This is a genomic window from Streptomyces sp. NPDC028331, assembly GCF_055565775.1.
In genome coordinates, this window is the sequence record NZ_JBVHTR010000027.1 from 18,653 (window position 1) to 67,747 (window position 49,095).

The following is a 49,095-nucleotide window of genomic DNA, read 5'->3' on the forward strand; positions in this document are numbered from 1 at the left end:
TCCCCCACCGCCTCCCGCAGCGTATCCTTGTGGGTCGTTTTTGGGTGTTGGGGGGGGGGGGGGGGGGGGGTCGCTGTTTCCCTTCCCCCCCCCCCCCCCCCCCCGGCGCGCCCCCGACCTACGCCACGCCAGAGACCCGCCGATGCGCGGCGGCCAGGCCAAACTGTCCCGGAGTGCTTGCTCGATGCGCTGTTCGGCGGCTGAATCCCGGTGACATCAGCGGGCCGAGGGCGACGTCCGCCCCGCACTCGGTGCAGGCCACGGCACCCGGGCGGCGCAGCACCTCCAGGGCCACGTGCACGTCGAGCTCCTCTCCCCCCCCGGGGCGCCTCCTCGCGGTCCCACGTATGCAGCTCACGCCGCAATCGCCGCTACAAGCGTGCCTACGTCTTCCTTGGGAACCGCTACTCCAACAGGCGTTGCACCTCATTCGGGATCCAGGGGAACGGAACCTCGGGCCAGCGCGCTGCGGCCCATTCGTCGACGTCGACGGACAGCACAGCGTCAACGAAGGCACTCGGGGACTGGTAGCCGTGGACGTCAACGTAGTGAGTGACCAGGAACGGCGCAGCGTAGGCCACCCCGGGTGCCCCTGGAATGCGGACCTCGCCGTTGCCTTCAGGACCTTCGCCCGGTGGACAGAGGTCGCACTCATGCTCCCCAAGGCACTCGTTCATCCACTGGACTCTCTGAATGGCCTTCAGTTTCTCGACGAACTCCGGAGGGACCGGACCTCGCCGATACGGTCGGCCGGCCTCCAGCCAGCCGACGTTGAGGCGTGAGTACGCGGGGCGATACCAGAGCGCGTAGAAGCCGGACTCCCTGTCGGTGAACGAGTCATCGGGCAGGTAGTCGTACTCGGTCAGGTCTTCATAGAACACCTGAGGATGATCGCCGCATGGACACTCCCAGGGCCACAGCGTGGATCCGGCGGACAGCTCCTGGTTGGCCGCTGAGTGTTGTACTCGGCCAGTTGAGCGCAGGGAGTCGTCCGGCCGGACTACCGAAGGCTGCTCAACGGCTCTTCCGTGACCTGCGGGGCCGCCTGCCGGGAAGCGGCGGCTCGGGCACGATCGGGAGCCGTGCCCACGACTTCTGCCCCGTCCAACGCCACCATCGAGTCGCTGGACGGCGGCCCCGCCTGATCCGCCAGGGTGGGGTAGTCGTTGTAGCCGGCCGCTCCGCCCACGTACATGAAGTACCGGTCCCGGACCGGGTTGAGCGGTGCGCCGAGGCGCAGTCGGGTGACCAGGTCCGGGTTGGCGAGGAAGGGGCGGCCGAGCGCCACCAGGTCGGCGCCGGCCGCCAGCATCTCCCGCGTGGCCCGGGTGACGGTCGGTGTGGACAGGTCGGTCAGGTCCGGGTTGCCGATCAGGACGCCGGGCCAGTCGGCGCGGATCCGCCGGTACCAGCCGGTCGCCGGGTCGGAGCGCACCAGGTGCAGATAGGCGAGGTGCAGCCCCTTCAGGCGGTCCAGGAGCGTGGCGTAGAGGCCGTCGGTGTCCTCCTCCAGGACGCCGTTGACCGTGCTCGCCGGGGAGATGCGGATGCCCACCCGGTCCGCGCCGATCGCGTCGGCCACCGCCTCGGTCACCTCCGCCGCGAACCGCACCCGCCGCTCGACCGAGCCGCCGTAGCCGTCGGTGCGGCGGTTGGTGTTGTCGGCGAGGAACTGGTGCAGCAGCATCCCGTTGGCCGAGTGCACCTCCACGCCCTCGAAGCCCGCGTCGACGGCCCGGCGTGCGGCGGCGGCGAAGTCGGTGATCGTGGCCCGGATGTCGTCCGTCGTCATCGCGCGCGGGACGGCGGCCTGCCGGTGGCCCTGCGGTGTGAAGATCGTCTCCGGCAGCGGGACGGGGGAGGGTGCGAGGGGCGTGAGGCCGGTGGTCGCCGGGTGGCTGACCCGGCCCCCGTGCTGGAGCTGCAGGAACATCCGCCCGCCGGCCGCCCGCACGGCGTCGGTGACCCGCCGCCAGCCGGCCGCGTGCCGGTCGGTGTGGATTGCGGTGATGTCCGGGTACGTCTGTCCGACCGGGTTGGGCGTCGAGCCCTCGGCGATGATCAGTCCGGCCGAGGCGCGCTGTGCGTAGTGGGTGACCATCAGGTCCGTCGGAGTGCCGTCGGCCTCCGCGCGGTTTCGGGTCAGCGGGGCCATCACGAGGTGGTTGGGGAGGGCGAGCCGCCCGAGCCGGACGGGGGCGAGGAAGTCCGTTGTCTGCGTCATGCCGGCACGGTAGAACTTGACACTGATGTGAGGTTCAAGCCCTCTTCCCGGCGGAGGCGGACATGCGGATCGGCGAACTGGCCCGGCGCACCGGCGTGAGCGAGCGGTCGCTGCGCTACTACGAGACCCAGGGGCTGCTCACCGCCGAGCGCACCCCCGGCGGCCACCGCGACTACCCGGAGACGGCCGTCGACCGCGTCATCCGCATCCAGGAGCTGTACGCGGCCGGACTGCACAGCGAGAAGATCCGGCAACTGCTGCCCTGCATGCGCGACCGGGACGGCGGACCCTCCGCGATCGCCACCCCGCGTCTGGTGCAGGACCTGACCGCCGAGCGCGACCGGATCGACCGCATGATCGCCGATCTGCGCCGCTCCCGGGAGACCCTGGACGAGGTCATCCGCACGGCCCGGGACGCCTGACCGGCCGAAGCGACCCGCAACGCGGCCTGCACGCCGTGTGCCGGGCCTCCCGGCGACGCTAGCGTTCGCACCGGATGCCACCTGGCCTTTGCTGACGACGACTACGCGGGCGTCACCGGCAGACGGGCAGCAACTCCACGACCGCGAGCGGCACCAGCAGCCGCGACTCGACCGGCTCTTCACCCGCTGGCCGATCCGCAAGCTCGCTCGTTTTCGAGGACGGTCGTGTGATGCGGCCGTTTCCCGTCCGGTATGGGCGGCGCGTTGCTCCGGGCTGGTGGTGGTCGTCGACCGCGGGCGGCTGGTGGCGTACGGGTCCGGTGTGCGGCGTGCAAGACCGCGCTCAGGCCCGTGCGAGTGCCGGTATCAGGCGTAGCGCGTTGTCCCGGTTGATGCCGCGGAGCTGGTGGTCGGTGATGGCCGGGTCGCTGTCCAGGGCCGGTGCCGCGATGTCGGAGACGATGTGGGCGGGGACGGGCGGCCAGTCGGTGCCGTAGAGGATCCGGGCGGGGTCGACCGTGGCCATGAGGGTCGGGGTCGAGGACGGGGACATGGGGCCCGCCGTGTCGTAGTAGAAGCGGTGCAGGTAGTCGCGTACCCGGGACGGTTCGATCTCGGGGGTGAGGCGGTCGCCGAAGAGCTCCAGGCGGGTGGCCATGTAGGGGAGGAAGCCGCCGCCGTGCGGGAGGACGAAGGTGAGGTTGGGGTAGCGGTCCAGGGTGCCGTTGAGGATGAGGTTGATCGCCGCGCGAGTCGTGTCCATGAGGAAGTCGCACATGTACGGCGGCAGGCCCGGGACGGCCGCCCCGTCGCCGTTCCCTCCGGATACGTCCATCGGGTGCGTGCTGACGACCGCGGAGCGGTCGTTCAGCTCGGCGAGGAGGCGATCGTGGGAGGGGTCGCCGAGATAGACACCGCCCGCGCTGGTGCGCGTGCTCACTCCGACGGCGCCGAGGTCGTCGAGACCGTACTTCAGCGACCAGCTCGACAGGTCGAGGTCGTCGAGGAAGACCGGTGTGAAGAAGGCGAAGCGGGTGGGGTGGCTCGCGGTGACTTCCGCCGCCGCCTGCAGCGCCACCCGTGCGCTCTCCTCGCGCTTGTCGCGCTCCTGGATGCGGCCGAGCATGGCCACGGTCATGACGGTGGTACGGATGCCCGTACGGTCCATGAGGGCGAGCGCGGAGTCGGCGTCCCAGCGGGTCCACCAGGGCAGCCGGTCGCGCCGGACCAGGCCCTGCGCCTCGGCCCAGTCGAGCCAGGCGGGGGCGGTGAAGTGGTGGTGGACATCCACGCGGGAGGTTCGGGCGTCGTCGTCGGCAGGGGCGGACGCCGAGGGTTGGGATGACATCATCACGGGCTCTTCCTTCGTTCAGAAGCGGCGTTCAAGCGGAGGCGTTCAGACGCGCCCGTCGGATGCCGCCACCAGGGGCTGCTCCGTCGCGGTCGTCGGCTGCGGCTCAGCCGCGGCGTTCGATGGCGTCTCGCGGCGAAGCACCGTCATCAGCGTGTCGGTGAGGTCCCGTTCCGGGTCCGGTACGAGCCTGGGCGACCGCCATGCCACGAAGCCGTCGGGGCGGACCAGGACGGCACCGGACTCCGCCGTGCCGTGCAGCGCCGCCCAGTCGGCCTCGTCCTCGGGGATCAGGTCGTGGTCCGCGCCGACGACGTAGCATTCCACCGGGACGCCCAGGCGTGCGGCGACACGGCGGGCTGCAGTGCGCCAGGCCTCGCCTCCGGGGCCGGTGAGGACGACGAAGGACCGTTCGTAGAGGTCCAGGGTGGAGATCCGTCGGCCGTCCCGGGTGGTCACCCACATGTGGGGGGCGCGGCTTCCGGGCTCGCCGCCCAGCCGGAACCGGTCGGGCACGATCGCGGTGTCCGGGTCGGCGCCGACGACGGCGCCCGACGGGTAGCGGTAGCACAGGGCCACCGTCAACGCGTCGGCCGGATCGTCTCTGCGCTTCTCCGGGGTGTAGCCCGGGTGCTGTTCCTCGCCCGCCTGGAACAGCGCGCGGGCGGTCGTCGCGAGCGCGACCGGGCGGCGTTCCGTCTGGTAGGTGTCGAGCAGCCCCGGTCCGGCCCAGCCTCGCAGGACCGCCGCGATCTTCCATGCGAGGTTGTGGGCGTCCTGGATACCGGTGTTGGAGCCGAAGGCCCCGGTGGGGGGCATCTCGTGCGCCGAGTCACCGGCCAGGAAGACCCGGCCCTCGCCGTAGCTGTCGGCCACCCGGTCCGCCGCGTGCCAGGGGGCCTTGCCGGTGACCTCGACGTCGAGGTCGGGGACGCCCGCCGCGGCGCGGATGTGGGCGATGATGCGCGCGTCGGTGAAGGCGTCCAGCGTCTCGCCCCGGTCCGGGGCCCAGGGGGCGTGGAAGACCCATCGCTCGCGGTTGTCCACCGGCAGCAGGGCACCCTCGCCGGCGGGATCGGTGATGTAGCAGACGACGAAGTTCCTGTCGCCGACGACGTCCTGCAGCTTCTTGCTGCGGAACGTGACGCTCACGTTGTGGAACAGCGGGCCCGGTCCCGACTGGGTGATGCCCAGCCGCTCGCGCACCGGGCTGCGGGGCCCGTCGGCGGCCACGAGGTATTGGGCGTGCACGGTGCACGTCTCGCCGCTGTCACGGTCCCGTACCTCCGCGTGCACCCCTTCGGCGTCCTGTGTGAAGGAGACCAGCTCGGTGCCGAAGCGGATGTCACCGCCGAGGGAGCGGGCGTAGCGCAGGAGGACGGGCTCGAGGTCGTTCTGACTGCACAGGCACCAGCCCGACGAGGTGATCTGCGACAGGGACGGACCCGTGTCGATGGCCTTGACGATCCACCGGCGGTCGCCGCCGGCGAGCGTGCTCACCTGGAGGACGCCGTCGTTCCCGGCCAGGGCGCCCGCAGCGGCGCGGATGTCCTGCTCGACGCCCGCGGTCCGGAACAGCTCCATGGTGCGCAGGTTGTTCCCACGGCCGCGGGGGTGGGTGGACGTCGCGGCGTGACGCTCGACGAGGAGGTGCTCGACGCCGAGGCGGCCGAGAAAGACTGACGTGGACAGGCCCACCAAGGAGCCGCCTACCACCAGAACTGGTACGGATTCCACGGCTCGTCTGCTCATCGGCTGATCCCCTATCGTCTGTCATCTGATGCCGAATATCCCGAGACCGCAGGAAGCGGTGACTCGGGGCGTTTCCATTCGGCATCAACTCTTCGCCCGCTTCCCGGACCCCGCACCTCCTGTTGCTCTGATCGCGACGCCGCTGTCCCGGCGCCGCCCCGGACGGGCTAAGGGCGCGCAGAGAACGGAAGTGACGCCTCGGCGGATCCGGCTCGTGGATGCGGTAGGGGCATGTCGCAGGCGATTGGTTATCAACTCGCTGTGAGATGCGCGGTGTTGCCGTCGCACCTGGGCGAGCGCCGGCGGCGTCTGTCGATGGGGGCGGCGGCACGGGTTCCGGGGCATGACGGGTTCCGGGCCATGACGGGTTCCGGGGCATCAGGGGTTCCGGGGGCATGGCGGGTTCCGGGCCGTCGCGCAGGCGGCCGAGGTCAGCGGGACCCCCGTCCGCAGGGGCGTGGACTCCGACAAAGGCGTTGGACATGCCGATGCCGCCTCGGACCAGGCTCCGGCGGCAGCGGCGCGATCAGCGACCAAGGGCGGGGTCATTTCGACTTGCCTACCGAGAAAGTCGGCGCTAACTTTCCCAGTAGGCAAGTAAACGCGGGGGCGGTCCGGCCTGATCCGGTCCGGCGCGCCCCGGCGGTCCAGCAACGTCTTCGGGGAGGCGATGGCATGACCACACCGGTGGATGCCGAACGGGCCTGGCAGGATCTCCAGCGGATCCGGGTGCCGCAGGAGCGGGTCTACGACGAGATCGAGCGATGCGCGCACGGTGATCCCAAGGCGACCTACACGACGGCCGCGGTCATGTGGGGCTTCCTCGCCGGCATGGGGCTCAAGCTCCCGGCGTGGGGCCTGTGGCTGACGCTCGCCGCCTATGTCGGCGTCCTGGGTTCCCTGGCCGTCGTCTGGAGCCGCCGTGCCCGGATGCGGCTGCACCGCTCCCGGTACAGCTGGCGCAGCTTCGCCACGTTCATCGCAGGCGGGTGCCTCACCGGCGGCACGATCCTGCTCACCGACCACCTGGCGGACTCACTCGACCTGCCCTACCCCAGCTTGATCACGGCCACCGCCGCGGCTGCCGTGTTCGTCCTCTTCACGGGACCGGCGAACCGCTGGGCGGTCAGCACACTCCGCGAACGCGCGCTGCGCGGCCACGCCACACGAGCCATTGACGAGGAGGCGGGCCTATGAGCACCCCCGCGGGCTTCGACGAACTGATCCATCCCTCGACCCGGTTGTCGATCGTGGCCCTGCTGTCCGCCACGGAATGGGCCGACTTCTCGTTCATCCGCGACGGTCTCTCGCTCAGCGACTCCGCGCTCTCCAAGCAGCTGCACACCCTGGAGGAGGCCGACTATCTGGAGATCCGCAAGGAGGGCGGAGGGCGCAAACGTCGCACCAAAGTACGGCTGACGGCCCGCGGGCGCACCGCCTTCGAAGGCCATGTCGCCGCTCTCCGCGCGATCGTCGAGGGCGCGGGACCCGCAGTGGCGCAGCAGACGGCACCCGAACAGCAGCACGCGGAGACGAGCCGATGACCAGTACCCCCACCACAGCCGCCGGCTCCCGCCAACCGGTCGTCTTCGCACGGGAGCTGCGGATGTCGTACGGCAGCACCGAGGTGCTGCAAGGCGTCGAACTGGACATCCACCGCGGAGAGATCTTCGCCTTACTCGGCCCCAACGGCGCGGGGAAGACCACCATCGTCGAAATCCTGGAGGGTTTCCGGCAGCGCTCCGCCGGCGAGGTCCGGGTCCTCGGCAAGGACCCGGCGCACGCCGACGACGCCTGGCGCGGCCGGATCGGCCTGGTGCTCCAATCGTGGCGCGACCACCGCCGCTGGCAGGTCGCCGAGCTGCTGCGGCACTTCGCGACGTACTACCCCGATCCGCGCGACCCCGAAGAGCTGCTGGAGCTGGTCGGTCTCACCCACCGAGCCCGGCACCGAGTCGACCAGCTGTCCGGCGGCCAGCGGAGGCGCGTCGACGTCGCGCTCGGCATCGTCGGCCGCCCCGAGCTCCTCTTCCTGGACGAGCCCACCACTGGCTTCGACCCCGAGGCGCGTCGCGAGTTCCATGACCTGGTCGAGCGGCTGGCCCGCGACGAGGGCGTCACCATCCTGCTGACCACCCATGACCTGGCCGAGGCCGAGCGTCTCGCCGACCGGATAGCGATGCTGGTCAACGGCCGTATCCGGATGTGCGGCACACCCGCCGAGCTCGCCCGGCTGGCCGCCGCCCAGGCGGAGGTCCGCTGGACGGCACCTGACGGCACGCCGCGCCGCAAGCGCACCGCGGATCCCTCACTGCTGGTCTGGGAACTGCACCGCAAGGCCGACGGGCCGGTCGCCGACCTGGAGGTCCGCCGCCCGACGCTGGAGGACACCTATCTGCACATGGTGCGCGAGCACACTGGCGGCACCACGGACGCCCGGAGCGGCGCGGACGCCGGAGCCGCCGGCAACACAGCCCTGGTGGGCGCCGGGACGGGGGAGGAACGATCCGCATGAGGGAGACGGACGTTACAGCGGTCGGGCACAGGACCGCGCGGGGCGGGACCAGCGCGACGGACGGGGCTGCCGGCGGGACCACCGGCGCCCCTGGGGCGGTCCGCGCCCGCGGTCGGCAGGTGCGCTCATGGCAGGCCGGGCTGCGGCGCGGCGGTATCGAGGTGCGTCATCTCCTGCGCAGCCGCAGGGAGTTCGTCAGCCATCTCAGCAATGTGGTGATCGCCCTGGTGGTCGCCTCCTTCATCCATGACGACCTGCCCGGCACCCGTATCCCCGCCGCACACCTGACGATCGCCGGGTTCGCCGCGTATCTGCTGTTCCAGGTGGGGCTGATCAACCTTCCGCAGATCCTGGTGACCGAGCGCGACGAGGGCACCTTGCTGCGGCTGCGGGCCACGCCCGGCGGCATACCGGCCTATCTGGTCGCCAAGTGCGTGGTGATCGTCATCATGGCGATGGGCATCGTCACCGTCCTGTTGGGCGCCGCCGCGTTGTTCGTGGACGGGCCGCTGCCGCACAGCCCCGGCGGCTGGCTGACGCTCATATGGGTCGTCGGCCTCGGTCTGCTCGCCGTCGTACCGCTGGGCGCGGCCATCGGCGCCGTGCTGCCCAACGCCCGCGAGGGGCTGGCGATGATAATGCTGCCCGCGACGGCGCTGCTGGTGACCTCGGGGGCGATGTTCCCGATCGGCCGGCTGCCGGCGGTGGTTCAGGACGTGGCGTCCGTCTTCCCGCTCCGGTGGATGGCGCAGGGCGTGCGCTCGGCCCTGCTGCCGGACGCCGCGCAGGCCGCGGAGCCGTCCGGCTCCTGGCAGTTGCCGACGGTCGCGCTGGTGCTGGCCGGCTGGGCCGTCGTCGGCTTCCTGCTGGCCGTCCCGCTGCTGCGCCGCGCCGCCCGCCACGAGTCCGGCTCCCGGCTGACCGAGCGCCAGAGCAAGGCGCGCATGAGCGGTGCGCTCACGCCATGACGCGCCCTTTCGGCTCCGCGGGCCGGGGAGCCGGGCGCCAGGGACCGGTCATCGGGGGTCGGCAGGGGCGGGACCGAGGACGGCACCGGTGCTGTCTCCCTTCGTGGGCGCCGCGGTCCGAGGCTGCGGCACGCTCGGTTCGGGCAGGGTGCGGAAGATCAGCCCGCTCAGCACGGGCATCAGGACGAGAGGCGCCAGGGCGGTCTGCAGGGACGTGGCGTCGGCGAGACCGCCGATGGCGGGGCCGGCCAGGCCGCCGATGCTGACGGTCAGACCGAGGGTGATCCCGCTGGCGGTGCCGACACGGGAGGGCAGGTAGTCCTGGCCGAGGGTGACCTGCAGCGAGAAGGGCACATACAGGCCGGTCGAGGTCAGTGCCACGAACAGGTAGATGGCCGGGCCGGGCACCCACACCACGCCTGCGACGGCCGCGGCCGTGATCAGGTACGACCAGCGCGAGACCGTCACCCGATCCCAGCAGGCGGCCAGGGACCCGCCCAGTACCGAGCCGATCGCACCGCCGAGGTAGAGCACGGACAGGGCTGCGGTGCCCGCGGCCGTGCTGCCGCCCAGGCGCTGGCGGGCGTACAGCGAGATGAAGGTGCTCAGACCGATGAACGCGATCGATCGAAAGACCACGGCCAGTGACAGTTTCACGAAGGAGGTGGTGTCGTCGCTCCCGGCGGGCACCGTCATGCGGGGTCCGGCGTCCTGTCTCTGCCGCAGGGCGCGCACCATGGGCAGGCACATCGCAGCGCCGGCGAGAGCCGGCAGCACCAGCAGGGGTGTCCAACTCAGTGCTCCGGCGGCCATCACGGCGGCGACCATGAGCGGGGCCAGTGCGAAGCCGATGTTGCCGCCCGTGGAGAACCAGCTCATGGCGCGGTGGCTGCCCCGGCTGGCGATGCGGGCGACGCGGGCGGATTCGGGGTGGTAGGCGGCCACGCCGATCCCCGACACCGCGACGAACACGAGGGTGAGCGGGTAAGAGCCGCTCAGGCCGCTCAGCGCGATGCCGACACCGCCGAGCAGCGTGCTGACCGGCAGCAGCCATGGCATGGCCCAGCGGTCGGTGAGCGCGCCGAACACCGGTTGCGCCACCGAGGACAGCAGTGAGGCGGCCAGCACGATGCCCGAGGCGACCGCGTAGGTGTAGGCGCGCTCGGCGATGAAGAACGGCACCAGGGCCGCCACGGCACCTTGGTAAAGGTCGACACAGGCGTGGCCCACGGACAGCAGAACGATCGGTGTGTTCCTTCGCATCCCGCCATGCTCCGGGCCCGGCATGGTGTCGCGCTTCCGATAAGCTGCCACAAGATGACGGAAATCCGCCACGATCCCGTGGCACCGACCCGCACCCAGTCGCTGGCGTCCGGCGGCTCGATCGACGCCCACCGGCACGACGACCACCAGATCATCTATGCAGGCCGCGGGGTGCTGGCCGTCACGACCGGCGAGGGGTCCTGGGTCGCCCCGGGCACGCGCGCCATCTGGGTGCCCGCCGGCACCGTGCACGCGCACCGGGCCTACGGCGAACTCGACCTGCACCTGGTGGGATTGCCCGCCACCGAGAACCCGCTCGGCCTCAACGCGCCGACCGTGCTGGCCGTCAGCCCACTGCTGCGCGAACTGATCATCGCTTACACACGCGCCGAGGACGATGACAGCCCCGAACGGGCCCGCCTTCGCGCGGTGCTCCTCGACCAGCTACGGGCATCCCCCCAGCAGCCGCTGCACCTGCCCACTCCTACCGCTCCCCTGCTGCGCACCCTGTGCGACATCCTGATCGCCGATCCGGGCGACGGCCGCACGCTCGCCGAACTGGGCCGCGAGGTCGGGGCGAGCGACCGCACCCTGTCCCGGCTGTTCCGTAGTGACCTCGGCATGACCTTCCCGCAGTGGCGCACACAGCTTCGTCTCCACCGGGCCCTGGTCCTCCTGACGCAACGGACGCCGGTGACCGTGGTGGCACACCAGTGCGGTTGGTCGTCCACCAGCACCTTCATCGACGTCTTCCGCCGCACCTTCGGCCACACCCCGGGCTCCCACCCGACGGGCTGAGTGCGCCTACGAGTCCCTCTGGGCCAACCCGATCGAAGCGCGCTTCGGGTCGCTGCGGCAGTTCAGCCCGGTGAATTCGAACCATCGCAGCCACCCGGCGCAGACTCAGGCCGTGCACCGTTACCCGCGCCGGCGCAACGCCGACGCTCGCCACCCCGACGTTCTCGCCGCCCAACGCCGAGAACGCGCCCGTATCCAGGCAGCCGCCCACGGCCGTGGCGCGCGGCCACGGCGGCGCCTGCACGACCCTCTGCGCACACCCGCGCCGGCCTCGTGCACGCGCCGCCGACCCGGAGCGCTCAGCTACCGACCCGCGTGTAAATGAGGATCACCGCGCCGCTCTTGAGGACCGTGTGGTCTGCGAGAGTCCAGTTGCGGGGGTGGAAGGCGGCCTTTCGGGAGAACAGCGGGATCCCGTCACCGATGGTCAACGGGCCGACTTTCAGGATCAGGGTGTCGATCTCCGCGTACAGGGAGCCCGCAAGTTCGGCGCCGCCGAGTAGCCAGATGTCCTTGCCGTCCTGCTGCTTGAGCGCGCGCACGGTCGCCACCGGGTCATCGGCGACCAACTCGACGGCCGGGTCCGGGCTGTCGGTCAAGGTTCGGGAAAAGACCAGGTGACGCAGGTGGGGGTAGGCGTCAGTGATTCCGGCCGCAAGACCGATCTCGTAGCTGCGCCGCCCTTCGAGCACGGTGTCGAAGTGCGTGCCTTCCGCCGTGACGGACAGTGCCTGCCGCGCCTGGACCGGCAGCGTCTCCGGGTACTCGTCCACGAGGTGCTGTATGTAGTCCTCCGATATGGGCCAGAAGCCGTTCGGACCGGTGGGGTCCCCGCCGTCCGGACCTGCGATGAAGCCATCGAGAGTGGTGGCGATGTAGTGGACGAGTTTGCGCATGCCTGGGTCCCTTCCGCTGGTCACCCTGTCGCGGTGCGGCCTCGGGCCGCCGGATGGCGTGCCGAAGTGCGAGGCCACTGAGTGATCATGACACTCGGTCGGCCATGCGAGCTCCGTGCCGCCAGATCTCGTGAACCTTCGCCCACACACCACGGCTCGAATGCTGCTCAAACCAGCCGACAAGCACTGTCAGTGGACCCGCTGGAGAGAAGGTGTCCGCGATGTCCCGGACGACGTTGAGCAGTTCCTGATACGTCCGGCCGGGCAACGGCGCGGGTGCGACCCGGACCCTTTTGCCCGGCGCGCAGCCGCTGTCGAGTCGGCCCAGGGAGGCGACAGACCACATGGCTGTGCCCGAGGGAGTCGTGAGCAGTTCGACACCGACCGAATTCCTCACCTTCGTCGAACTCCACGTCGATGCAACCCAAGGCCACCCCACCCGGCGCTGGGGAGGAGATGGGAGGTTTGACAGATCTCGGCGACGGGCTGCCCGACGGGGCCTGTCAGTCGCGGTCGGAGAGGACGGCGAGACGAGGCTCGCTGCTGCCGATGAGCGCCCGCGCCTGTTCGAAGTGCCAGTGGGTGAGGCTGCACTGGGCGGAATGGCGGCTTGGAGCCGTTTGGGCTGGACGCTGCAGGCACCAGCAAGCGGGAGTTGACTGCGGATGGGCAGGGGCTCAGGCAGTGGCGGTTTGGTCGACGGGCGGCAGGGCGGGGGTCAGCAACAGCCGGCCGGCGTGGCCGGTTGTGGTGTGGCCGCGGTGAGAGTGGCGTCGTAGAGGGGGCGGAGCGCACGCTGGTGGTGACTCGTCGTCGTAGAGGAACACCATCGTCTGCTCCCTTCGGACACAGAACGGAACGGTGCGGTTAACGACCCCTCTATTGGAAGGCTGGCCTTGCAAACTTTATCTTGCAAGGCTAGCCTTCCAATATGGCTTCACGAGCATCGGACGACCGCACTGAAACCCTTGAGCCGGACCCCGCACTGATCGGGGTTGCCACGCGGTTGCGGATCAGCATCGGCACGTTCAGGCGCCGCAGCCACGAGGCGCTCAGCGAGGGAGATTTGACAGGCCCGCAGCTGACGGCCCTCTCGCGGCTCGAGCGGCTGGGTCCGGTCACCACTGCGGAACTGGCCAGGCGTGAGCAGATCACTCCCCAGGCGATGGGCGCCACCGTCGCGGTCCTGGAAGGCCGTGGGCTGGTGGCCCGTAGGGCTGATCCCGCTGACGGGCGTCGCTGGCTGCTCACGGTCACCGATGCCGGCCGGGCCGTGCTGAGTTCCGAACGCAGCGCCGTCGCCGACCGGATGGCCGCGGCGATGGCGACGTCCTTCACGTCCGAAGAGATCGCGACTCTCGACGCGGCGGCGCCGCTGATCGAGCGGCTGGCCGACCTGTTCTGACCAGCGACCGCGATCATCGACCCTCACCCCGAGGAGCAAGGGGCGTGCCATGAACGAGCCGGAGTCCGACGTCGTCGCAAGCGCCCGGAGCGAGGCGGGCGGTGCCGCACGTCCATTCTCCTGGCGGTTCACTGCGCCGTTGCTGATCGGCTCTGCGATGAACCCGATCAACAGCTCACTGATCGCTACCGCGCTGGTACCGATCGCCGTCGGCCTGCACGTCCGAGTCGGGCAGACCGCAGCCCTGGTGACCGCACTGTATCTGGCCAGCGCCATCGCCCAGCCCACGGCCGGCAAGGCCGCCCAGGTGTTCGGTCCGCGACGGGTCTTTCTGACGGGGACCGTGCTGGTGGCAGTCGGCGGCACGGTGGGCGGCCTCGCGCAGGATCTGATCACCCTGCTCATCAGCAGAGTCCTGATCGGTCTAGGCACCTCCTGTGCCTACCCGACGGCGATGCTGCTGATCCGCGGCCGGGCCCACGACGCCGGTCTCGACGAACCGCCCGGCAACGTCCTCGGCGCACTACAGATAGCCGGCACCGCCACGGCGTCGCTGGGACTGCCCGTCGGCGGCGTCCTGGTCGGCGCCCTCACCTGGCGATCGGTGTTCTTCCTGAACGTGCCGGTAGCACTGATCGCCCTGGCCGCGACACTGGCCTGGATCCCCCGTGACAACCCCGTCGGCCGCGACCACACCCTGCGTGGCATCGCCTCCGCCCTCGACGTAACGGGCATCCTCGGTTTCGGCACGACGATGATCGCACTGCTGGTGTTCCTCTACGACCTGCCCGTCGCGCACTGGTACCTGCTGGGCATCGCGGTGGCAGCGGGAGCGGCGCTCACGCTCTGGGAGTTGCGTGCCGCCACCCCGTTCCTCGACGTGCGCCTGCTCGCGGCCCACCGGGCTCTGACCCGAACCTATCTGCGTTTCGGCCTGGCGATGCTGTGCGTCTACCTCGTGCTCTACGGGCTCACGCAATGGGCCGAGGCCGTACGCGGCCTGTCCGAGAGCGCATCCGGCCTGCTCCTGCTGCCCATGACCCTGGTGTCCGCGGTGGTCATATCGCCGGTGTCGCGACGCAATCTCATAGGAGGACCACTGATCGCCGCCGCGCTGATGTGCGCGGCGGGGTCGGCGGGCGTTCTCCTGTTGACCTCGTCGACCTGGATCGGCCTGTTCGTCGCCATCACCGTTGTGTTCGGCATCTCGATGGGCGCCGCTTCAGCCGGCAACCAGACCGCCCTGTACGACCAAGCTCCCCCTCAACAACTCGGCAGCGCCTCGGGACTGCTGCGCACCTTCGCCTACATGGGCTCGATCGCCTCCTCGGCCCTCACCGGCATCGTGTTCCACACACACGTCACCGACCACGGCCTCCACCAGATCGCCTGGATCATGGTCGGCATCAGCGCCGCCCTGATCATCATGACCATCGCCGATCGCTCACTGTCCCCGCGCCCCCGACGCTGACACCCGCCACTCACAGCACCTGCCTCACCGAATCCAGCAAAGCTCGGAGAACCCCGGTGCCTGTCACCATCCTTGACCCCACCACCGCACTCACCGTCGTCGACCTGCAAGCAGGACTGACCGACCTGCCGACCGTGCACCCGCTCGGCGACATCGTCGCGAACACTGCGGCACTGGCCGACGCCTTCCGTGCCAAGGGACTGCACCGCACTGGCAGCAACCCGTCCGCAGTTCCGGAACGGTGGTCGATTCGGTCACTCGAACATTCCCTTGACGCAGAAGGCGACTGGCGGCGCCGGCGTGCCACCGGTCAGACGTCCCGTGCAGTGCCTCGTCCGGCAGCGCCTCACTAACAACGAGTCGCTACCGCAGCGAGCGTGATGAGGGGAGCCTGGCCGAGTGCCTGGAGCCGTTCAAGGCGGAGTTCCTCGCCGTGGCACGCCGCAGCCTGGCCTGACGTCGCACGTCACAACCACCTGTTGAGCGCAGCGACCCGTACGGTCACCTCGTAGCTTGGACGCCGCGCACAGCCGGCTCGTCGTACCTTGTGGCCACGGCCCGGTGCCTCTTGCTGTGGCGGCTGGTCAGCACCAGCTTCCGTCCCGGCCGTTGCCGAGGTGGGAGAACGCCTTCCAGGCGGCCCTGGTCTTGGTTCCGGCCTTGCCGTCGATGCCGCCGGTGTCGTAGCCGAGGGAGGTGAGGAAGCGCTGGAGGGCGCTGATGGTGTTGGGGCCGAGGATGCCGTCCTCGGTTCCGGCTTTGTCTCCGTCGGCGTTGAGGAAACGCTGCCAAGCCAGCCAACTGTCGTGGCCGAGCCGGCCGTCGATCGTGCCGGGGTCGTAACCGGCGCCGCGGACGTAGCACTGCACACTCTTGGCTTCGCTGGTGGTGAGGCCGAGGTTGTCGACGGCCTGGATCGTGACGGTCCGGGTGCTGACGGTCCGGGCGGGTACCTGCTGGGCGGGTGCGGCAGTGGCTATGGTGGCGCCGGCAAGGGTGCCGGTCAGACCGAGGACCAGGCCGGCGGCCGTGAGGCCGAGAGCGGCCTTTGCGCGTATGAGCATGAATGTTCCCCCTTCTTCCGGTTGGGCGACTGCCCCGGGGTTGACCGCATGCAGGCAGAGATCTAGCAGCACCGCTGGAGGCGGGTCGAGCGCCGTGCAGAGGGTTGTCCGTCGATTCAGCCCATCAAGAATCTGACCGATAGCCACACCTGTCCTGAGGGCGGTCGCACACGTTCAGCACCCCGAGCGCTCGGTGAGGCGACAGACACATCTGACGCGCCGGGTCACGCGTGACCACTTGTCGTGCACGAGGTCACGCTCGGCGCTCGCAGAAATGACCAGATAAGGGCCACCCGACCGAGGTGCCTCGACGGGCGTCGGTCGGGTAGCGTGCGGGCCATGTCGAGTCCTGAGTCAGACAAGGTGGGGGCTTTCGGTCACGCCGTCAGCCCCCTGAACCACTGAGCTCGTAGCCCTGTCGTCGCGCCGCATTCCGTGGTGGGACGAGTGTGCCCTTGGGGCTGGCCGCGGTGACGAGATGACCTTCTCGTGCCTCTCCTCACCTCGGAGCCACTCGATGCCTTTCCCGCTGTATCTGCTTGCCCTGGCCGTCTTCGCCATGGGTACCTCGGAGTTCATGCTCGCCGGCCTCCTGCCGGACATCGCCTCGGACCTCGACGTCACCGTCGGGACAGCAGGCGTGCTCACCTCGGCGTTCGCGATCGGTATGGTCGTCGGCGCCCCCCTTGTGGCCGCGCTGGCCCGCAACTGGCCCAGGCGCTCCAGCCTGCTCGGGTTCCTCCTCGCTTTCGCGGCAGGTCACGCCGTGGGCGCCGTCACCACGAGCTTTCCGGTTCTGTTCGCGACCCGGGTCGTTGCCGCGCTGGCGAACGCGGGGTTCCTCGCCGTCGCTCTGACGGCTGCCGCCACGCTGGTCCCGCCCGACAAGAAGGGACGTGCGCTGGCCGTCCTGCTGTCGGGCACGACGGCGGCCACGATCGCCGGTGTCCCCGGTGGGTCGGTACTCGGCACGTTGCTCGGCTGGCGGGCCACGTTCTGGGCTGTCGCCGCTCTCTGCCTGCCTACAGCTCTCGGCATCCTGAAGGGGACCCCAGCGGGACGTGTGAAGGAAGAGCCGACTGGCAGGCCGGCCCTGCGAGCGGAACTCGTCCAGCTCACAAGGCCGCGGTTGATCCTGGTGATGCTGCTCGGCGCGCTGGTGAACGCGGCAACGTTCGCAAGCTTCACCTTCCTCGCCCCCGTCGTGACCGACACCGCCGGGCTGGGCGAGTTGTGGATCTCTGTTGTTCTGGTGCTCTTCGGCGCCGGTTCCTTCGTCGGTGTCACCGTCGCCGGCCGGCTGTCCGACCAGCGTCCCGGCCTGGTCATCGCGGTCGGCGGTCCGCTGCTTCTCGTCGGCTGGCCGGCCCTGGCGGTACTGGCCAAGGAGCCGGTCGCCCTGTTCACCCTCGCGTTCCTTCAGGGGGCGCTGTCATTCGCGCTGGGCAGCACCCTGATCACGCGCGTTCTCTACGAGGCCGCGGGAGCCCCCACCATGGCCGGGGCGTATGCGACGGCGGCACTCAATGTCGGGGCCGCCGTCGGCCAGCTCATCGCCGCGACCACCCTCGGCACCGCGCTCGGGAACCTCGGGCCTCTGTGTGCGAGCGGCGTACTCGTCGCTGTCGCGCTGCTCATCGCGCTCCCCCTCCGCACCGTGGTTGCGGTCGGCCGAAGCGCCGAGGTGCTCCAGTGACGCATGCGAACGCCCCCTTGAACATCGAGGGACGCCTGAACATCGAGGGACGCCGAAGGGCTCGTGGAGCGCTGCCGCGCCCGCCCGGTCGCCCAGGTGGCCGCCGAGGCCGGCATCTGCCGCGCCTAGCGTTGCCGCAGGCAGGCAGCGGCGGGGCCCGGGGCCCCGGCTGCGTGCCCGCCGGGATGGTGTGTCAGAGCTCGGCGAGCCGGTCCACCAGCAGCTCCACTCTCGCCTCGGCGTCCTCGGGCAGCAGGCGGCTCGCGCGGGTCAGGGTCGCCAGGCCGTGCAGGGACGCCCAGAACAGCTCGGTGAACAGGCCCGGGGCGACGCCGTCCCCGGCGACCTCGGCGAGGCACTCGAGCAGGGCGGCGAAGGCGTCCTTCAGCGGCTCGGGCGTGTCCTCCTGCGCGTACGCCAGGCCGCCGTCGAGCTGGAACAAGGCGTCGTAGACCGCCGGGTTGTGCTCGGCGAAGTCGAGGTAGGCGCGGGCCAGGGCGGTGACCCGGGCGCGCGGGTCGTCCATGGCGGAGGTCGCGGCCCGCACCGCTGTGGCCAGTTCGGCGGCCCCCTGAAGGGCGACGGCGCCGATGATCTCGCGCTTGCCGCGGAAGTGGCTGTAGAGGACGGGCTGGCTGTATTCGATGCGCTCGGCGAGCCGGCGGGTGGTGACCGCGTCCCAGCCCTGCTGCTCGGCGAGTTCGCGGGCCGTCGCCACGATGAGGCGCTCGCGCTCCGCCCATTCGCGCTGCTTGCGTTCCTGTACCGACATGATTCGATCCTAGCACCGCTAGACAAGCGAGCGACAGCAGCGCTAGCGTTGCCTCATCAGCTAGCAACACTAGATGCCGGGGGAGTCATCATGCTCAACGCACTCGAGGTCGTCACCACCGTGGTCGTCGGCGTGATGGTGGGGGTGGAGTTCTCCGTCGCCTTCATCATGAACCGGATCCTGGACGCGCTTCCCGAGGACAGCGGCCAGCTCGGCCACGCCCACGGCGGCCGGATGCTCGGCGCCCTGATGCCGTTCTGGTACATAGGCTCGCTCGTCCTCAGCGCGATCTGGGCCGTCGCCGGATGGCACCACCACGGCGCCGGACTCGTCGTCACCGCCGCCGGCCTGCTGATCCTCAGCGTGGTCATGTCGATGCTGCTGCTCGTCCCGATCAACAACCGAAACAGGACCTGGACCCCCGACAACCGGCCCGCCGACTGGAAGCAGCAGCTGCACCGCTGGGAGCGCTACCACTACGTCCGCGTCGCCGTCATCATCGCCGCCTTCACCCTGCTGGTCGCCGCCCTCGCCTGATACCGAAGTCGCCCTGACATGCACTGGTTCGCCCCTGCGTGTCGACGGCTTGCGCCCCGTCGGGGTGAGCCCGACAGGGCTTCGGATTTCCGGCCCCGCGGGCCGAGGCCGCGCCGATGGCGCACGATCCCCACTTCCCCGGGGGCGGCTGACCACCGAAATTGGGGCGGCTGACCGCCGAGATTGGGGCGGCTGACCGCCGAAATTGTGGGCGGCTGACCACCGAAATCCCGACATCGGGAATGCAGTTGCCCCTCGGATCCCACACCTGCCATCCCGGCAAGCTGCGCCCCTCGATCAGCCGCGTCCACGCGCCCTGATCAGGTCCCACACGACTCAGCAAGCTCCACGAAGCTCACCAAGCTGACGAAGACTCGCAAGGAGACGAACAATGTCGCTGAAGAAGATCAATACCGTCCTGGCCGCCGCCTTCATCCTCTTCATCCTCTGGTTCGGGACGGAGTTCATCCTGAGCCCGGAGACGACGGCGCCGAGTTTCGGCCTGCCGAGCTGGCCGTCCGGCGACGGCGGCGGCTTCCTGATCATCAAGGGTATCCGCGACGTCGTCTTGGCCCTGGTCCTGGGCATCCTGCTGGTGACGGGCCACCGCCGGGCGCTGGGCTGGGCGCTGCTGGTCGAGGCCCTCGCCGCGTACGGCGACATGGCCACCGTGCTGGCCCACCACGGCTCCGTGGCCACCGCGCTCGGCGTCCACTGCCTGACCGCGACACTGATGGTGGTCAACGGCCTGCTGATCATGCGCGAGACCCGCAAGGTAGCGGCCGCTCCGGCAACGCCCGCCCCGCAGCACGCCTGACGCACTGGTGCGCAGTCCGAGCCTGGTCGGTCTCGTGACCAGGCGGACCGTGCCGTCGTGCAGCAGTGCCTCCAGGCGGCGGACGGTGCGCCGTGTGGTGCCGGTCCGCTGGGCGAGGGTGGCGTCGCCGGCGCGGGCGTTCTCGGTCAGGGCCTGGATCAGTGTCAGGTCCGTGGAGGGCAGCGGGGCCGGTGGTGGCGAGCTCAGCCGGAACGGCTGAGCTGCGCCCGCCGCGCGGAGGTGCCGTACGACCGCGAGCGCACCATTACCGAGGCATCACCTACCCGAATGGTGACGAACTTTGCGTTCGACAGGAGTCACCTGTCAAGGTGGTGATGTGAATCTTAACCATGTCTTCGTATGCGGGCACCCGGCCCTGGATTTCGTGGCCACCCTCCGTGCCCGGCGCTCGACCCGGTTCGAGACGTTCGTGACGCCGGAGCGGCTCAACGCCTGGTACGTGGAGTCCGGACTCGTGGACACGATCACGCCCGGCGAGGAGGAAGATGTCCGGGAGGCGACCGCCGTTCGCGAGGCCATCTACCGGCTCGTCACCAACCGCCGGCTCGGTGAGGACTTCGACCGCGAGGCGCTCGCCGTGGTCAACGCCGCCGCGCGCAAGACCCCTGCGACTCCGCAGCTCACCCTTGCCGGGCGGCACACCGAGGCGACCCCCGGGCAGGCCCTGGCGACAGTCGCCCGGCAGGCCGTCGAACTGCTCAGCGGCCCCGACGTCCCCCTGCTGAAGGAGTGCGGCAACCCGGAGTGCACGCGGGTCTACATCGACCGTTCCCGGGGCATGCGGCGCCAGTGGTGCGGCATGGAGTCCTGCGGCAACAAGATCAAGGCCGCCGCCTACCGTGCCCGCAAGAAGACCGCGCCCGCCGTCACCGCGCGCTGACCCCACCTACAGCGCAAGGGCTGCGCCGCGAGGTTCGGCCTCGCGCGCTGCCACACCGCACTCGGCGGCCAGCCGCCGATCAGCCGCGTCAACAACCCTTCAGGTCAATACACCTGGGACGCGAGCTAAACCCCTTGGAATCGCTCATCCAGAGGCTGACGACGACTGGCCGGACGGGATGTGCCTGCCCTGCTCCCGGAGGTCAGCCCCGCGTGCGGCGACGGCGCAGGGCCACGGCGCCCAGTGCCCCGGCTCCGGCCAGGAGGAACGCGCCGGCCGCCGCGGCGATCGTGAGCGTTCCGCTGCTTCCGGTCTTGGCCAACTGCGAGCTCGCCCCGGACGTGCCGGAGGTCGTGCCCGACGTCGCGGACGGGGCCTCGGTCGAGGCGGACGGCGAGGCGGAGGGGGTCAGGGTCGCGGAGGCGGTCGGGGTCGGGGTGCCCCCGGTGGATCCCGTGGAGCCCGCCGCGAGCACCGTCAAGGTCGCCTGGTTTTCGCAGAAGGTGGTGCCGCGGAACGGCGATCCCTCGTTGACGAATACGCAGGGCTGCACGGTGGCCTTCCCGGTGGGCGTGTCCTTGCGGTAGGTCACCCGGACCTTGGCGACCGTGCTGCTGTGCGCGGCGAGGGAGGCGTCCTTGCCGATCACGTCGAACCCGTACACATCGGCCTCGGCGTTCGACGTGACCGGCGTGAGGGTCTTCCAGGTCCCGGAGCGCAGCACCTGCACGGAGGCGTACCTATTGGTGATCAGCGTGTCCGTGACGTTCTCGTACCTCGACGCGGTGGGGTTGGTCACCGTGGCCTCGAAGCTGACGGCGGGGCCGCCGGCGGTCACGGTGGTGGGGACGCCGGACAGCCCGGTGCTGGGGCCGTCGACCTTGATGGTGTCGCGGTCGGTGTCGGTGGCTGCTCCGGAGGCGCCGTAGGAGACGAGAGTGCTCAGCTTCAGCTGCTGGGTGCCGCCGTTGGTGTCGCCGTTGTGCGGGGTGCCCATGGGTACCCCGATGCGCAGCTGCACGGTGCGGGACTTGCCCGCGGCGAGCGGGAACGTCTCGGGCATCTCGCCGGAGAACTTGTGGTCGGCGTACGTCAGCGGCACCGTCTTCCACGCCGTGCCGCTGAGCCGGTACTGCAGGCTGACGGCGTTCGGCGGCAGGCCGGCTCCCCCGTCGATCTCGTAGATCAGCCGCGCCGACGAGGTGTCGTACGCGCCGGTGTTGGAGACCTTGGTGGTGAAGGCGACCGGCAGGCCGGCCAGTCCGACCTCCGCGGGCGCGGAGGTGGCGACCGCCAGCATCGGCGGCTGCACTCCGTCCGCGGAAGCGGCCGGCGCGAGGCCGAAGCCCGCGGCGGCCAGCAGCAGGGCCGTCCCCGAGACAGTGACCGACGAACGAACCTTGTGCGCAAACGTGTTCAACGTATTCCCCCGGGTGCGTGAGTCGCGCGGTGTCGCCGCGCTCGGTGACGGCATACGGTGTGCCGTCGTGACGCACAGTTAGACCCATTGTCGCGGAGGCCAGTTGCGTCCCGCCGTGTGACAGTTCTGTCACTGAAGGAATCGAGACCGAGACAGAAGACTCGTCAGGTCGATCACCGTCTTGCGCTCACCTCAGTTCACCGCGGGACCGCTCCGCGCGGAGCATGGAGAAGATCACTTGGTCGTGCCACTGGCCGCCGCGCCACTGTGCGGAGCGCAGCACGCCCTCCCTGACGAAACCCGCCTTCTCCAACGCGCGCTGCTCGGCGAGGTTGGCGCAGTCCGTCCAGGCTTGGAGCCGTTCGGCCCTGGTGTGGTCGAAGAGGTACTCGGCCAGCAGTCGCTGGGCCTGGGTTCCTATGCCGCGACCCTGCGCGGCGGGCACCAGGCCGATCGCCAGACTCCAGCAGGCGGAGGTGGCGGGCCGCCCCCAGGCACCTGCGAACCACTCGACCCGGCCCACCGTCCGGTCCGCCTCCGCGACGGAGAGCACACCGCCGTCGGGGCTGAGCAGGCCGGTCTCCGCGAACTGGCGGCGCAGGCCGGCCGATGAACCAAAGCCGAACCACTGGTACGGGCCGGTCCCCTCCGGCCCGTTGAACTCGCGCTCGAACAGATCGAGATCGTCGGCGGTCACCGGGCGCAGAATGATCTCATCGGGCATGGAACGACTCCTGTTCCTCTCGACCACTGGGTTCACCTGGTGTGGCCGGCGTGGGCAACGGCGTCTGACTCTTCCACACATCAAGTTGCGCCCCCGGCGGGATGCCGGGCGGCGCGCGCCCGGAAGGACCCGCCGGACAGGCCGAGCCGTTACCGCCGGCGAGTTCTGCCGCAACAGCGATCACGGAGCATCCACCACGGACGCGAGCGGTACGAGCATCACCTGCGCGCCCAGCGGGAGCAGGTGGCGCTGGACCTACTCCTGACCCACGGCAGGAGACGGCACGACTACGCACGCGGTCTCTTCAGGAAGCGGCCGCGTCGACGCGCTCGGGATTCGGACGCCCCCTCGTAGTCGCAGTCTGAATGCGAGGGGTCCCCGCGTCACCTTCGCCAGAACAGGTGGTGCGTCACGCCGCTCGGACTGGGCACGACCTCCAGGTGGAACCGGTCGAGCAGCTCATCGGGGGACTCCCAGAGTCGTAGTCCGGACCCGAGCGTTACCGGCGAGACGGCCACATGCATGGTGTCGACGAGGCCGGCATCAAGGAACTGCCGGATGGTGGTGACCCCGCCGCCGAGTCGGACGTCCTTGCCCTGCGCCGCTTCCCGCGCTCGTTGAAGGACCGTGGCCGGGTCGCCGTCGACGAAGTGGAACGTGGTGTCGGAGAGCGTGAACGACGGACGCGTGTGGTGGGTCATGACGAACACCGGCGTGTGGAACGGGGGCTCCTCCCCCCACCAGCCGCGCCACTCGTGGTCCTGCCAGGGCCCGCGCTGTGGCCCGAACTTGTTGCGGCCCATGATCTCGGCACCGATGTTGCGTGCGAAGTCCCGCGTGAAGTAGTCGTCGAGGCCGCGGCTCCCTCCTGGATCTGTACGCATGGGCCAACTCGCCGTGGCACCGGCCCAGGCGAACAGCCTCCCGGGATCGACATGGCCGAAAGGCCTCTCGAGGCTCTGGTCCTCACCGGCACCGATTCCGTCGCTCGAGACGTTGAAGTTCATGACTCTCAGCAGCTGATCCACGTGTTTCCTCGTCGAGTCCTGTCGCGTCATCGTGTGGCGAGGCGCCACACATCATGACGTCGAACGGAACCCGCTCGGATCGACAGCGGCCCACAACTTTTTCCGGGACGCGTCAGGAAGTGCCCGTGTTACCGGCGACAGCCGTGCAGCACGCCCACAGCTCATCCGATACGATCCCGCAGCCGGCCGCGAGGCGCGCGCTTGCGGGCGCTGGTTCCGGCGGCGTTCTCCGCCTTTCTCGGGCGAGCAGGCGCGATGCCGGGGTTTCACCTCCCGGCGGCCGGGACGAGGCCCGGGGCAAACCTGTAGGAGATCGACTCCATCAGCGGCTTGCGCTTGGTGTTGTGGAAGGCCGCGATGCGCCACTTGCCGTCGCTCTGCCGGACCACGGTGTAGGTCTGGATCTTGGTGAGCTTGCGTGGCCGTTTGTTCTTGAAGGTGTCGCCGCGCCCGTTCACCACGGCCACGTCCGGGCCGTGGAACCGGACGGCGAGGACCTCGTCCGCGAGCTTGGTGCCCTTGAGGAAGGTCGTGAACAAGGTGCGGTGACTGTCCACGATGTCCCGGCGCCCCCGGTAGAAGGTGCCGACGTAGGTGATGTAGGTGGCGTCTTCGGTGAACAGCTCGCCGTATGCGTCGGCGTCGTGCCGCTCCCATGCGGCGACGAGTTCGTTCAGCACGGAGGTGACTGCGACGACGTCGCGGCTGGTCGTTGACATGACGGGGGACTCCCCTTCTGGCTAAACTGAAGCAGATTCTGAACGTGAGCAGTATCTGCATGTATGCAGATAACTTAGGAGAGGACCTCCGCGATGGCAACCCCCTTGGGCGGCGGGGACGAGCATGTGATCTTCCGTCAGTACCTGGACGCAGTAGGCCTCCAGGGCCTGGCCAGCGCGGAGGCCGCTGGACTGCACACGTCGGAGTGGTACGCGCTCAGCCTGATCGCTCTGGAAGACGGCCTCACCTCGGGCGAACTCGCCAGGAGGACCGGGCTTACCACCGGTGCCACCACGCGCCTGATCGACCGCCTTGAGCGGGCCGGGTACGCGCGCCGCACCGCGGACCCCAAGGACCGCAGACGTGTGATCGTGGAGCCGGTCCCGGACGCGTTCGCCCGTATCGAGGAGGTCGTGGGCCCCGCCCGCCGGCACATCGCCGAGGTCCTGGCCCGCTACACCCCGGAGCAACGCGATCTGCTCTTCCACTACTTCCAGCACGCCGCGCCCGCGTTCCGCGCGGCCACCGAGGAGATCCGCAAGACGATGGCTCCGAGGCGCAGAAGGGCCGTCCATGGCCCGGACGGCGACTCCGACCGAGTTATGAACGAGCCGAAGTGAACTGCTCGACACCCATAGGGGCATAGAGCGGGCCTATGGATGCCACGCCACCGTCACTGTCGCAGCGATCCGGCTCCGGCTCCGGCTTCGGCTCCGAACATGAGCTTGCAGGCGGTCTTCATCGCTGCCAGAGGAAGGCGGCCTCGCTGCAGGGGTGGCAGTGAAAGACGTAGCCGCGGCCACCTCCGCCGAAGTTGGCGGAGGTCGCGAAGTCGGATCCCTCTTCGAGTTCGGCCGTGAACGTCATACGGGCGGTGCAGGAGGGGCAGCCGGGGGTCTCGTCACCTTGGATCCAGTCGGGTTCGCCACCCAGCCGTCCCAGAACCGGCTCCTCGGTCGGGGTGTCGGCCGGGTGGGGGCGCAGGGCGGTCACCGCGCCGAGCAGCGTCTCGCCCTCGGCGGGGACGGTGGCCGCCGATAGCTGACCGTTGAACACGAAGGCGCGGTTGGCACCGGCGGTGGCGTCCCAGTCATCGCACATGCCCGGGTCGTTCTGGCAGAAGAAGACCGCGATCGTGCCCAGCTCGAGGGGCAGGTGAGCGAGGAACTGCAGGGGGCCGCCACACTCGCGGCAGTTCGGCCAGACGAATCCTTCCGGGACGAGTGGCACTCCCCCCGTGCGCAGTTCGGGAGCGTCAGTTACGGCTTCCCCGCCGTGGACCAGCAGCATGGGCAAAGCCTAGGTGCAAGGTTGCCCACCCCGGCCGGAGGGGGTGAGAGGGCGGCCGGACGCTGCCAACCCCCTGCACTAACGACAGCACCTTGTTACTTGTTCTGGCCGAATCGCAGCCGTTTCCCACACACTGATTCGCTCCGCCGATCAAGGAATGCCGAGCGCGCGCCGGGGGTGAATCCCGAGCTAGGAGGAGCGTACGGGGCGACGTGTCCCCCGGGGCCCAGGCGAGGACGTCTTCCGCGACGGCTTCCCAGCCGTCGCGGAAGGCGGTGCCGTGGTCCCGGCCCGGGTACTCAGCGCGATCGGAGTTGGCGAATCCGACAGCGGCCGCAGGCGCGGTCGGCGGGGGTGAAGTGGGCGAAGCCTGCCTGGAAAAGGGGCCTGCCCACGCCGGGTACGGCCCATCGGGCGCCCTCGACCGGGCAGCCGCCTCGGATGCCTGGCGAGGGCCGTACACGCCGTCCTGGGCGGACCGGGAACAGTCACTCAGCAAGCCACGGAGTGACACCGATTCCGGATACCGTGGCTCGGCATGACCCATAGCGAGATCGAGATCACCGCAGAGCTGGTCCGGGAGCTGCTGCGCGATCAGCACCCCGACCTGGTCGATCACCCTTTGAGGTTCGGCGCGCACGGCTGGGACAACCAGCTGTGGCGGCTCGGCGACGACCTCGCCGTGCGGCTGCCCTGGGCGACCTTGTCCGCGGACGCGCTGCTGCGCAAGGAGTACGCCTGGCTTCCCGCTCTCGCCCCGGGTCTTCCTCTGCCCGTCCCCGTCCCGCAGCGCCTGGGTGAACCCTCCGAACGGTTTCCGCGGCCTTGGATGGTCACCACCTGGGTGTCGGGAACACCCGCCGACCGCGCCCCCGTCACGCGCGCTGCGGAGGCGGCCGACGCCTTGGGCGCATTCCTGACGGTTCTTCACCAACCTGCCCCCGAGAGAGCACCGGCCGGTCGTGGCCGTGGAGGTCCGCTGGCCGACTGCGCCGAGGGGTTCGCCCAACACCTGGCGTCTGCCACCGAGATGGGGCTGATCCCTGACCCGGACGCCGTCCGCGCCGTCTGGGAAGACGCCGTCGCCGCGCCCGGCTGGACGGGGCCGGCGCTGTGGCTTCACGCCGATCTGCATCCGGCCAACGTCCTCACTGCGGACGGCACCTTCTGCGGCGTGATCGACTTCGGCGACCTCTGCGCGGGCGACCCGGCCTGCGACCTCGCCGCCGCATGGATGCTGCTGCCGGACGGCACGGTCGGCCGCTTCTACGACGCCTACCGGCCAGAAGCGGATGCAGCGACCCGGCGCCGCGCCCGGGGCTGGGCGGTGCTGAAAGCCCTCGTCTGCATCCTCATCGGAGAGGCCGGCGTTCACGGCCGTCCCGGTGGCAAGCGCACCTGGGGGCCGCCCGGCCACGCTGCGCTGCGACGCCTCATCGCAACGGACCGCCCCTGATCAAGCTCGTCGGATCACCGGTGCCGGAAGGTGGGCCCCCTGCGGGGTCATCACCGCGTCGGGCGCCTGCGCGGCACCCCTGACCGGCCACCGGAGCGTCGGGAGGAGTTCACCGTCTGTCCGCTCATCGACCGGTGCCGAGGCCAACCGGAGCCGTCAGACTCCCGCCGGGCCGATCACCGGCTGTCGCCCGCGCCACCCGCGGGCCGCACCGCTACCCCCCACCGGCCGCTGACCAGATGTGTCCCCGGCCCGCCGGGGACACTCGACCGTGAGGGAGAATCCGATGAGATCCTGGCGCCAGGCCCTGTCCGCCACCGCCGCCCTGAGCCTGCTCACGCTCGCCGTGTCCGCGGGGAGTGCCTCGGCCGGCCCGCGCGCCGCCGACGCCGGCACCTCCGCCGACGACGCGCCGTTCACCTTCGCCGTGTTCGGCGACATGCCCTACGGCGACGCCGAGATCGCCGACTTCCCGCACGTCATCAGCCAGATCAACGCCGACCCCGAGGTCAGCTTCGTCACGCACCTCGGGGACATCAAGAACGGCTCGACGGTGTGCAGCGACGCGTACTTCCAGATGATCAAGTCGGACTTCGACCAGTTCAAGGACCCGCTGGTGTACACGGTGGGCGACAACGAGTGGACCGACTGCCACCGGCCCAACAACGGCTCGTACAACCCGCTGGAACGCCTCGCCAAGATCCGCCAGGTGTTCTTCTCCCAGCCCGGCCGGACCCTCGGTCAGAACAGCGTGCGGGTGACCTCGCAGGCCGACGAAGGCGTCCCGGAGGACGTCCGCTACACCCGCGCCGGCGTCGCCTTCGCCGCGGTCGACGTGGTGGGCAGCAACAACAGCATGGCGCCGTGGACCGGCAAGACCCAGCCCACCCCCGAGCAGGCCGCCGAGGTACTGGGCCGTACGGCGTCGGTGATCGAGTCCATCCACGACACCTTCGCCTCGGCACGCCGCCACCACAACCGGGCCGTCGCCCTGATGATGCAGGCGGACATGTTCGACCCCACCGTCAGCAACCCCTCGTACGCCGACTACTACGCGTTCCAGCCGATCGTCGCCGCCATCGCCCGCGAGTCGGCCGCCTTCGACGGCCCCGTCTACCTGTTCAACGGCGACAGCCACCTCTACAACAGCGACCAACCGCTGGCCGCCGGCTCCTCGTGGCTGTCGTTCTACCACCTGACCACCGCGGTGCCGAACCTGCACCGCATCACCGTCGACGGCTCCGACAACGCCAAGGACTACCTGAAGGTCACCGTCCACCCGCGCGGCCCCCAGGTCCTCGACTGGATCCGGGTCCCCCTGGCCGGCTCCGGCGCCTGACACACGGGTGCCTCGGCGGCCGGACCGCTGACCAGCGGTCCGGCCGTCGACGCCGTGTTCCCGTCCCGCCACCCGACCGGACAGGGCGAGTCGGACCGGTGGCGGAGGACCGCGAGTGCCGCGACAAAGCGGCGGGCGGTCCTCCGCGCGGTGCACACGGCCGGCCGGCCCGACCCCCAGGGGTCAGCCGGTGAACGCGGCCGTGCCGTTGGGTGTGCCGAGCCCGGACGGGCCGTCGTACCCGGTGGTGCCGGTGCACAGGTACGAGCCGCCGCAACTGCCGTTGGAGCCGCTGACGACGTCGTTCAGCGCCGAGGTGTGGGCATACGGGAAGGACGACGGGTAGGAGCCCGACGACGGGGTGCCGGCCAGCGCGTAGACCGCCGCGATCAGCGGGGAGGATGCGCTGGTACCGCCGAAGACCATCCAGCCGGAGCCCTGGCCGTAGGTGTCGTACACCGCGACACCGGTGTTGGGGTCGGCAACCGCCGAGACGTCCGCGACCGTACGGTTCGCGCAGCCGGAGTCCTTCTGCCAGCTCGGCTTGGCGTCGTAGGCGGAGCAGCCGGAGCCCGCCCCGTTCCACACGGTGTCGGTCCAGCCGCGCGCGTTGGAGGCCGTCTTCAGGGACGTACCGCCCACCGCGGTCACGTACTTGGAGGCCGCCGGGTACTCGACGCCGTAGCCGCCGTCGCCGGAGGAGACCGTGATGGCGACGCCCGGGTGGTTGAAGTAGGTGGAGTCGTACGTCGCGTCGCTGGAGGACTCCGAGCCGCCGTAGCTGTTGGACACGAACTTCGCGCCCAGCCTGACGGCCGTGTTCACGGCCGTGCCCAGGTTGGTCATGCTCGCCGAACTGGCCTCCACCAGCAGGATCTTGCAGTTCGGACAGGCGGCGCTGACCATGTCGAGGTCGAGGGAGATCTCCTCGGCCCAGCCGGAGTTGCCGCGCGGGTACTTGGTGCCGCCGCTCTGGTCCACCTTCTTGAAGCAGCCGTTGGCCGTGGTGCAGGCGGACAGGCCGTACTGGGATCGGTAGACGGCCAGGTCGGACTCGGCGCTCGGGTCGTCGTAGGCGTCGACGATCGCCACGGTCTGGCCCGAACCACCGCCGGCGGACGGCAGGTTGTACGCCGACTGGAGCGAGGCGGGGCCGTAGCCGGAGGGCGCGGCGGCCGCCGTCAGCGCACTCTCGGCGTGCGCCGAGGCGGGGGTGCCCGCGGTGACCTGCAGGGCGTTGCAGGCCATCACGTCCTTCTGCGTCGGAGCCGCGCAGGCGCGCGCGACGGAGACGCCGTGGGAGGCGGTGGCCTGGGCCGCCTGGCCGACGGGGGCGGCCAGGGCCAGGGCGGCCGTGGCGAGCGTGGCCACGGCGGCGAGGGAAACGGTTCTGCGCAACGTACGTCCTCCACGTGGTGGGTGTACCGGGAAGGGCTGTGGGGGGTGCGCGGTACGACCTCGGCGCGGGGTGTGCGCCGGGGCCGCGCAGAACGTACGGATGTCGGGGCCACGACAACAAGATGGATGTTGAAAGGGGAATGTTCCTTTACCTTTCCTGGGGAGTTCGCGTGTTGTTCCTGGGGGATTCATGGCCGAAATTCGACCCCACCATGGCTTGATCGACCGCCCTGACCGGCGGCGTCCACTGCGTCCGGCACGGTCGCCGCTAAAGGCCGCTTCAAGAGCCGCTGGTCGCCTCGGGTTCGCGTCTCAAGAGCCGCTGGTCGCTTCGGGTTCGCGTCTCAAGAGCCTCTGGTCGCTTCGGGTTCGCGTCTCAAGAGCCTCTGGTCGCTTCGGGCCCGCGCCCTCAGGGCGATCGACTATCTGTCGTACCGGGGGACGACTGCGCCACCCCCTTCGCGACCGGCACCCGTGTTCCGGTAACAGCTGTTACCATCGCTCCATGGCGAAGACACAGCTGGGTGCGCGCGTCGATGACGAGATCGCGGAACTGGCCAAGGCCCGCGCCAAGGACCGTGGCCTGAGCCTCGGCGACTACATCGCCTCCCTGGTACGGGAGGACGCCGGCGGACTGCGGCAGCGGGGGCTGGATGCCGCGCGACGCTTCCTCGACGAGCACCAGGCCCTCTTCGACGAAGCCGAGGACGCGGACCGCCGCGCGCCGGAGTCACACGCCGCGTAATGGAGCTGTACATCGACGTCCCCTGGATCCTGCAGGTCGCGGAGATCGCGGGCGCGGGTGATCCCTCCCCGGACGACTACGGTGTGCCGGTGGCCGCCGTCGCCTGCCACCGGGCCGAACTGCTGGACCAGCCCGTCTACGACGGTCCGTACGCCCGTGCCGCGGCGCTGGTGCACGTCCTCGGCCGCTGCCGCTGGCTGGAGCGGTCGAACATGGCCGTCGCCGCGGCGACGGGGGTGATGTACCTGGAGGCCTCCGGTATCCCGGTCAAGCCCACCCGCGAGGACGCCGTCGCCCTGCGCGACCTGCTGCGCGATCCCGGCTGCACCGCCACGAGGATCGCCGCCCTGCTGCGTGCCTGGCCGCGGACCACTTGAACCACGGCCGCAGGACGCATCCGCGGGGCAGAACCCATTGCGCCGTGATGACTCCGAATGGACATCGCGGTCCAGGCGTCCACGACCCGGCGGCTTCCGCCGCCACCTCGTCGGCGACGACCGCACGACACCGAAGCTGTTCGAAAGAACACCGGCATGCCCACCGTCGAGCCGGGCCGAGGCCGTTGCACGCCGCTCGGCTGCCTACGGCGAACCTCTGCGGTGCGCTATGGCGCTCACCGCTGTCGCCCTCGATCGGCCGGCACGGCGGAAGCCCTTACAGGTCGAACTCCACGTGTTCCACGTCGGTGAACTCGACGTCGAGGCCCTGCGCGCGGCGGCCGCGGTCGCGGAAGTAGATTTCGCCCAGTCCCTCGGCCGCGATGTCGCGCAGTTGCCGTTCGGTGGCACCGGCTTCCTGTGCGTCGAAGAGGCGGGCGGCGTACTCGGGGGGCAGGGCCACGGTGAGGTGGCGCAGTCGGGGGTCGTCGGTGGTGCCGGGAGCGGCGGTGTAGCCGAAGCGGGCGCGGGTGTCGATGACGATGCCGGCGGTCGTGGCCGCCTGCTTCCGCGCCCGGGCGCGGACCTGCGGCTGCCAGCGTCTGCGGACTTCGCGCTCCAGCCGCTCCGCAAGGTCTGGTCTGGGCTTTCTGATCTGGTCCTTGACGTACCGTTCGACGGTGCGCTGGCTGATGCCGAGCAGTTCCGCCACCGGCCTGGTCCCCTTCAACTGCCTGACCAGGAACCGCATCCGCGCGCCCGCGCTCTTCGGGATCGGGCGCGTGAACGCCTTCTCCAGCGCCTCCTCGAGGCCTTCCCCGACCGTGTCCATCGGTTGAGCCCTCTCTTACTCTCCGCCGTCGGCGGCGGTGATCTGGCCGTCCTTGATGTACCGGGCGAGGTTGAGGTCCTGGCCGTGCCTCTCGCGCGCCTCTTCGGCCCACAGGGTGGTCTGGGTGCCCTCGTGCTTGACCATCCCCGGACTCACCCCGAGCCGGAAACCGCCGGGCACCGTCTTGCCGCCCTGGTAGGGCAGGACGTCCAGCGGGCTGGAGCCCTCTGCGGCGTACACCGCGCAGTCCGACAGGATCGCCACGGGGTACCGCCCGGTGGCCGCGGCCAGGGCGACCATCTTGCGGTGCATGTTGATGCGGGCGCGGGAGATCACGGTCGCACGGATGTCGGGCCGCCATGTCGGCCGGGACAGGGCCGGCCACGGCCGGCCGGGGCGCCACCCGCCGCCACGCGGGCGCTCCCGCAGCTTGCCGATGCCGCCCTTGACGGTCGCCTTGATCGCGGACAGGACCACGGCCATCTCGGGATCACGCTGCTTGCAGCCCTCCATCGCCGTCAGGAACTCCTGCGGATCCAGCCCTTCCGGAACTCCGAGGTCGGCCATGGTGGCGACGTAGGCGTCCCGCAGCCGCTTGTACCAGGCGTCCAGGTAGCGGCCGCTCTCCGGGCGGACGTAGGCCTCGAGGGGGGCGACGTCATAGCCGAGTTCCACCGCGTACGCCACAGTCGGCGTCGCATACCAGGCCGGGCCTTCGGGCCGGTCGCCTCTCGGGGTGAACGGGCTGGGCAGCAGGTCCCCGTCCAGGTGCTGCCACTGCTTGCCGACCAGGACCCGGGACAGATCCACGTGGGAGAGGTCCACCAGCCAGCTTCCGGGCAGCTTCGGGTCGAAGGCCGGGTTCTTGACGTGGACCGGCTCGCACGCGAGGCCGACGACCGCGCCGTTGGCGGCCGCGCCGAAGGCGAGATTGACGTCGATGCCGACCACGTAGCGCTTGAGGCACTCCTCGTCCGTGAGCGGACGCGCCCAGTCGTACGCCTCCTCCAGCAGCATCTCCGCCGGGCCCCGCTGGTGGAAGCGCGGCAGGCCGGCGAGGAGGGGATGCCCGTCGGGCGCCTCGCACGGCGCGCACTGCACCGGGTCCGAGCCCAGGGAGCCCGGGTTGTGCTCACTGCGGCGGCGGCCGTCGGCGTCCGGCTCGCTCGCCCTCGTGGGCGGGTGCAGGGCGGTCATCAGCTCGAGGCCGGTCACGGCGGTGGAGCCTCGGGGGGTCATGACTCGGGTCGCGTAGACGCCCAGGAGCCGGGCGAGTTCGGCGGGCGGCAACTGCGCGGCACCGTCCCAGTGCCGGGTGTCGAGCGCGTCCCAGGACGGGATGCACAGCTGGACGCAGTGACGCCTGCCGCCCTCGGCCGGGCGGTAGATCCGCGCCCACGGCCCGAACCCGCGCTTCGTCAGTTGCCAGTTCGCCCGCAGCAACTGCTTGACGACCTTGTGGTCTTCGGGGATCCGCCCGGCCATGCGCTCGTCCTGAGCGAGACGGACGGGCAGCCCGTAGCGTTTGCAGGCGGCCTCGGTGAGCACGATCAGCGGGTCGGCGTCCTTGCCCGAGCCGTGCAGGCGCGGCGCGCCGAGTTTCGCGTCGGTCAGGGCCCAGTCGACCAGTGAGGGGAGCGACTTGGCGGGCACGTCCAGGACCAGCCCTCCGACGCAGTAGGCGAGGACCTCGCCCTCGTCATCGGCATCGACGACAGCCAGCGGCCCGTGCTCGAATCGCACATCGGCCGCGGCCGATGTGGTTGCGGGAGCGGTGGTGGTCCTCTTGGAAGCGGCCTTCTTCGCTTGCGGCTGGGTCGCGGCCTCCGGTGAGGAGTTCGCTACCGGGCGCGTCGTCGTGGCGGCAGCGTCCGGCGTCGGTCTGGTGGGCGGAGTCCGTGTCTGCGCCGGCGGCGTGCTCGAGGGCACGGGCTCAGTCGCGGGCGTCTCGCATGACGGGGCGGCCGCCGCCGTGACGGCGGTATCGACGGGGTAGAGCTCCGCGAGCTTCTTGAGTAGGTGCGCGTAGGCCTCCCGCTCCGGCGGCCTTGGTTCCGTCTTCCCGTTCTCCCAGCCGCTCACCGTTGCACGCCGTACCTTCAGCGCGCCGGCGACCTGGTCCAGAGTCAGACCGTGAGCCTGGCGCAGCCGCTTCCGTTCCGTCGGCGGCGGCAGCGGGGACGCGGAGGCGATCAACGCGTCAACCGCCTCGAACAGCTCCGACATACACACCTCCCGCGGCTCACCCTAGCCCACGAACCGTACGGATCGCGTACGGATGCCGGATGATTCGCGTACTTGCCTGCAGTCCCGGGTGTCCCGTGCCATCGAAGGCTGATCTTTGCCATCGAAGGTCGATGATCAGTAAGTTCGTGCCGTCGAACCCCCGGAAGAGACATGGCGCGACCTCATCGACCACCAGGACATCTGGATGCCGCCGGCGACTCTCACCCTGCGCCTCGAAACCGTCCGCGAAGAGCAGGCCGACCGCCAGCGAAACTCAGTGGCTGTTCGGGCCGGCTCTGCATACGTTCGGCCGCATGGCTGACGAATGCTTCGGGCATCCACGGCTCGCCGCGATCTATGATCCGCTCGACCCCGACCGCAGCGATCTCGATGCATACCTCCAGATGACGGAAGAGCTCGGGGCACGTCGCGTGCTGGACATCGGCTGCGGGACAGGGGTGTTCGCACTCCTCCTGGCTGATCGCGGAATCGAGGTCACTGGCATCGATCCCGCCCAGGCGTCCATCGACGTCGCTCGGGCCAAACCAGGCAGTGAACAAGTGCGCTGGATCTGCGGTGATGCCACAGACCTCCCGCCGCTGCAGGTTGACCTCGCGACGATGACAGCAAACGTCGCTCAGGCCATCGCCGATCCGCAGGCATGGCAGAAAGCACTGCGGGGAGCCTACGAAGCATTGCGACCTGGCGGGTATCTGATCTTCGAGACCCGCGATCCAGCGAGACGCGCCTGGGAGGAGTGGACCCGCGAGATCTCCTACCGAGTGACGGAGATCCCAGGCGTTGGATCCGTCGAGAGTTGGGTCCAGCTGATCGAGGTCCGCCGGCCTCTGGTGACGTTCCGCTGGACCTACGTCTTCGCTGCGGACGGGCAGGTGCTGACGTCGGATTCGACGCTGCGTTTCCGAGAGCGTGAAGAGGTCGAGAGGGACCTGGTCGCGCACGGTTATGTGGTGGATGACGTTCGCGACGCGCCTGACCGGCCAGGAAGAGAGTTCGTCTTCCTGGCACGACGTCCGTGATCTTCAGCGATCCACGCCACCCGACATTCGATGGCACACGCTCAAGGTTCGGTGACACAGGACACCGTGGAAGTGCACCCGGGTCCAGTGTGGGCGGACACCGGGCGGTGCCGGTCATGCTTGTGTGCGAGGTCGGGCGGACCGACGTCGGCAACGGACCACCGCACCGGGGTCGGCGTCGGCCAACCAGACCCCAGGGATGCCGGGACCTCCGGTGTCGGTCACGGCCAGGGCCGTATCGTCCACCGGCACCATGCCCGCCCACCTCGAACTGCTCGAAGAAGTGCCGTTCTTGGTCACGCGTCCCCCTGGGCGTGTGCGGCGCCTTGTACGGCTCGTGCGGGGCCTGCACGGGGATCGCATGGCCCTGAGGCACCGTGCGGCCGGGCCCCGACGGCGACCGACGGAAGGCCGGTCGCGGCGGGCCCGGCCGGACAGTCCCGGCTGTGCTGTCTCACAGGCTGCGCGCGGTGATGTCGCCGTGGGAGGTGGTGGCGCGGATGTCGAGCTCGGCGGTGCCGTCGTTCTTGAGGGCGTTGCTGATGCGGCCGTGGGCGGTGCTCGCGTCCAGGGCGGCCGACACGCCGGCCGCGGCGGTGACCGTGATGTCGCCGGACTGGGTGGTCAGCACGACGGTGCCGCGCACGGCCTCGGTGATCAGGATGTCGCCCCGTGCGGTGCTGATCTCCGCCGGCCCGCCCAGCCGGCCGACCTCCACGTCGCCGTCGGTCGCCGTCAGACGCAGGCTCGCGGCCTCGTCGATCTTGATGTGGCGGTACGCGCCGTCGAAGACGACGTCGCCCAGGCGGCCGACACCGCGCAGCTCACAGGCGGAGCTCCTGGCTTCGACGCGGGACCCGGCAGGCAGCTTGACGGTGACCTCCACCGACCCGGAAGAGCCGAAGATCTGGTTCTGGGGCTCCGCGGCGTGGATCCGCAGGACGCCGTCGGCGTAGGCGACTTCTGTCTGCTCCGCTGCCTTCACGTCACGGCTCTTGGACGGGTTGGCGGGCAGGACCTCGACCACGGTGTCGGCGCGGTCGGCGGCGACGAACTGGATGCGACCGGCGGGGACGTCAAGGACGACGGAGACCGGGGCGGAGGTGTCGAACTTCTGCATCGTGCTCTCCTGTACTCGCTGCTGTTTCCGACGAATGAAAAGCTACGTTGCTTTCCATCTAACAGCAACAACATCTTTGCATTGGAGAGGTATTTATGCAGGTCATAGCGCGACAATCGTTGCAGCGTCCTCTCGATTAACGCAACGTCAGGGCAGTCGGTCGTTGCAATGCAGTGACGGCGAACGCTATGGTGGCAGGCGCCGGACAACACCCGGAGCCCCACGGACCACCCGTGGAGACGAAAGGAGGCCGTGATGCCGGGAGGCAGGCTCACCCAGACCGAACGCCAGCAGATCGCGGCCGGACTGGCCGACAACCTGGCCTACGCCGAGATCGCCCGCCGTCTCGGCCGCCCCACCTCCACCATCACCCGCGAGGTCATGCGCAACGGCGGCCCCACCGGCTACCGCGCCGACCTCGCCCACCGCGCCACCCAGCAGCGCACCCGCCGGCGCCAGCAGACCGCGCCCCACAGGCCACAAACGCCCACGCAGCCCCACGGACGCGACCCCGAGGCCGTACGCGACTACCAGGAAACCCTCACCACCGTCTTCATGACCTCCGGCCTGCCCAAGATGATGGCCCGGGTCCTGGGCTGCCTCTACACCACCGACACCGGCAGCCTCACCGCCTCACAACTCGCCCAGCACCTCGCGGTCAGCCCCGCCTCCGTCTCCAAAGCGATCACCTACCTGGAGGGCCTGGACCTCGTCCGCCGTGAACGCGACGAACGCCGCCGCGAGCGCTACGTCGTCGACGACGACCTCTGGTACCAGTCCATGATCCGCAGCGCCCGAGCCAACGACCAATTCATCGAAACCGCACGACAAGGCGTCAACGTCCTCGGCCGCGGCACCCCAGCCGCCACCCGCCTCGAAAACGCCGCCCGGTTCCTCGACTACGTCGGCGAACACCTCATCCGCGCCGCAGAACAAGGCCGCGAAGTCCTCTACAACCACACCAGAACGAAAACGACCACGGACCACACCGCCGAACCGGGCCCGAGCGACGGACAGGCGACAGCCCCCGACACCACACCATGAACACCACCACCCACCCGGCCTGCACGAGGCGCAGCCACCCTCGGAGGGCAGTGAGGCATCGCGGTGAAGCACAGGCCTTCCTAACGCCAAGGATCGAGGGCGTGCTTGCCGCAGGTCCGGCCCGCTTCGAGTTGCTGCAGCACCGCCGGCCCCTCGGCCAGGGGATGGACATGGGGGGTGCCGGGCGGGTACACGCCGCAGGCTATGAGGGCCTCGATCTCGACGAGCAGCGACCGGTACAGGGACGGTGCCGCAGCCGCCAGCGCACCGATGTGCAGACCCTTGACCTGCACTTGATGGGTGAAGACCAGATCATGCGTGGTCAGAGTCGCATCGCCGGAAGCGGCGCCCAACACGACGATGCGCCCAGTGAAGCGTTTGGTGACCGACAGACTGGTCTCGAACGTGGCCTGTCCCACTGATTCCAGAACCAGCTCGACACCACCGGTCAGCCGTCTGATCTCCTCAGCCAGATCGTGGCGTCGGCTGTCCAGAACTTCGTCGGCGCCGAGTGCTTTGACCGTGGCATGCTTCGCTGGTGACGCCGTGGCGATCACGCGCGCACCGTAGTGGCGGGCGAGGCGAACGGCAGCCTGCCCCACGCCTCCGGCCGCGGCATGTACGAGGACCACCTCACCGGCCTTGATCTCGCCCAGCGGCTTCAGTGCCGCCAAGGCGGTAGCCCAGTTCAGCACCAGGCCGAGAGCCTCGGCGTCGCTCCAGCCGGAAGGCACGGGGAGCACATCCGCGGCAGGCATCGTCATGTACTGCGCGAAGGCACCGGGGCCAGTGCCGACGACGCGGGTACCGAGCTGGAGCGGACTCTCGACGTCCGGGCCGACACCCACGATCTCGCCGACAGCCTCGAAGCCCGCCACGTAGGGCGCCTGCGGGCCTCCGCCGTAAGTCCCATGCGTCTGCAGGACGTCAGCGAAGTTGACCCCGGCGACGCCCACGCGGATCAGGTACTCGCCGGGCCCCGGCGTGGGGCGGCGCTCGTCGGTCGTCAGGGCCAGGTCTTTCGGCCCCTGGTGCGACCGCTGGACCAGTGCTCGTACCGTCTGCTCAGCGGCATGCCGCTGCTCGTTGATCTCCATGCACCGAACGTAGGAACCTGACACTTACGTCAAGGTCAAGTGGCGGTCAGAGATCAGTACGGCGGGCCTGTCGAAGGTAGGAGTCCAGTGCCGCCTGCTGATCACTGAGAACGGCGATGCGAGCAGCGAGCCGATCGCGATAACTCTGCACCTCGTGCAGGAACTCTGCGCACACCACTTCCGTGCCGGCATCGGATGCGTCGGTGAGGCGGGGCAGGACTTCCCTGATCAGCCGCACGGGCAGCCCGGACTCCAGCAGTGAGCGGATGACGAGCACGCGATCGATGGTGGACTGGCAGTAGTCGCGGAACCCATTGTCGAAACGGCCCGGGACGATCAAGCCTTCATCCTCGTAGTGCCGCAACGATCTCGCACTCACACCGCTGACTCGGGAAGCTTCGCCGATCTTCACACCTGCAGCCAACGCCCAGGAGACCCGCGATCTTCCAGCACTCGCCACGACGAAGTGAACAGCCGCTCAGGTGTCAACAACCGCATGTCCCGCAACAATCGGCGGGTGACGGTCAGTCGGTTGTGGAGAGGGATGATCCGCCGCCATGGGACATGAGGTGCGGGCGGTGCAGATGACGTGGACCGGTGCGTTCGATGACCAGGAAAGCGGCGTCATCGGTGAGCTGCTCGCCAGTGTGCTCGAGCAGGTCGCGGTGAATGCGGTGCAGCAGGGCGTCGGGGCTTGAGGCGGCAAAGGAGGCGACCCGTTCCACGAGCGGGTAGAAGGCTCCGGTCGGTGAGCGGGCTTCGATCACACCGTCGGTGTAGAGCAGCAGCATGTCCCCCGGCTCCAAGGTGAACGGATCGGCGCGATCGTTCCGTACGCACAGGGAACACAGGCCCAACGGCGGTGCGGGCCGACGGGAGTGCAGCACGGTCACCTGGCCACCACGGATCAACAGGGGCGGCGGATGGCCGCAGTTCAGCATTTCGGCCTGCGGGCCCTGATCGTGGATCTCGAGCATGACGGCGGTGATGAAGTGCTCGCCGACGTCGTGCACGCTGTCGGCGACCTCCTCCAGGTTCCGGCAGACACTGTCTTCGACGGCGGTGACGAGTTCGGGCAAGGAGGCGTACCGGTGAGCGCCCTCACGGAACGCCCCCATCACCACCGATGCCTCGCCGATGGAAGCCAGCCCATGGCCTCGGACATCGCCGATGAGTACCCGGGTGGCGGGATGATCGGCGCGGGCGACCGCCAACAGGTCGCCCCCGATCTGGGTCTCGTCCTCGGCAGCGAGATACAGCCAAGCCACCCGCAACGGCCCGATCCGGCGAGGTGGGGGCCGCAGCAGAACCGGCTGCGCCGTCTCGGCCACCGACCGCAACCGGCCCAGCTCCCGGACACGGCGCTCCCTCGCATAGGAGATGAAGGCCACCAAGGCCGACAGCACGGCCAAAGCAATGAGCTGTGCCACGTGATTGGTCGTGGTCAGGCCGCCGTGGAAGATAGAGATGATCACCAGGGCGGCCTCCGCCAGAGCCCCGATCAGAGCGGTCAGCCTCGGACCGGCGAAGGAGGCGGTCAGCGTCGGCGCGATGACCAGCAGCGGCCCCAGATGAACACTGGCGCCTATACCGATGTCCGCCAGAGTGATGACCGCGATCAGCGCGAGCGCGATCACCAACAGACCGCGCCTCGCGCGCTGTTCCAAGAGGCGGTCTCCCGACATACCTCGCGCACCCATACGCCCTTTTTACGCCTTTTCGGGCCGCGCATGCCCCTCGCGTCACTTCTGTCGAGGTTGGTACGGCTCGCGGCGCTGCAGGTGAGCGCTGACGGCGAGTGCTCGTCCATTACCGTTGGTCACTATCCGAGCTCGTCGGGGCTGGTTCGAGGCGGCGCTGCCGCACGCAGCCGCAAGCGGACCGCCCCACCGTGTCTTGTGCCGCCGCAGCCGCAAGCACCGCTTCGGCGAGCTTCACCGGGGGCCGGCCGGTGCCCGTGTCGACCTGGTCCAAACCCAGCCGCTGGACGGCGTCGAGCATCATCGTCTGGTACCGCAGCGTGCGGGCAAGGAACTTGTCGATCAAGTGGCGATCCCGGGCGGACATCTGGTCATAACGGCTGGCTGCATGCATGCGGGCGGACAGGGCGCCCTCGTCCGCAGTGAGCCACACGGCGGCCGTGTGCGGCACGGCGAGGTTCGCGACATTCTCCGGCCAGAGCGCGGACCCCTCCAACACAAGCCCGTTCCTGCCAGTCTCGGCGAAAGCGTGGGTCGTGACGAGTTCCTCGATGCGGGGCCACAGCCGCTGATAGTGGTCGAGCACGGACGCAATGAGCTCATCGACCGTGAGAGACCGGTAGTGCTCGTCGACGTGCGGCGGAACGTTCCACTCCGGTGTCGGCCACGGTCGTCCGGGATGCCGCGCGAGCCCGTCCGTGGAGAGGCAGTCGAACCCGAGTCGGTCCGCCACCACCCGGGCCACGGTTGATTTCCCCGTGTTCGAGGTTCCTCCGATCAGCACCACTCTCACGCTGTTCACGTGAGGTGACGTTACCGGTCATGGCGGGGCGAGGCAGGCTTTCGGCGCAGGCAGACGACGCAGGCCACAAGCTGCAGCAGTCCGGACGAAGCCCCGCCTGTCCCACTCACGCTCCATTGCCTCGATGCCGCGGCGAGCCTGCCGTTCGTCACTTCCGATCAACGGCCTAGCCCTCCACCGGTGCCCCGCGTTGCCCGGCCGCGGCAGGCCGCGGCCCACCGGATGAGCGACGTGCATGACGCCGCGCGCTGGGAACAGGTGAGGCGACCCGTCGCCACCGATCGGAGACCCATGCCTCCCGACAGCCCCGCCTCGCTCCTGCCTCTGCTGCGCACCTCCGTCGGCCGGTTGCTCGCGACCGCGGCCGCGCTGTCGGACGAGGAGGTACGGGCCCCCTCACTGCTGCCCGGCTGGACCCGCGCCCACGTCCTGACACATCTGGCCCGCAGCGCCGACTCCCGCAGCCGACTGCTCGCCTCCGCCCGTTCGGGCACCGACCTGCCGCAGTACGCCGACGAAGCGCAGCGGGAGCGGGAGATCGAGGAGGGCGCCGACCGGCCCGCCGCCGTCCTCCTCAACGACATGGACACCGCACTGCACCGCTTCCTCGCCGCGGCCGGCGACCATCCGCAGGACGCCTGGGAGGTGCCGGTGCGCTGGCTCGGCGGCGGCCTTCGGCCGGTGCGGGGGGCCGTCGGGAGCATGCTGCGCGAGGTGGAAGTGCACCACACCGACCTGGCCACCGGTCACGGCCCGACCGACTGGCCCGCCTTCTTCGTCGCCCGCGAACTGGAGACGACCGTGAGGAGACTCCGCGCCGACCCCGAAGCCCCGCCCATGACGCTGCGCGCAGACGAGGACCAGACCGCGAGGGTCGTCGGAGACAGCCAGGGGCCACGGGTGACGGGGCCTGCGGCGGAGCTGCTGGGCTGGCTCACCGGGCGAACCGACGGCAGCGCGCTGACCGTCGAACCACCCGGCCCCCTGCCGACGCCACCGGCGTGGCGCCGCTGAGCCGAAAAGGGGGTCTCAGCGTCGGCTGTCGCCGACGCGAGCAGGCCGGTGAGCCCGGCGATCGCATAACCGGCCGCGGCGAGCCGCCGGCCGGCGGGCGTGGCGGGCGTCGTTGTCGGTTCAGGGGCGGTTCGCCGGGGCGTGCAGCCGTCGTACGTGGGCGGGGGCCGGACCGGTCGACTCGCGGTCGATGTAGGTGGTGTGCAGGGTGTGCCGACGGGGGCGGGCGGTGGCTCCGTTGATGCGGCGGATGAGGATGTCCGCGGCCAGTCCGCCGAGTTCCTGCACGGGCTGGCTGACCACGCTCAGCTGGGGCCGGATCAGTGTGGTCCACTCCGCGTCGTCGAAGCCGATGACCGAGACATCGCCGGGGATGCGGGCGTCGAGGTCGAGCAGGGCGTCCAGGGTGCCGAGCGTGGCCACGTTGTCGGTGGTGAACAGCGCGGTGGGGCGGTCGTTCGAGGTCATCAGTTCCAGTACGGCCGAGCGTGCCCAGGCCCGCTCGTAGCCGGTGTGCCGGATCAGTTCCGCGGACCGTGGGATGCCGGCGGCGCGCAGGGCCTGGCGGTAGCCGGCGACACGTTCCGTGGTCGTCCAGATGTCCGCGCCCGGCGCGAGGCGGGTGCCGTCGTCGCCGGGCATGGCCGAGGTGATCACCGCGATGCGGGTGTGTCCGGCGTCGGTGAACCGCGTCACCGCCGCCTTGACCGCTCCCCGGTTGTCGACGACCACGCTGTCCAGTGCGGCTCCGGTGAGAACACGGTCGAGCAGTACCACCGGGATGCCGGCGGAGACGGCCCGGGCGAGGTGTTCGGCGTCGGTGGCGGCCGGTGCCACCACGAGTCCGTCCACGCGGCGCTCGATGAACAGCTGGACCGCGGCCTTCTCCTTCTCGCTGTCCTCGTCGCTGTTGGCGAGGATGGCCTGCAGTCCCGACTTGGCCGCGACGTCGGCGATGCCGCGCACCGCCCGGGCGAAGTAGGCGTTCTCCACGTCGGCTACGACGACTCCGAGGGTGTCGGTCCGGCCGCTGATCATGCTGCGGGCCACGGCGTTGGTGCTGTAGCCGAGCTCGGCGGCGGCGGCCAGCACCCGTTCCCGCGTGGCCGCGCTCGCCGATCCGTATCCGCCGAGGACGCGTGCGGCCGTCGCCTGTCCCACACCGGCGTGCCGGGCGACGTCCGGGATGGTCACGCGTCGCCGCGGCTGCGCTCCTGGGGGCATGTCCGGCTCTCTCCATGTCGGCCCGGCGAACTCCGGGGAACGGGGCGGTGGAATTCAGCGCCATTCAACCATTGACGCGAGGCGCTGGGCCGTGGGTAAGGTACGACCGCGTTGGTAACGTTATCAATTCTCGCCGGAACGCATCCGCCCGCCGCCTTCCGGACGGCCGTCCCCGCGCCCCGCCCGACGGCCGCCCGCTTCTCCCCCTATCCGCACTCCGGAGGTCTCCGCGATGGCAACCGACACCCTTTCGCCGCCACCAGATGCCGCAGGCCCGGCCGTCACCCTCGTCGACGTGGTCAAGGACTTCGGCGGCGCGAACGGCGCAGCCGCGGTACGAGGGGTGAACCTCACCATCGCCGAGGGGGAGTTCTTCTCACTGCTGGGGCCGTCCGGCTGCGGCAAGACCACCACCCTGCGGATGATCGCCGGGTTCGAGGAGCCGAGCAGCGGGCGGATCCTGCTGCACGGCCGGGACATGGTCGGTGTCGCGGCCAACAAGCGGGACATCAACATGGTGTTCCAGTCCTACGCGCTCTTCCCGCACCTGAGCGTCGCGGACAACGTGGCGTTCGGGCTGCGCCGTCGGCGTGTCGCCAAGGGCGAGATCCACGACCGGGTCGACCGCATCCTGCACACCGTCGAACTCGCCGACAAGGCCGACCACCGCCCCCGGCAGCTCTCCGGCGGCCAACAGCAGCGCGTGGCCCTGGCGCGGGCCCTGGTCAACCGCCCGCGCGCCCTGCTCCTGGACGAACCGCTGGGCGCCCTCGACCTGAAGCTGCGCCAGTCCATGCAACTGGAGCTCAAGCGGATCCAGCGCGAGGTGGGCATCACCTTCATCTACGTCACGCACGACCAGGCCGAGGCGCTGACCATGTCGGACCGGATCGCGGTGATGAACGGCGGCCTGATCGAGCAGGTCGCTCCCCCGCAGGAGGTCTACGAGCAGCCCGCCACCGCGTTCGTCGCCGGCTTCATCGGCACCTCGAACCTGATCAGCGGGCGGTTGACCACCACCGGACCCGAGGGCGGGGCGATCGACCTCGGCGACGGACAGCGCATCACCGTCCCGGCGTCCGCCGCGCCCGGCGCCGGATCGAGCGTCCAGCTCACCGTACGGCCGGAGAAGATCACCCTGACCACCGGCCCGGCCGGCACCGCCAGCCGCATCCGCGGCACCGTGAGCGAGGTGGTCTACCTGGGCACCTCCACCAGCTACACGGTGACCACGAGCACCGGCGCGGAGATGACCGTCTTCCAGCCCAACGACGGCACCGCGAGCGTGGTACCGGCCCGCGGCGACACCGTCTGGCTTTCCTGGGCCACCGCCCACTCCTACGCGCTCGGCCCCGCGCCCGCCGCCCCGGCCACGCCCGCCACCGCCGGCCGGTTCTCCCCCGACTCCGGTTCCCTCACCGCGAGCTGACGACAGGTCGACCACCATGCCCCTGCAGCCCACACCCCCCGCGCCCTGGCTGCGCGGACTGACCCAGCGCCGCTGCTCCCGGCGCGGTCTGCTGCGCGCCGCGCTCGGCGCCGCCGCCCTGGCCCCGCTCGCCGCGTGCAGCGTGCCGGGCGCCCGCAAGCCCGTGCCCCGCACGGCCGCCGAAATCTCCGCCGCCGTCAGCGACTTCTGGGCCGGGAGGAAGAAGGAGGACCGGCTCAGCTTCGCCAACTACACGCAGTACATCGACACCGACCCCGGCGACCAGAGCCGCCACCCCACCCTGGAGGCGTTCACCCGCGCAACCGGCATCAAGGTCACCTACGACGAGGTGATCGACGACAGCGCCTCCTGGTTCGGCAAGATCCAGCCCGAGTTCGCCTCCGGACAAGGCATCGGCTACGACCTGATGGTGGTCGGCGGCGACAGCTACCTGACCAAGTACATCGAACTCGGCTACCTCGCCCCCCTCGACCACAGCCGCCTGCCCCACTTCGCCAGGTACGGCGGGATCGCGTTCAAGAACTCCTCCTTCGACCGCGGCAACGTCTACACCGTGCCCTGGCAGTCCGGCATGACCGGCATCGGCTACGACCCGGCCAAAGTCGGCCGGAAGATCACCAGTTGGCAGGACCTGCTCGACCCGAAGCTCAGCGGCAAGATCGGCATGTGGAACGACGCGGTGCAGATGGGCAACATCGCCCTGCTCGCCATCGGCGTCGACCCGGAGAAGTCCACCCACGCCGACTGGCGCAAAGCCGCCGCCTGGCTGCGCAAACAGCGCGACGCCGGCCTGGTGCGCTCCTACAGCACCACCACCTACCAGTCCTCCCTCCAACGGGGCGACCTGTACGCCTCCCTGGTGTACTCCGGTGACGTCTTCCAGGCCAACCAGAGCGGTTCACACCTGGAGTTCGTCATCCCCGACGAAGGCGGACTGCTGTGGACCGACAACCTCTGCATCCCGTCGACGGCCGCCCACCCCGTCGACGCACTGACCTACATGGACTACGTCTACCGGCCCGAGGTCGCGGCGCGGATCAGTGAGACGGTGCAGTTCGTCTGCCCCGTCCCCGCCGCCCGGTCGGTCATCGCGCACGACGCGGCCGCCGCCACCGGCAAGCGCCGGCCCCTGCTCGACTCGCTGAGCACCAGCCCCCTGGTCTTCCCGACCAAGGGCGACGAATCCAAGCTGCGCCACCTGCGGGTGCTCGACGAAGCGGAGGAGAAGCAGTGGAACGCGCTGTTCGAACCGATCTACCAGTCCTGACCCGCCGCCGACGGCGCCCCGGCGCGGCGCTGGCCCCGTACCTGATGGTGCTGCCCGGCTGGCTGTGGCTGGCCGCGTTCTTCGTGACCCCCGTCATCGTCATGGTGTTGCTGTCCCTGCAGACCGGCGACTTCATCGACGGCTTCCGCCAGACCTTCCACTTCTCGACCTATGCGAGGGTGGTGGAGACCTACCACGTGCAGCTCGTCCGCTCCCTCCTCTACGGCGCCGCGGCCACCGCCGCCTGCGCCCTCGTGGGCTATCCGGTGGCCTACTGGATCGCCTTCCGGGCCGGCCGGCACAAGTCGGTGTTCCTCTTCCTGCTCCTGCTGCCCTTCTTCGTCTCCTTCGTCATCCGCACCCAGTCCTGGAACGTGGTGCTCGCCGACAACGGCGTCCTGCTCGGCCCGCTCAAGCACCTGGGGCTGCTGCCCGCCGGCTTCCACGTCCTGGCCACCCCGTACGCGGTGATCGGCGGACTGACCTACAACTTCCTGCCGTTCATGGTGCTGCCCGTGTACGTGGCCCTGGAGCGGGTGGACGCCAAGGTGATCGAGGCCTCCACCGACCTGTACGCCTCCCGGGCGCAGACCTTCTGGCGCGTGGTGCTGCCGCTGTCCCTGCCCGGGTTGTTCGCGGGCGTGCTGCTCACCTTCGTGCCCGCCTCCGCCGACTACGTCAACGCCGGCATCCTCGGCGGCCCCTCGACCACCATGATCGGGAACATCATCCAGACCGAGTACTTCACCAACCTCGACTACCCGGCCGCCGCGGCCCTGTCCTTCGTGCTCATGGGCGCCCTGCTGCTGGCCGTGTTCGCCTACGCCCGCGCCCTCGGCACGGAGGACGTGCTGGAGGTGGCCGCGCGATGACCACGGAAACCGTCACCCCGGCCCAGGGCACGGCCGCGGCGCCCCGGTCCCGCGCCGGCCGGAGAGCGCGCCGCCGTCCCACGCTCACCGTGTACACCTGGCTGGTGCTGGCCTGGCTGCTGCTGCCGATCGCCGTCATGGTCCTGTTCGGCTTCAACGACACCCACAGCAAGGTGAACTTCACCTGGCAGGGCTTCACCCTCACCTGGTACCGCCACCTGTTCGCCATTCCCAACCTGACCTCGGCGCTGGTCAACAGCCTCACCGTCGCGCTGGTCGTCACGGTGGTCGCCACCCTGCTGGGCACCCCGATCGGCCTGGCCCTGGGCCGCCACCGCTTCCGCGGCCGCGGCTCCGTGGACCTGCTGCTGTTCGCCGCCATCGCCGCCCCCGAAATCGCCCTGGGCGCCGCCCTTTTGTCGCTGTTCATCGTCCTCGGCGTGCCCCGCGGCTACTGGACCATCGTCCTCGCCCACGTGGCGTTCTGCATCCCGTACGTGGCCATCACCGTACGGGCCCGCATGGCGGGTCACGACCCGACGCTGGAGGAGGCCGCCCGGGACCTGGGAGCCGGGCCCTGGACGGCGTTCCGGCTGGTCACCCTGCCGATGCTGCTGCCCGGTGTGGCTTCCGGCGCCCTGCTGTGCTTCGCCCTGTCCATCGACGACTACGTCATCACCAGCTTCAACGCCGGCCGGACGGTCACCTTCCCGCTGTGGGTGTACAGCGCCAGCCGTACCGGCGTGCCCCCGCAGGTCAACGTCATGGGAACGCTGATCTTCGTCGGCGGCCTGATCATCGCCGGCGCGAACGTCCTGTTCTCCCGGCGCCGCGCGGCCTGACCCCTCTCCCCCGCGCCCCCAGGACACCGGCCCGGCGCGGCCGGTGCGGAACCGACCCCTCGAAGGAAACCATCACCGTGCTCTCTTTCAACGAAGCCGAGTTCGTCGCCCAGACCGAAAGCCTCGTGGCGCTGCGCCCCCGGATCGAGGAGGTCGTCGACCGTCTCGTGGACGAGGGGTACGACAACGTGCTCCTCGTGGGCGCCGGCGGCACCTACGCCCAGATGTGGCCCTACGAGCACCTGGCCCGGCGCACCTCGGTGCTGCCGGTGCGAGCGGCCATCGCGGCGGAGCTGGTGGTCTCCGGTGACGCCCGCCTGGGCGAGCGCACGGCCGCCGTCTTCACCTCCGTCTCCGGCACCACCGAGGACAGCATCAAGGCCATCGACTACTGCAAGGAGCGCGGAGCGTACACGATCGGCTTCACCGGCCACCCCGACTCCCCCGTCGCCCAGCGGGTCGACACCGCGCTGGTCTCCGCCCCCAAGGCCTGGCCGTTCGACGTCCAGATGCTGCTGTTCATGGGCCGACTGCTGTCCCGGCGAGGCGAGTTCGAGGGCTACGACCGCCTCGCCGACGAACTCGCCGGCCTGCCCCGCATCCTGGTGGAGGTCGCCCGCCGGGCCGAGCCCGCGGCGTCCGACTTCGCCGAGGCCCACAAGGACACCGACTACCACTTCCTGATCGGCGGCGGGAACCTGTGGGGATTCACCTATCTGTACTCCATGTGCATCCTCGAGGAGATGCAGTGGCTGCGCACCACCCGGGTGCACAGCGCCGAGTTCTTCCACGGCTCGCTGGAGCTGCTGGAGGAGAACACCAGCGTGATCGTCTTCCAGGGCGAGGACGAGACCCGCGCGCTCACCGACCGGGCCGAGGCGTTCGCCCGCCGCGTCTCCAAGGACGTCACCGTCTTCGACACCCGCGACCACCCCCTGGACGGCATCAGCCCCGAGTTCCGCGGTCTGCTGGCACCGCTGGTCATGGACACCGTGATGGACCGGGTCAGCAAGCACCTGGAGCGGGTGCGCGACCACTCCCTGGACCTGCGCCGCTACTACCGCGTCATGGACTACTGACCGCCCACCGTCCCACCCACGTCCATCCGCCCAGGCGTGCCGGTGCCGGGGCATCCGGCACGCCCCGAGCGGGGGGGGGGGGGGGGGGGGGGGGGGGAGGCCCCTTGACGGGTAGGTGGGGAACCTGGATGTTTTTG

48 protein-coding genes and 2 pseudogenes are annotated in these 49,095 nt (G+C 70.0%); 28 read left to right on the plus strand and 22 right to left on the minus strand.

Annotated elements, in window-relative coordinates:
• Nucleotides 1–404: 404 nt before the first annotated feature.
• Entirely contained in the window at nt 405–881 is a 477-nt protein-coding gene (locus tag ACZ4SW_RS30750; RefSeq protein WP_468252009.1) for a DUF7919 family protein, read from the minus strand.
• A gap of 119 nt (nt 882–1,000) precedes the next feature.
• On the minus strand, nt 1,001–2,224 hold the full coding sequence (locus ACZ4SW_RS30755; protein ID WP_468252011.1) for an alkene reductase: 1,224 nt from the start codon (nt 2,222–2,224) through the stop codon (nt 1,001–1,003).
• A gap of 62 nt (nt 2,225–2,286) precedes the next feature.
• Between ACZ4SW_RS30755 and ACZ4SW_RS30760 the strand changes: the two genes are divergently transcribed.
• A complete protein-coding gene (locus tag ACZ4SW_RS30760; protein WP_468252012.1) occupies nt 2,287–2,646 on the plus strand; it encodes a MerR family transcriptional regulator in 360 nt (119 codons plus the stop codon).
• Nucleotides 2,647–2,989: 343 nt separating this feature from the next.
• Here the strand turns inward: ACZ4SW_RS30760 and ACZ4SW_RS30765 are convergent, their stop codons facing one another.
• Entirely contained in the window at nt 2,990–3,997 is a 1,008-nt protein-coding gene (locus ACZ4SW_RS30765; RefSeq protein ID WP_468252014.1) for an amidohydrolase family protein, read from the minus strand.
• A 45-nt stretch (nt 3,998–4,042) separates the two neighbouring features.
• Entirely contained in the window at nt 4,043–5,749 is a 1,707-nt protein-coding gene (locus ACZ4SW_RS30770; RefSeq protein ID WP_468252016.1) for an FAD-dependent oxidoreductase, read from the minus strand.
• 231 nt (nt 5,750–5,980) lie between these two features.
• Between ACZ4SW_RS30770 and ACZ4SW_RS30775 the strand changes: the two are divergent.
• The 5 genes and pseudogenes from ACZ4SW_RS30775 to ACZ4SW_RS30795 all read left to right on the plus strand — a co-directional run.
• Nucleotides 5,981–6,212 (plus strand): annotated as a pseudogene (locus tag ACZ4SW_RS30775) (hypothetical protein); the annotation flags it as partial.
• A gap of 212 nt (nt 6,213–6,424) precedes the next feature.
• Nucleotides 6,425–6,946, plus strand: a complete 522-nt coding sequence (locus ACZ4SW_RS30780) for a hypothetical protein (protein WP_468252018.1) — start codon at nt 6,425–6,427, stop codon at nt 6,944–6,946.
• The gene (locus ACZ4SW_RS30785; protein ID WP_468252020.1) at nt 6,943–7,293 is read left to right on the plus strand and encodes a winged helix-turn-helix domain-containing protein; all 351 of its coding nucleotides are present in this window, start codon (nt 6,943–6,945) and stop codon (nt 7,291–7,293) included. Before ACZ4SW_RS30780 ends, ACZ4SW_RS30785 begins: the two co-directional genes overlap by 4 nt.
• Complete coding sequence (locus tag ACZ4SW_RS30790) at nt 7,290–8,264, plus strand: ABC transporter ATP-binding protein (RefSeq protein WP_468252021.1); 975 nt, start codon at nt 7,290–7,292, stop codon at nt 8,262–8,264. Before ACZ4SW_RS30785 ends, ACZ4SW_RS30790 begins: the two co-directional genes overlap by 4 nt.
• A complete protein-coding gene (locus ACZ4SW_RS30795; RefSeq protein ID WP_468252022.1) occupies nt 8,261–9,232 on the plus strand; it encodes an ABC transporter permease in 972 nt (323 codons plus the stop codon). Before ACZ4SW_RS30790 ends, ACZ4SW_RS30795 begins: the two co-directional genes overlap by 4 nt.
• Nucleotides 9,233–9,280: 48 nt before the next feature.
• Here the strand turns inward: ACZ4SW_RS30795 and ACZ4SW_RS30800 are convergent, their stop codons facing one another.
• Entirely contained in the window at nt 9,281–10,495 is a 1,215-nt protein-coding gene (locus tag ACZ4SW_RS30800; protein WP_468252023.1) for an MFS transporter, read from the minus strand.
• A 54-nt stretch (nt 10,496–10,549) separates the two neighbouring features.
• On the opposite strand from ACZ4SW_RS30800, the gene ACZ4SW_RS30805 reads away from it, so the two are divergent.
• Nucleotides 10,550–11,293 carry an AraC family transcriptional regulator gene (locus tag ACZ4SW_RS30805; RefSeq protein WP_468252025.1) on the plus strand — a complete coding sequence of 248 codons (744 nt, stop codon included), beginning with the start codon at nt 10,550–10,552 and terminating at the stop codon, nt 11,291–11,293.
• A gap of 19 nt (nt 11,294–11,312) precedes the next feature.
• Nucleotides 11,313–11,495, plus strand: a pseudogene (locus ACZ4SW_RS30810) (IS630 family transposase); the annotation flags it as partial.
• Between the two features lie 97 nt (nt 11,496–11,592).
• Here ACZ4SW_RS30810 and ACZ4SW_RS30815 read toward each other — a convergent pair.
• The gene (locus ACZ4SW_RS30815; RefSeq protein WP_468252027.1) at nt 11,593–12,189 is read right to left on the minus strand and encodes a dihydrofolate reductase family protein; all 597 of its coding nucleotides are present in this window, start codon (nt 12,187–12,189) and stop codon (nt 11,593–11,595) included.
• A 931-nt stretch (nt 12,190–13,120) separates the two neighbouring features.
• Between ACZ4SW_RS30815 and ACZ4SW_RS30820 the strand changes: the two genes are divergently transcribed.
• The 3 genes from ACZ4SW_RS30820 to ACZ4SW_RS30830 are packed head-to-tail and all read left to right on the plus strand — an operon-like array spanning nt 13,121 to nt 15,418.
• Nucleotides 13,121–13,594, plus strand: a complete 474-nt coding sequence (locus tag ACZ4SW_RS30820) for a MarR family winged helix-turn-helix transcriptional regulator (protein ID WP_468252029.1) — start codon at nt 13,121–13,123, stop codon at nt 13,592–13,594.
• Between the two features lie 49 nt (nt 13,595–13,643).
• Nucleotides 13,644–15,065, plus strand: a complete 1,422-nt coding sequence (locus ACZ4SW_RS30825) for an MFS transporter (RefSeq protein WP_468252032.1) — start codon at nt 13,644–13,646, stop codon at nt 15,063–15,065.
• Nucleotides 15,066–15,121: 56 nt separating this feature from the next.
• A complete protein-coding gene (locus ACZ4SW_RS30830; protein ID WP_468252034.1) occupies nt 15,122–15,418 on the plus strand; it encodes a hypothetical protein in 297 nt (98 codons plus the stop codon).
• 231 nt (nt 15,419–15,649) lie between these two features.
• On the opposite strand, the gene ACZ4SW_RS30835 is transcribed toward ACZ4SW_RS30830, so the two are convergent.
• Nucleotides 15,650–16,129, minus strand: a complete 480-nt coding sequence (locus ACZ4SW_RS30835; protein ID WP_468252036.1) for a peptidoglycan-binding domain-containing protein — start codon at nt 16,127–16,129, stop codon at nt 15,650–15,652.
• A gap of 517 nt (nt 16,130–16,646) precedes the next feature.
• On the opposite strand from ACZ4SW_RS30835, the gene ACZ4SW_RS30840 reads away from it, so the two are divergent.
• Nucleotides 16,647–17,825 carry a Cmx/CmrA family chloramphenicol efflux MFS transporter gene (locus tag ACZ4SW_RS30840; protein WP_468252038.1) on the plus strand — a complete coding sequence of 393 codons (1,179 nt, stop codon included), beginning with the start codon at nt 16,647–16,649 and terminating at the stop codon, nt 17,823–17,825.
• A 193-nt stretch (nt 17,826–18,018) separates the two neighbouring features.
• Here the strand turns inward: ACZ4SW_RS30840 and ACZ4SW_RS30845 are convergent, their stop codons facing one another.
• Nucleotides 18,019–18,597, minus strand: coding sequence for a TetR/AcrR family transcriptional regulator (locus ACZ4SW_RS30845; protein ID WP_468252040.1), 579 nt, complete (start codon nt 18,595–18,597; stop codon nt 18,019–18,021).
• A gap of 90 nt (nt 18,598–18,687) precedes the next feature.
• Between ACZ4SW_RS30845 and ACZ4SW_RS30850 the strand changes: the two genes are divergently transcribed.
• From ACZ4SW_RS30850 to ACZ4SW_RS30860, 3 genes are all read left to right on the plus strand, one after another.
• On the plus strand, nt 18,688–19,134 hold the full coding sequence (locus tag ACZ4SW_RS30850) for an anthrone oxygenase family protein (protein WP_468252042.1): 447 nt from the start codon (nt 18,688–18,690) through the stop codon (nt 19,132–19,134).
• Between the two features lie 391 nt (nt 19,135–19,525).
• The gene (locus ACZ4SW_RS30855) at nt 19,526–19,951 is read left to right on the plus strand and encodes a DUF4267 domain-containing protein (protein WP_468252044.1); all 426 of its coding nucleotides are present in this window, start codon (nt 19,526–19,528) and stop codon (nt 19,949–19,951) included.
• A gap of 337 nt (nt 19,952–20,288) precedes the next feature.
• Nucleotides 20,289–20,852 (plus strand): CGNR zinc finger domain-containing protein, encoded by a 564-nt coding sequence (locus tag ACZ4SW_RS30860; RefSeq protein ID WP_468252046.1) that lies wholly within the window; start codon nt 20,289–20,291, stop codon nt 20,850–20,852.
• A 202-nt stretch (nt 20,853–21,054) separates the two neighbouring features.
• Here ACZ4SW_RS30860 and ACZ4SW_RS30865 read toward each other — a convergent pair whose 3' ends face one another.
• The 4 genes from ACZ4SW_RS30865 to ACZ4SW_RS30880 all read right to left on the minus strand — a co-directional run bounded on the left by ACZ4SW_RS30865 (nt 21,055) and on the right by ACZ4SW_RS30880 (nt 24,743).
• Nucleotides 21,055–22,272, minus strand: a complete 1,218-nt coding sequence (locus ACZ4SW_RS30865; protein ID WP_468252048.1) for a hypothetical protein — start codon at nt 22,270–22,272, stop codon at nt 21,055–21,057.
• Nucleotides 22,273–22,459: 187 nt separating this feature from the next.
• The gene (locus ACZ4SW_RS30870; RefSeq protein ID WP_468252050.1) at nt 22,460–22,996 is read right to left on the minus strand and encodes a GNAT family N-acetyltransferase; all 537 of its coding nucleotides are present in this window, start codon (nt 22,994–22,996) and stop codon (nt 22,460–22,462) included.
• A gap of 383 nt (nt 22,997–23,379) precedes the next feature.
• Nucleotides 23,380–24,024: a dihydrofolate reductase family protein gene (locus ACZ4SW_RS30875; protein WP_468252051.1), complete on the minus strand. Its 645-nt coding sequence runs from the start codon at nt 24,022–24,024 to the stop codon at nt 23,380–23,382.
• Between the two features lie 266 nt (nt 24,025–24,290).
• Nucleotides 24,291–24,743 (minus strand): SgcJ/EcaC family oxidoreductase, encoded by a 453-nt coding sequence (locus tag ACZ4SW_RS30880; RefSeq protein WP_468252053.1) that lies wholly within the window; start codon nt 24,741–24,743, stop codon nt 24,291–24,293.
• Between the two features lie 93 nt (nt 24,744–24,836).
• On the opposite strand from ACZ4SW_RS30880, the gene ACZ4SW_RS30885 reads away from it, so the two are divergent.
• Nucleotides 24,837–25,364, plus strand: a complete 528-nt coding sequence (locus tag ACZ4SW_RS30885; protein ID WP_468252055.1) for a MarR family winged helix-turn-helix transcriptional regulator — start codon at nt 24,837–24,839, stop codon at nt 25,362–25,364.
• 118 nt (nt 25,365–25,482) lie between these two features.
• Here the strand turns inward: ACZ4SW_RS30885 and ACZ4SW_RS30890 are convergent, their stop codons facing one another.
• Nucleotides 25,483–26,034, minus strand: a complete 552-nt coding sequence (locus ACZ4SW_RS30890; protein WP_468252057.1) for a YwqG family protein — start codon at nt 26,032–26,034, stop codon at nt 25,483–25,485.
• 538 nt (nt 26,035–26,572) lie between these two features.
• On the opposite strand from ACZ4SW_RS30890, the gene ACZ4SW_RS30895 reads away from it, so the two are divergent.
• Nucleotides 26,573–27,490 carry an aminoglycoside phosphotransferase family protein gene (locus tag ACZ4SW_RS30895; protein WP_468252059.1) on the plus strand — a complete coding sequence of 306 codons (918 nt, stop codon included), beginning with the start codon at nt 26,573–26,575 and terminating at the stop codon, nt 27,488–27,490.
• Nucleotides 27,491–27,776: 286 nt separating this feature from the next.
• Complete coding sequence (locus ACZ4SW_RS30900) at nt 27,777–28,829, plus strand: metallophosphoesterase (RefSeq protein WP_468252061.1); 1,053 nt, start codon at nt 27,777–27,779, stop codon at nt 28,827–28,829.
• Between the two features lie 183 nt (nt 28,830–29,012).
• Here the strand turns inward: ACZ4SW_RS30900 and ACZ4SW_RS30905 are convergent, their stop codons facing one another.
• Nucleotides 29,013–30,227, minus strand: coding sequence for a S53 family peptidase (locus ACZ4SW_RS30905; RefSeq protein ID WP_468252063.1), 1,215 nt, complete (start codon nt 30,225–30,227; stop codon nt 29,013–29,015).
• A 505-nt stretch (nt 30,228–30,732) separates the two neighbouring features.
• Here ACZ4SW_RS30905 and ACZ4SW_RS30910 point away from each other — a divergent pair.
• Complete coding sequence (locus ACZ4SW_RS30910) at nt 30,733–30,972, plus strand: hypothetical protein (protein WP_468252065.1); 240 nt, start codon at nt 30,733–30,735, stop codon at nt 30,970–30,972.
• Entirely contained in the window at nt 30,972–31,349 is a 378-nt protein-coding gene (locus ACZ4SW_RS30915; RefSeq protein WP_468252067.1) for a fic family toxin-antitoxin system, toxin component, read from the plus strand. The genes ACZ4SW_RS30910 and ACZ4SW_RS30915 overlap by 1 nt, the downstream gene beginning before the upstream one ends.
• 277 nt (nt 31,350–31,626) lie before the next feature.
• On the opposite strand, the gene tpg is transcribed toward ACZ4SW_RS30915, so the two are convergent.
• Nucleotides 31,627–32,181: a telomere-protecting terminal protein Tpg gene (gene tpg, locus ACZ4SW_RS30920; protein WP_468252069.1), complete on the minus strand. Its 555-nt coding sequence runs from the start codon at nt 32,179–32,181 to the stop codon at nt 31,627–31,629.
• A gap of 15 nt (nt 32,182–32,196) precedes the next feature.
• Entirely contained in the window at nt 32,197–34,407 is a 2,211-nt protein-coding gene (tap, locus tag ACZ4SW_RS30925; RefSeq protein WP_468252071.1) for a telomere-associated protein Tap, read from the minus strand.
• Between the two features lie 314 nt (nt 34,408–34,721).
• Here tap and ACZ4SW_RS30930 point away from each other — a divergent pair, with 314 nt between their 5' ends.
• Nucleotides 34,722–35,447, plus strand: coding sequence for a class I SAM-dependent methyltransferase (locus ACZ4SW_RS30930; protein ID WP_468252073.1), 726 nt, complete (start codon nt 34,722–34,724; stop codon nt 35,445–35,447).
• 454 nt (nt 35,448–35,901) lie between these two features.
• On the opposite strand, the gene ACZ4SW_RS30935 is transcribed toward ACZ4SW_RS30930, so the two are convergent.
• Nucleotides 35,902–36,567, minus strand: coding sequence for a DUF4097 family beta strand repeat-containing protein (locus tag ACZ4SW_RS30935; RefSeq protein ID WP_468252075.1), 666 nt, complete (start codon nt 36,565–36,567; stop codon nt 35,902–35,904).
• Nucleotides 36,568–36,822: 255 nt separating this feature from the next.
• Here ACZ4SW_RS30935 and ACZ4SW_RS30940 point away from each other — a divergent pair, with 255 nt between their 5' ends.
• Nucleotides 36,823–37,611, plus strand: coding sequence for a GbsR/MarR family transcriptional regulator (locus tag ACZ4SW_RS30940; RefSeq protein ID WP_468252077.1), 789 nt, complete (start codon nt 36,823–36,825; stop codon nt 37,609–37,611).
• Between the two features lie 80 nt (nt 37,612–37,691).
• Here ACZ4SW_RS30940 and ACZ4SW_RS30945 read toward each other — a convergent pair whose 3' ends face one another.
• The 4 genes from ACZ4SW_RS30945 to ACZ4SW_RS30960 form a co-directional block, all read right to left on the minus strand.
• A complete protein-coding gene (locus ACZ4SW_RS30945; RefSeq protein WP_468252079.1) occupies nt 37,692–38,708 on the minus strand; it encodes an NADPH:quinone oxidoreductase family protein in 1,017 nt (338 codons plus the stop codon).
• A 46-nt stretch (nt 38,709–38,754) separates the two neighbouring features.
• A complete protein-coding gene (locus tag ACZ4SW_RS30950) occupies nt 38,755–39,120 on the minus strand; it encodes a MerR family transcriptional regulator (RefSeq protein WP_468252081.1) in 366 nt (121 codons plus the stop codon).
• Between the two features lie 112 nt (nt 39,121–39,232).
• On the minus strand, nt 39,233–40,375 hold the full coding sequence (locus ACZ4SW_RS30955) for a PP2C family protein-serine/threonine phosphatase (protein WP_468252082.1): 1,143 nt from the start codon (nt 40,373–40,375) through the stop codon (nt 39,233–39,235).
• Between the two features lie 142 nt (nt 40,376–40,517).
• A complete protein-coding gene (locus ACZ4SW_RS30960) occupies nt 40,518–41,210 on the minus strand; it encodes a hypothetical protein (protein WP_468252084.1) in 693 nt (230 codons plus the stop codon).
• Nucleotides 41,211–41,501: 291 nt separating this feature from the next.
• Here ACZ4SW_RS30960 and ACZ4SW_RS30965 point away from each other — a divergent pair, with 291 nt between their 5' ends.
• A complete protein-coding gene (locus ACZ4SW_RS30965; RefSeq protein ID WP_468252085.1) occupies nt 41,502–42,224 on the plus strand; it encodes a maleylpyruvate isomerase family mycothiol-dependent enzyme in 723 nt (240 codons plus the stop codon).
• Nucleotides 42,225–42,344: 120 nt separating this feature from the next.
• Here ACZ4SW_RS30965 and ACZ4SW_RS30970 read toward each other — a convergent pair whose 3' ends face one another.
• The gene (locus ACZ4SW_RS30970) at nt 42,345–43,448 is read right to left on the minus strand and encodes a LacI family DNA-binding transcriptional regulator (RefSeq protein ID WP_468252087.1); all 1,104 of its coding nucleotides are present in this window, start codon (nt 43,446–43,448) and stop codon (nt 42,345–42,347) included.
• Between the two features lie 232 nt (nt 43,449–43,680).
• On the opposite strand from ACZ4SW_RS30970, the gene ACZ4SW_RS30975 reads away from it, so the two are divergent.
• The 5 genes from ACZ4SW_RS30975 (at nt 43,681) to ACZ4SW_RS30995 (ending at nt 48,958) form a co-directional block, all read left to right on the plus strand.
• Entirely contained in the window at nt 43,681–44,877 is a 1,197-nt protein-coding gene (locus ACZ4SW_RS30975; RefSeq protein ID WP_468252089.1) for an ABC transporter ATP-binding protein, read from the plus strand.
• Between the two features lie 16 nt (nt 44,878–44,893).
• Entirely contained in the window at nt 44,894–46,165 is a 1,272-nt protein-coding gene (locus ACZ4SW_RS30980) for a polyamine ABC transporter substrate-binding protein (protein ID WP_468252090.1), read from the plus strand.
• Nucleotides 46,129–47,037 carry an ABC transporter permease gene (locus ACZ4SW_RS30985; protein ID WP_468252092.1) on the plus strand — a complete coding sequence of 303 codons (909 nt, stop codon included), beginning with the start codon at nt 46,129–46,131 and terminating at the stop codon, nt 47,035–47,037. The genes ACZ4SW_RS30980 and ACZ4SW_RS30985 overlap by 37 nt, the downstream gene beginning before the upstream one ends.
• The gene (locus ACZ4SW_RS30990; protein ID WP_468252094.1) at nt 47,034–47,879 is read left to right on the plus strand and encodes an ABC transporter permease; all 846 of its coding nucleotides are present in this window, start codon (nt 47,034–47,036) and stop codon (nt 47,877–47,879) included. Before ACZ4SW_RS30985 ends, ACZ4SW_RS30990 begins: the two co-directional genes overlap by 4 nt.
• Before the next feature lie 77 nt (nt 47,880–47,956).
• Entirely contained in the window at nt 47,957–48,958 is a 1,002-nt protein-coding gene (locus tag ACZ4SW_RS30995) for an SIS domain-containing protein (protein ID WP_468252096.1), read from the plus strand.
• Nucleotides 48,959–49,095: the final 137 nt, after the last annotated feature.

Bases quoted from the DNA above. Each gene is read 5' to 3' on its own strand.
- ACZ4SW_RS30965 (WP_468252085.1), top strand. From the start codon at position 41,502: ATGCCTCCCGACAGCCCCGCCTCGCTCCTGCCTCTGCTGCGCACCTCC.
- ACZ4SW_RS30780 (WP_468252018.1), top strand. From the start codon at position 6,425: ATGACCACACCGGTGGATGCCGAACGGGCCTGGCAGGATCTCCAGCGG.
- ACZ4SW_RS30845 (WP_468252040.1), bottom strand. From the start codon at position 18,597: ATGTCGGTACAGGAACGCAAGCAGCGCGAATGGGCGGAGCGCGAGCGC.
- ACZ4SW_RS30855 (WP_468252044.1), top strand. From the start codon at position 19,526: ATGTCGCTGAAGAAGATCAATACCGTCCTGGCCGCCGCCTTCATCCTC.
- ACZ4SW_RS30970 (WP_468252087.1), bottom strand. From the start codon at position 43,448: ATGCCCCCAGGAGCGCAGCCGCGGCGACGCGTGACCATCCCGGACGTC.
- ACZ4SW_RS30840 (WP_468252038.1), top strand. From the start codon at position 16,647: ATGCCTTTCCCGCTGTATCTGCTTGCCCTGGCCGTCTTCGCCATGGGT.
- ACZ4SW_RS30930 (WP_468252073.1), top strand. From the start codon at position 34,722: ATGGCTGACGAATGCTTCGGGCATCCACGGCTCGCCGCGATCTATGAT.
- ACZ4SW_RS30825 (WP_468252032.1), top strand. From the start codon at position 13,644: ATGAACGAGCCGGAGTCCGACGTCGTCGCAAGCGCCCGGAGCGAGGCG.
- tap (WP_468252071.1), bottom strand. From the start codon at position 34,407: ATGTCGGAGCTGTTCGAGGCGGTTGACGCGTTGATCGCCTCCGCGTCC.
- ACZ4SW_RS30795 (WP_468252022.1), top strand. From the start codon at position 8,261: ATGAGGGAGACGGACGTTACAGCGGTCGGGCACAGGACCGCGCGGGGC.
- ACZ4SW_RS30755 (WP_468252011.1), bottom strand. From the start codon at position 2,224: ATGACGCAGACAACGGACTTCCTCGCCCCCGTCCGGCTCGGGCGGCTC.
- ACZ4SW_RS30880 (WP_468252053.1), bottom strand. From the start codon at position 24,743: ATGTCAACGACCAGCCGCGACGTCGTCGCAGTCACCTCCGTGCTGAAC.
- ACZ4SW_RS30770 (WP_468252016.1), bottom strand. From the start codon at position 5,749: ATGAGCAGACGAGCCGTGGAATCCGTACCAGTTCTGGTGGTAGGCGGC.
- ACZ4SW_RS30895 (WP_468252059.1), top strand. From the start codon at position 26,573: ATGACCCATAGCGAGATCGAGATCACCGCAGAGCTGGTCCGGGAGCTG.
- ACZ4SW_RS30760 (WP_468252012.1), top strand. From the start codon at position 2,287: ATGCGGATCGGCGAACTGGCCCGGCGCACCGGCGTGAGCGAGCGGTCG.
- ACZ4SW_RS30790 (WP_468252021.1), top strand. From the start codon at position 7,290: ATGACCAGTACCCCCACCACAGCCGCCGGCTCCCGCCAACCGGTCGTC.
- ACZ4SW_RS30765 (WP_468252014.1), bottom strand. From the start codon at position 3,997: ATGATGTCATCCCAACCCTCGGCGTCCGCCCCTGCCGACGACGACGCC.
- tpg (WP_468252069.1), bottom strand. From the start codon at position 32,181: ATGGACACGGTCGGGGAAGGCCTCGAGGAGGCGCTGGAGAAGGCGTTC.
- ACZ4SW_RS30815 (WP_468252027.1), bottom strand. From the start codon at position 12,189: ATGCGCAAACTCGTCCACTACATCGCCACCACTCTCGATGGCTTCATC.
- ACZ4SW_RS30990 (WP_468252094.1), top strand. From the start codon at position 47,034: ATGACCACGGAAACCGTCACCCCGGCCCAGGGCACGGCCGCGGCGCCC.
- ACZ4SW_RS30885 (WP_468252055.1), top strand. From the start codon at position 24,837: ATGGCAACCCCCTTGGGCGGCGGGGACGAGCATGTGATCTTCCGTCAG.
- ACZ4SW_RS30850 (WP_468252042.1), top strand. From the start codon at position 18,688: ATGCTCAACGCACTCGAGGTCGTCACCACCGTGGTCGTCGGCGTGATG.
- ACZ4SW_RS30800 (WP_468252023.1), bottom strand. From the start codon at position 10,495: ATGCGAAGGAACACACCGATCGTTCTGCTGTCCGTGGGCCACGCCTGT.
- ACZ4SW_RS30910 (WP_468252065.1), top strand. From the start codon at position 30,733: ATGGCGAAGACACAGCTGGGTGCGCGCGTCGATGACGAGATCGCGGAA.
- ACZ4SW_RS30980 (WP_468252090.1), top strand. From the start codon at position 44,894: ATGCCCCTGCAGCCCACACCCCCCGCGCCCTGGCTGCGCGGACTGACC.
- ACZ4SW_RS30935 (WP_468252075.1), bottom strand. From the start codon at position 36,567: ATGCAGAAGTTCGACACCTCCGCCCCGGTCTCCGTCGTCCTTGACGTC.
- ACZ4SW_RS30900 (WP_468252061.1), top strand. From the start codon at position 27,777: ATGAGATCCTGGCGCCAGGCCCTGTCCGCCACCGCCGCCCTGAGCCTG.
- ACZ4SW_RS30940 (WP_468252077.1), top strand. From the start codon at position 36,823: ATGCCGGGAGGCAGGCTCACCCAGACCGAACGCCAGCAGATCGCGGCC.
- ACZ4SW_RS30805 (WP_468252025.1), top strand. From the start codon at position 10,550: ATGACGGAAATCCGCCACGATCCCGTGGCACCGACCCGCACCCAGTCG.
- ACZ4SW_RS30820 (WP_468252029.1), top strand. From the start codon at position 13,121: ATGGCTTCACGAGCATCGGACGACCGCACTGAAACCCTTGAGCCGGAC.
- ACZ4SW_RS30975 (WP_468252089.1), top strand. From the start codon at position 43,681: ATGGCAACCGACACCCTTTCGCCGCCACCAGATGCCGCAGGCCCGGCC.
- ACZ4SW_RS30945 (WP_468252079.1), bottom strand. From the start codon at position 38,708: ATGGAGATCAACGAGCAGCGGCATGCCGCTGAGCAGACGGTACGAGCA.
- ACZ4SW_RS30785 (WP_468252020.1), top strand. From the start codon at position 6,943: ATGAGCACCCCCGCGGGCTTCGACGAACTGATCCATCCCTCGACCCGG.
- ACZ4SW_RS30915 (WP_468252067.1), top strand. From the start codon at position 30,972: ATGGAGCTGTACATCGACGTCCCCTGGATCCTGCAGGTCGCGGAGATC.
- ACZ4SW_RS30870 (WP_468252050.1), bottom strand. From the start codon at position 22,996: ATGCCCGATGAGATCATTCTGCGCCCGGTGACCGCCGACGATCTCGAT.
- ACZ4SW_RS30835 (WP_468252036.1), bottom strand. From the start codon at position 16,129: ATGCTCATACGCGCAAAGGCCGCTCTCGGCCTCACGGCCGCCGGCCTG.
- ACZ4SW_RS30890 (WP_468252057.1), bottom strand. From the start codon at position 26,034: ATGCTGCTGGTCCACGGCGGGGAAGCCGTAACTGACGCTCCCGAACTG.